Source organism: Labrenzia sp. R5_0, from assembly GCF_017743835.1.
Taxonomy (GTDB): Bacteria; Pseudomonadota; Alphaproteobacteria; order Rhizobiales; family Stappiaceae; genus Roseibium; species Roseibium algicola.
Window position 1 is genome coordinate 1,656,424 of sequence record NZ_JAGHRK010000001.1, and the last position, 56,599, is coordinate 1,713,022.

Here is a 56,599-nt window from a genome sequence, read left to right on the forward strand (position 1 = left end):
AGGCTGGACTGCGCAGCTTCTTCAAGCCGATCCAGATCGAGCAGCACGGAGAAGACCTTGTAGGAAAACCTGTGCTCACGGGGTTTCATGCGGTGATGCATGACCGAGCCCATGAACAAGGATGCCGCCGGATTGGGGGGCGGTCCATTGTCATGCATACAATTGCTCGGCCTTGCCTTCATTCGGCAGCCTCCAGATAGGTGTCGCCAGCCACGTCTTTTTCCCATGGCAGCCGGGCACCGAGAGAACGGGCAACATCAAGTCCGGACGAAAGTCCATCTTCGTGGAAGCCGTGACCGCGCCACGCACCACAATACCATGTGTTGTTCACGCCTTGAATTTCCCCAAGCCGGTTCTTGGCCTGCTGAGCCATGGCATCAAACTGGGGATGATCATAAACATACTTTGCGAAGGTCTTGTCTTCCTGAGGTGGTGCATAGGGGTTCAATGTAACGAAGACCGGTTTGGAGTGATCGAAGTTCTGCAACCGGTTCATCCAATAGCTGACGGTTACGTCCCGTGTTTCGCCGGCTTCGCGATCGGACATGTAATTCCAGGAAGCCCAGACGTTTTTGCGTTTCGGCATCAGGGCCTCGTCACGGTGAAGGTAAACCTCGTTTGGACGATACCGGATGGATCCAAGAATATCGCGCTCCTGTGGGGAGGGATCACCCAACATGGCAAGGGTCTGGTCCGTGTGGCTGGCAAGGATCACATGATCGAAGACGTCCTGGTGGCCGGATGCGTCGCGCACGATGACCTGACCGTTTTGCCGGAGAACTTCTGTGACCGGCTTGCCAAGCCTGATCTTTCCCTGAAGTGGCGCCAGCAGCTTTTCCACGTAGTTGCGGCTGCCACCGGAAATGGTACGCCACAGCGGCCGATCGAATGAAAGCAGGCGATGATTTTCAAAGAAAGCCACGAAGCTTTCCGCAGGATAGTCCCGCATTTCGTTGATCGGCGTCGACCAGATGGCAGCGCCCATCGCCAGCAGATAGTCGTTTATGAAACCGGAAGAGTAGTGTTCACGCTCCAGGTAGCCACCGAGCGTTTGCCCGCTGAGGCGTCCGGCCTTCAGATCTTCAACTGCTTTGCCATTGAAGCGGAAGATATCCCGCAACATGCGCAGGAACCGCGGTGAGACCAGATTACGCCGTTGTGCGAAGACCGCGTTCAGAGAATGGCCTGACCATTCAAGCTTGCCGTTGTCCGCCGACAAGGCAAAACTCATGTCGCTTATCTCGTTGGCGACCCCCAGATGGTCAAGCAGCGCAGTAAAATTCGGGTAGTTGAGCTCGTTGTAGACGATGAAACCGGTGTCCACCGAAATCCGGGCGCCATCATAGTCGATATCCGCCGTGGCGCTGTGACCACCTGGCCGTTCGCGCCGCTCGTAGAGAACAACGTCATGAAGATCATTAAGGGCCCAGGCTGCACTGTTTCCGGAAATTCCGGAGCCGATTACGGCAATCCGCATATCATATCCTTCGGGGCGTCGGTGTTACCGCGGGAAACCTGGTCGGACGCCAAGTTTTCCAGTTGATGTGCAGCGGTTACGCCTCGCCTTGAAGGGCGGATCACATAGGACGATGAATTTTATGGATTATTTTTGACGCAAAACGATTGGCGCGACTTCAGCCAACGCCATCCGAGGTTTTGCGACCTCGGAAGAGCGGAAAAGCTCACACGCGCATCGCCGCTGCCCGGCAAAAAGGCCGGGCAAGCGAATGGCGTGTCGCAAGTCTGCAAGGCAATTGCGCCAAAACAAGCCTCAGGCCTGGATCGTGTCGACAATCCAGTTCCATGCGATTTCGACGCGTGTGCGTGCGGCATCGAAGAAGGCAACGACCTTCTGCCATACCAATTCGCCAAAATCTGCGACCTGCAGCATGGTGCCGCGTTTCTGCGAGGGTTGCTGGCCGGTTTCGATAAGTTCAATTGTGGTCGCATCAACACCTTCATTGACCACACGACGTGTGACCGTAAGGGTGCCTTCATTGACCAGTCTTGATTCATCCTTGCCGGCGACAACCGTATCCTGATCCATGGCGCGAACGACAACGGCCCGGCCATCTGGAAGCAGATGGGTTTCGTTGGTGTTCACTTCACTGTCATAGATAACTTCGCCGAAGGAATCGATCAGTTCTACCCAGATCGTTTTCCGGCCTTCAAGCTCGATTTCGCCCACCCATATCGTGAGCTCACTTTCCAGCGGGTCGGCCTGATCCTGTGACGCTGACGCGACTGTGACCGCCAAACGATCCTCAGGCAACGTTATCGTTTCCTGAGGCAGTGGGGCCGCAGCAGCGCTTCCCGCCAAGGCAAGGATGAGGCCAAGCGCAAGAGTTCCTGCTCTGGTATTCCGTTGCATGTACGCCTCCCAAGGCTAATACAACTTAATTTACCGCGCGTGGGGTCTGTAAACGGAGGTCCATTGTAGGACTTTTCAGGTCTTCCGCGCTTTTGCGCCCCGTTCGTGCGGTCACGATTTTGCCATTATCGCACCACAATCTCCCGAATGCGTGTAACAAAGATCACAAATCCGGGCTTTTTCAGTTATATTTCGGTAATAAATGTGGGTTGAACTACGAAGTTCAAGGCCAATCACCAGTTCGTGAACGCAAAGCCATCGTCATAACTAACAATGAACGTAGAGTAAGTTTGTTGACTGTGGTAATTTTGTCGATGTTTTTCGATGATATTGATCGGTTTCCGCTATCGCCTGTGCACTTGCCTCGAACTCGAGGTCAGAAAGCTGGGTTGCTCAATGCGGCTAGAAGTAACTACCTGACAGAAGTTCAAATTAAAAAGCTCCACCGGCAGAGGTCCGGCGGAGCTTTATGGGATCGGCACAGTTGATGGGGTACGTGCAAATCTCCCTACAGATCAAATCCTTGCAGCAATCAGGCCGTTTTAGTTTGCCGTTGGATCTGCAGATCGGGGCAGGTCCTGAAGGCTGAGTTTCGATCATTCCATAAATTGATACTGACCGACCATTCACATTCAACCTTGGTAAAAATTACAATTAGTGTGTTTGAAGGCGCGCTGCTGAGCTCAAGATCCCATGTAAGACTATGATTGATTTGAGAAATGCAAATGCAGGCGGATGACCGATTTTAAATTCGGTACTGAAAATAATAGAAATAAACTTTGCGAGTGCTTGTATTTGCAAGCAAAATGCCAATTTTCCGTGCGTTCAGGACGCGCTTGGTAAGCAATGCATCCCTTTTAGTCGGCTGGATTCGTCAGTTACTCATGCCGCTCGAAAGAGCGCGCAATACTCAAGAGGACGCCCTGCGAGATAGACTTGTAACCGGTTTCCAATCGAAGGCCCGCTGAAAAGGGTAGCTCGGCTCAGGGCGGTGTTGGTTTGTGAGCGCCTCAATGTCCTGGTTAACCGCACCATCTGTGAGGGCCATGCGGGCGGGATTGGCGATTGGGGCCAGCTCTGGCGACAGGTATCCGGATTTCACGATCAAGAACCTTGCAGTGGATGGTTCAATGGCAAAACGCCGAAAATCCTCCAGTTGATGGAAGGGGCGTCTGTGTTCCGTCAGGATCACCAAATTACCTGCGATCCTGGTCAACACTTCCCGATTATGATCCTGTTCTCTGCCTAGTTTAGACAGCAAGACAGCTTCCGTGCTAACGACCTTGCAATCGCTGCCTAGGGCACCACCAATTGTGAGGCGGGATGAAGAGCCGTCTGGCAATGGCCAGAGTTTATCGACCGCAACCGGATCAGCGATCCCTGCAAATACACCTCCAGTCAAGCCTCGTTCCAACCAGGCCGCCAGGACATCGGATCTGTCACCAACACCACCACCTGTCGGATTGTCGCCACTGTCGGCAAGGATGAGGGGAGACGAGCTTTCTGTTGCAGCATCGTCCAGGCACAGTTCGAGCGGCTTCGTGGGGACACCAAACTCGAAGTCTTGCCTTGCGGACCAGTACTGCGCAGCAATTTCGGAAGCCGCCTGTTGAATGGCATCCAGGTCTGTTCCCGTCACCACGGCGGCCGCGGTGGCTCTTGCCGTATCAGCCCAGACATATCCCACCATCAGATTGGCATCGGTCACCCCGGATCTCTGATCGAATACCGGCAACGTTGCATAAAGCGATTTTGCCGGTTCATCTTCCGTGCTGGTTCGTTCCCCGGGCAGGAGAACCGGCACAGGAGCCCAGGCCACGTACCTCTTGGGACCACCACCCAATTGGTTGACAAGATTTGCCGCGGCACGTCGGTGGGTTTCGGTCACGTCGATATGAGGGGCGGTGCGATAAGCACAGAAGATGTCGATCTGATCGACAATGGTTTGCGTGACATTGCCGTGCAGATCGTAACTGACAGCGATTGGCACTTGTGGCCCGACGAGTTGGCGAACCGCAGAGATCCAGTCCCCTTCCGCATCGCTCAGACCGATCACATGCATGGCGCCATGCATAATCAAGAGAACACCGTCCAATGGCTTCTTGGCTTCAAGTTCGGCAAGAAAGGCAGACTTGAAGCTCGCATAGCAATCCGCAGACACCGGACCTCCTGGAATGGATCTGGCGTGAAACAATGGACAAAAGGTGACGTCAGGAAATCTGCCGCCGTCGATGCCTGCCTGTGCCAGCAAGTCCTTGCCACGGGTGACCGTGAAGTCTGATGCGGTTTGCTGGACCGGTGAATAGGTACTGCATTCGGTATGAATGCCGCCAACTGCAATTTTCATCTTCCTGCCTCGTCACGCATTCAAAGCTGTGGGAAGAAGGGGGCCTGCGCTGCAAATCGCAACCAGGCCTTGCTGGTGGGATCGGTCCAGCCGGCTTCAGCGACTGCATAAAGCCGCGGAAAGACCATATGATTGAAGATGGCGTTGTCGGTCATGTGCTCGCACCAGATGCAGGCCTGCACCCCCTTGAGGCGCTCTTCACTGCCGGTGCTGAGACCGGCAGCTGCTTCATAGCCGTAACAGTCTTCCGGTGTCGAAACGCCGGCCCAACCTGCACCCGGCTCATGCCAGCCGGACGCCTGGACCATATCCATGTAATAGTGCTGTCCCGGGGTGCAGATGACGTCGTAGCCCTGATCGATCAGGTCCTTGGTGACTTCCTGTCTTTGCCAGGCCATCAGAAGCACGCCATCCGGGTCAATGCCGCCACCGTGTGAGACTTCGTCCCAACCGGCAAGTTTCCGGTTGAGTTTTCTCAGAATGTCGCGCACGCGGCCCATGAAATAGGCTTGCACTTCCATTGTATCCGCATGACCCTTTTCCTCCATGAGGCGTTGGGTCTTCGGAGAGGCGAGCCATGAATTGACGTCGACTTCGTCGCCGCCGATGTGGATGAAGTCGAATGGAAACAGGTTGGCAACTTCCGCAAAGACCTTTTCCAGAAACTCGTAGGTTTCATCCATCGCCGGGTTCAGTGCGTTGTTCGGATAGCCCTGAATGGAATGGTAGCTCTCCGGGGTCTCCGCCTGATCGGCGAAGCGCGGGTAGGTCTTCAAAACGGCGGTTGAATGCCCTGGAACATCGATTTCCGGCAGGATATCTATGTTCAGGCTGGTGGCATGGGCAACAATCTCGCGAACCTCGTCCTGCGAATAGGCCCCTTCGTAGACTTCAGCGGCAAAGCCAAGCTGGGGCACCTGCTGGCAACCAGGACCACGCCGCGCGCCGCCCACGGTCAGTTCGGGATAGGCCTTGATTTCAAGTCGCCAGCCTTCATCGTCTGTCAGATGCCATTGGAAGACGTTCATCCGACCCCAGGCGAGAATGTCGAGCAGGCGCATGATGTCTTTGGGGCCACGGAAATGTCGTGACACATCCAGATGCGTTCCACGCCAGGAAAACCTTGGGGCGTCTTCAATCACGCCCTGTGCAGGATACTTGAATGTACCGGGTGCCTCATAGGTGCCGTAGGCCATCTGGGCGAGTACAGTCAGGCCATAGTCACGGCCGACGGAGCCGCTGTAGCGCAAGGCTGCTTTCGCTTGGGCAAATTCGAGCCGGTAACCGTCAGCTGCAAGGCTATCGTCCTGCTGGAACTCAATCGCGATTTGATGATGCGATTGAGTAAAACGGAAAGGATGTGGCGCTCCTGGAAAGAGCCTTGCTGCGAGCGCGTTGATCTTGGCCGCCGCCGCCTTTTCCTCTGCAGAGCCCTGGGCAACAAGGAAGCTTGTCTTGTCGTCCGCAAAGGCCGTTACTTCCACTTTCTGGGGCCAGGGAACGATATGCAACGGTTCAGAAAGGTGTCCAGCCGGCATGCTGCGACGTTCTCCGCTGTCCAGCTCTTCCGGCGCTTCAAGATCATTGCACAGCACCTCGATGACGCTGCCACCGGTGCTGACATAGGCGGACTTAGGACCATCAAGCCGGTGTCTTGCCACGTTCGCCAGGCCGGTGATGGCAAAGGTCCAGGTTTCGCCTGGTTCGATCGTTTCGCCAGTGTTTGGCGTGATTTCGTGAAAATTCGCAATCCGGCTGAAACTCGCCGCGTTTTCAAGCTTGGCATTTGCCGTGGCCCGGTTGACCGCCGTGTAGGCCAGCGTGAAATCCTTCAGGGGCCTGGAGCTTGTATTGGTCAGTGCAAACTCCTGACGAGACGCAGCAAGATCCTCCGCAGGGCGGTAGAAACAGTCGAGCACAAACTTGGTCATGACTTAAAATCCGTCGAAATCGGGAGATTGAGTGAAGGTTCGGGCAAGGGCAGGTGACCCGGCAGTGAGCCCACTGTCGACAGGCAGGCAAACACCCGTGATGCAACGCGCCGCCGGACTGATCAGGAATGAAACGGCCGAGGCAATGTCGTTCGGTTCTGGCAGGGATTTGAACGGATACCAGGACAGGGCCTCGTCAAAGACGTCCGGATTGGCAGCCTGCCGTATTTTCCAGGCCTGGGTCTTAACAGTGCCAGGCGCGATGGCATTCGATCTGATGCCATACTTCCCATATTCGACGGCGATGGACCTTGTTGCATGGATCAGGCCGGCCTTTGCAGCGCTGTAGGCTGGGTGACCGAAGACAGACAGTCCGTTGACAGAGGCAATATTGACCACGTTGCCGGCACCGCTTGAAATCAAGGCTTGTTCAAAGGCCTTGAAGCAGTTGAGCGCGGCCTCCAGATTGAGGGCGAGATCCCTGGACAGCGTTTCGGCAGTCATCTGATGCAACGTAAGTGCCGCAGCGGCGCCCGCGTTGTTGATGATTGTATTGACCTGCCCCAGTCTGGCAGCTTCCTTGGCAAGCCGGGCTAGGTCGTCAGCCTTGGTCAGGTCGCATTGGATCGCAGCAATATCAGCACCGTGGTTTTCAAGACTTTCCACCGCGCCTTCGAGGGCAATCATGTCGATGTCGACAGCGGCGATGATGTGGGTTGCTGACAGCTGCGCAGCAATGGCCATGCCGATGTCGCCGGCTGCGCCCGTTACCACCGCAACGGGTTTCGGAGTTTGATCAGTCACCGAGGGCTTCCTTGTCATCCGGATCGCGCGTGTTGCTGAGCTGGTATTTGACGCGTCTGAGGTTTTCTCGAGCCTCGTCGCCCCGCCGCATGGCGACAAGCGTTGCCAAGAGATCTGTCACAAACAGGAAGGCATAGCGGCTGGTACTTGGCCGCAGGATGTTGTCACCTTCGGGCAGGTCGATGGCAATCGTGATATCGGCGAGATCGGCGACGGGCCGACCCGGGCGGGTGAGGGCGATTACGATTGCCCCGTAGGTCTTCGCTGCCTCCAGCGCACGTGCCATTTGCAGGTTCCGGCCAGAGACAGACGACGCAATGATGACGTCACCGGTCCTCATGGTGGCTGCCTGCATCAGCTGCATGGCATGATCCGTCACGCTCACCGTACGCAGACCCAGGCGGAAAAACCGGTTCTGCATTTCGTCCGAAATCATCGAGGATGTCCCGCCCGCACCGAACGCTGCCAGCAGATTGGCGGTCGAGATCGCATCTGCAGCTGCAAGCACCGACTCCATGTCCAACGCTTTGCGCGTACTGGTCGCTGCATCCTGAAACTGAGCCAGAAGACTGTCAGCAATATCGCGCGGCGCGTCAGAAGCCGCATTAGCGGTCAGGTACCTGGTTCCGGCGAAGGTGACCTGGGCAACCTGCACCTTGAAAGCGGTGTAACTCTCGCAGCCAAGCCGACGGCAAAAACGGGTAACGGTCGGCGGCGAAATACCTGCCCGTTCAGCAACATCCGTAATGCCGGCATTGACGATGAACTCGGCATCGTTGCGCAACAATGCAGCCAGGATCCGTTCCGACTTGGACAGCTCCGGCTCGATCTGTTGCAGAACGGACAGGATATCCCGCATGGGGTCAGGCCGGCTTCTTGTAAGCGACGCAATCAATCTCGACCTTGCAGTCCACCATCATGGTTGACTGGACACAGGCGCGTGCCGGTGGGTGTTCACCGAAATAGCTTTTATAGACTCCGTTAAACGACCAGAAATCGCGCGGATCATCGAGCCAGACACCGACGCGGACAACATGTTCAAGGCCGTACCCGGCCTCTTCCAGGATCGCGATAACATTCTTGATGGTCAGGTGAGTCTGTTCGACAATCCCCGTGCCGACAATCTCACCATCCTTCATCGGTACCTGGCCGGAGACATAAAGCCAGCCATCTGCTTCAACGGCTCGAGCGAAGGGCAGATTCTGGCCGCCGGCACCTGATTTTTCAGCACCATAGCGCTTGATAGACATATTTGGCTCCAAAATGAAAATGATTTACATAGTGGTTTGACATTGGTTTTATTTCACCCTTATATTTTTCAAAAATCAACCGTCAAAATGAAAATGGTTTCCGATATGCAGGCCCTTTCAGACAGCCAGACAAATCCATTTGAAGGAAAAGACGAAGATCGCTCCGAGATCTGGGACATGCTTGTCATGCGGGACATCAATGCCTTCGTCGCAGCGGACTGGGAGCAGGTGGCCGATGATTTTGACGAACCAGCCTTTTTTGGCGTAGACGGCGGAAAGGTACCTAATCCCGACGACTGGAAACTCGGGTTTCCGGATCTCGGCTCCTACAAGGAGCGCTGGTTGAGCCAGGCGGAAATTTTCAAGTCGACGGAATTTGCCGAAGACGCGCGTGCCGCCATTTTCGACGCTACCCGCCTGACCGAGATCGACATCAACGGAAACCGGGCGATCGCGCACAAGAAATTCGACGGCCGCATCCGGAAAGCAGATGGCGGTGAGGACCGCTTGTTGTGGCAGACGCTCTATTTCTGTGTCCGAAGGGAGGGGCGCTGGAAGATCTGCGGCTTTGCCGGATATTTGCCCAATCCTCTCGGAGCCGCGTCCTGATCATGACGAAGCCCCGCGCTTTTACGGCAGCTCTGGCAACAGAAACCAACACGTTTTCACCGATCCGGATAGATATCAACGCATTCAGGGCGTCGCTGCTGGCAAGGCCGGGGGAGCATCCGGAAACCCCGACCCTGTGTTCTGCCGTCGTCACCGTGGGGCGCCGGTTTGCCTGTGAAAACGACTGGGAACTGGTTGAAGGTACCGCGGCGTGGGCAGATCCGGCCGGATTGGTTTCGCGGCAGACCTTTGAGGGCTTGCGTGACGAAATTCTGGATCAGATCGTGGCAGGTGGACCTTTCGACGTTGTCGTCATTGGCCTGCATGGTGCGATGGTGGCTGACGGGTATGATGATCCGGAAGGGGATCTGCTAAGCCGAATTCGATCCACGGTCGGCCCGGATGTCCCTGTTATTGCAACGTTCGACCCGCACAGTCATCTGACTGCAAAGCGTGTTGCCGCGGCTGACGCGCTCATCGCCTTCAAGGAATTTCCCCACATCGATTTCGTCGATCGGGCCGAGGATGCATGGCGTATTGCTGGGCAAGCGGTTGCAGGCGAAGTCAAACCTGTAATGAGCGTTTACGATCCCAAGATGATTGACGTCTTCCCGACAACATCCGAGCCTATGCGCCGGTTTGTCGATGACATGATCCGCCGGGAGCAGGAAACGCCGGGCCTTTTGTCTCTCTCGGTCATCCATGGCTTCATGGCGGGCGACGTCCCCGAAATGGGGACCAAGTTGCTGGCAGTGACAAACAACGATCCGGCACTTGGGTCCGAAGTTGCCCGTGATCTTGGAGAGGCCCTGTTCAAGCTGCGCGGCAAGGTGCGAAGTGCTGAACTTACTCCGGCCGAAGCCTACGCCAAGGCACTGTCCTGTGAAGGCGGTCCGGTCACGATCGCTGACATGTGGGACAATCCTGGTGGGGGAACGGCCGGGGATGCGACCGTCCTGCTGGCAGAAGCCATGGCCGGTAACCTCGAGAATATTGCCTTCGGCTCAATCTGGGACCCGGTAGCCGTTCAGCTCTGTCACGCAGCGGGCGAGGGGGCTCGCATGATGCTGCGGTTCGGAGCGAAATCAGCACCGGAAACCGGTGAGCCGATTGACGCCGAAGTTGAGATTCTCCGCAACATCCGGAATGCAGAGCAGTTTTTTGGCCAGAGCATCGTTCCCATCGGTGACGCGAGTCTGATCCGGATTGGCGGGATCGAAGTGATCCTGAATTCGACCCGCGCCCAATGCTTCGACACGAGCCTGTTTTCCAACTTCGGTATCGATCCGACCAAAAGGAAGATCCTGGTGGTCAAGTCGACGAACCATTTTCATCAATCGTTTGCCCGCATCAGTCCGTTGATCCTCTATTGCGCCGCCGGACGTCCCTATCCCAACGACCCGAGGGTAACCCCCTATAAGAAAGCGCCGAGGGATATCTGGCCGATCAACGAGGCAGTCAACACGAGCGGGCATGAAACCGATACCAGTGCCGGCACTGCCGGCCGCAAGGGAGGCTAAGCGATGAGTGTCGGGCTGTCAGTGCAGGATCTTCTGACCCCTGTCGCCGTGATCGATGAAACGGTCATGGAGACGAACATCAAGGTTGCACAGGAGTATTTCGACCGTATAGGCCGGAACTTCCGGCCTCATATCAAGACACACAAGATCCCGGCGCTGGCCGCATTGCAGCTGGCCTACGGCGCACGCGGTATCAACTGCCAGAAAATAAGCGAAGCGGAAGTGTTCGCCGACGCAGGCTTCACCGATATCCTGATCACCTTCAATATGCTCGGCAAATCACGGCTCGACAGGTTGAAGTTGTTGAATACCAAGGTGGATCTGCAGGTTGTTGCCGACAATGAAGTTGTCGTCGACGGTCTGGCGAGTGCGTTTTCCGGGGATCAGCCGCTGAAGGTTCTGGTCGAATGCGATACAGGGGCCGGACGCAACGGCGTGCAAAATCCGGATGCTGCGGTCGCGCTGGCCAAGCGCATCGATGCATCGCCCGGACTGGTATTCCATGGTCTGCTGACCTATCCGAAGGCATCCTCCGAAACGGCGGTTGAAGCTTTTTTTTCTGAAACACTGTCACTTCTGAAACAGGCAGGTCTTGAGTGCCCCGTCGTCTCGCATGGAGGTTCACCGAGCCTGTTCGACAGTGATCTTGTGCCTAGTGCGACGGAGCACCGGGCCGGAACCTATATCTTCAACGACCGCTCGATGGTGCGTGCCGGTATGTGCGATTTTGACGATTGCGCCATGCATGTGCTGGCCACAGTCGTCTCCAGGCCGACCGAAAACCGGGCGGTTCTGGATGCGGGATCGAAAGCGTTGACGTCCGATTTGTTGGGTTTTTCCGACCACGGCCTGTTGATCGATTATCCGGAGGCATCCATTGCGGCGCTCAGCGAGGAGCATGCCGTCGTCGACCTGACGAAGTCCGGCAAAAAACCGCAGATCGGCGAACGGGTCCGGATCATTCCCAACCATACGTGCGTGGTTTCAAACCTTTTCGACCGCCTGGTGTTTCACAGAGACGGCGTGGTGACCCGCATCGAGACGGTCGCCGCCCGTGGGCAAGTCGTCTAGTCCTCCAGACGGCTTGCCCGCCGTTTCCCGAAATTTCAAACGGCCGCCTTTCGGGCGGTCGTTTTTATTTGGGGCATCTGATGGCAAGTGTCAGATATGCATGTCCGCAGCATCCAGTTCTTCTAGCGAAAGCTGGCGGTCAAAAGCGTTTCCGTTACCGTCGAACAGGTGGCAATCCACACCCTTCAGTCCCATGGAAACCGACACACCAACTTTCGCCGGGGCGGATCCGGGCAAGACGCTGCAAAAAGTGGACTTGGCACCGGCAACCATGCTGTAGGTGACGGTGTGAATGCCGAGATGTTCAACGACGGTCGGAACAATCTCTATGGAGGCATCGGCAGCGCCTAGTGTCAGATGTTCCGGGCGAATACCAAGGGTAAGGCTCTTTCCTGCAACTTCTTCCGCGGCATCTACCTTGACTGTCAGGTCCTTGCCTGATGGCAAGGTGACGACAACGCCTTCAGGACCGGAACTTTTTCCGGACACCTCGATGAAGTTCATTTTGGGGTTGCCGATAAAGCCGGCAACGAAGGTGTTCTGCGGTTTGTGATAAAGCTCCAGCGGCGAACCGACCTGGGAGATGATACCGTGATCCAGCACCACGATCCGGTCCGCCATGGTCATGGCTTCAACCTGGTCGTGGGTGACGTAGATCATGGTCGCGTCAAGTTCCGTGTGCAGCTTGGCAAGTTCAACACGCATTTCCGCTCGTAGTGCCGCATCCAGATTGGACAGGGGTTCGTCGAACAGGAAAACGGAAGGCTCGCGCACGATGGCCCTGCCGATGGCGACGCGCTGGCGTTGCCCGCCGGAGAGCTCGCCCGGTTTGTGCTGCAGTCTTTCCTTCAGTTGAAGAATGCCGGCAGCGGCTTGAACCTTCTCCTCCACCTTGTCCTTGGAAAGGCGTTCGACGCGCAAGGGGAAGGCGATGTTCTCGTAGACAGACATATGCGGATAGAGCGCATACGACTGAAATACCATGGCGATGCCGCGTTTGACCGGCGGCAGATCGTTGACGACCTTGTTCTCGATCGTGATTTCGCCGCCCGTGATTTCCTCCAACCCTGCAATCATGCGCAGCAAGGTCGATTTTCCGCATCCGGACGGACCGACAAAAACAATGAATTCGCCATGGTCCACATCAAGATTGACACCCTTGATGACTTCCATATGGCCATAGCTTTTGCGTACGTCGCGCAGCTGCAACTCGCCCATGGTCATTCCTTTTTTGAAGAGGTGACCGGGCCCCCGAATGTGGGAGAGGGGGGCCCGGACAGTGCTCAAGGTGTTACTTGAATTCCTCAAGCTGTTCCGCAGCGATTTCGACGGCTTCAGCCGGATCGACTTCACCAAGGACAACACCCTGAACGGCTTCGTTGATCGAATCCTGAAGGCCGACGTAATCGGTGACGAACGGCTCCGGACCACCGGTCGGGATCGCATCGAGGAAAGCAGACCAGGTCGGGTCCTTCTCAACCAGCGCACGCACTTCCGGCAGATCGCGCAGCGGCGTGAACCCTTCAGCCAATTCGAAGGCCATCTGGTTTTCCGGGTTGGTCAGAAGCTTTGCGAGTGAAAGCGCCTGTTCTTCAACGCCGGACCCCTTGAAAACGGCCAGCGAGTCGGTGATCAGCAAAGTGCCCGGAGTGCCGGACGGGCCGACCGGGATCGGTGCGACGCCCCAGTTCACGTCGGTCACGCGGGTGCGCTCCCAGGGACCGGAAATGAACATGCCGATTTTGCCTTCGGAGAACAGCGGACGCAGCTTCGCGCGGTCATAGGCGATCGGGCCCGGCTGCGAGACTTCGGCCATCTTGCCGTAGAAAGCGAGGGCTTCAACGTTGTTTGGGGAATTGAAGACGATTTCGCCGTCTTCGTTGATGACCTGACCACCGTTCGTATAAACGTAGTTCATGAACTGGTGCATGGTGTTGTCGAAGGACGCTGCCGCGAGGCCGAAACCGTCAGAGTCGGTCTTGTCCTTGATAGCCTTGGCGAAATCGTACATTTCGTCCCAGGTCTTCGGCGGCGTATCCGGATCCAGGCCTGCAGCCTCGTAGAGATCCTTGTTCCAGTAGAGTGCCTTGGTGGAGAAGGCGCGCGGCAGACCCCACTGCTGCCCGTTGGCAGTGATCGTTGCCAGGATCGGTGCCGCGTAGGTGGCCTTTTCTTCTTCTGTCATGTTGACCGGAATGATCAGGTCATTGGCTGCGAGCTGCTTCAGCGTGCGCGAACCCATGTAGGCAACGGCCGGCGGGTTACCGGCGGACGCGAGCGTCGTGGATTTTTCCTGGCACTGGCCCCAGGGAACGAACTCGAGCTGGACCTTGTAGCCCGGATTTTCGCCTTCCCAACCCTTGATCAACTCATCCTGCAATGGAATTCCGGCGCCGGTGTTGTCGCCGCAGTTGATCATGTGAATGACCTTGTCTTCTGCCTGGGAGGCTCCGACGAGAGAGAGCGCGAAGACCCCTCCCAATAGCACTGATTTAAGTGTCATCTGTTTTCCCTTTTCTGGTTGGTTTCTTCTTTTTGTTATTCTTTGACGGCGCCTGCCGTGAGACCGGCGACGATGAAACGTTGCAGGAACACATAGACGAACAGCACGGGGAGGATGCCCACGAGGCTGGCGGCCATGAGTTCGTTCCAGACCACGGTCTGGCGTCCGAAGAACTGGAACAGCCCCACTGGAAGCGGGTTCAGTTCATTCACGGAGTTGAAGGTCAGCGCATAGATGAATTGCTGCGCGTAAGCGGTGATGAAAGCGGTGATCGTAACCACCACGATGCCCGGCAACGCCACGGGAATGATCACGCGCCAGAGCGTGTAGATCTTGCCGGCGCCATCCACCCAGGCCGCTTCTTCAAGCTCCTTGGGAATCCGGATCAGATAGGAGCGCAGAAGCCAGATACCGGTCGGAATGACGAAGGCCGTTCCTGGCGCAATCATCGCGAAATAGGTGTTCAGCAGCCCGTATTGCTGCATCAGCTTGAACAGCGGAATGATTAGCACCGCACCGGAGAACATGTTCACCGCTATGAAGATGCCGAGCAGAGAGTTTCGCGCTGGAAACTCGAACCGGGCGAAGGCATAGGCAGCCGGGATGATGCAGAACAGCCCGAGGACCGTCACCACCGTGGCGATGAAGAACGAGTTGAGCATGTAGACCCACAACAGCGGCACGTTCTGCCACATGGTGATGTAGGCATCGAAGCTCATCTTGTCGGTGATGAACTTGTAGGGGATCGAGAACAGGCTGCTGAGCGGCCTCAGCGACACCACGAAGGCTTCGACGAAAGGAGCCAGGACGAAGGTCAGGAACACCGCGAGACCGAGATAGATCAACACATATTCGTACCAGCGATACTTATGCAGCATTGTGCGGGCTCCTTTTGGCAAGGCGCGACAGCAGCATGAAATAGACCAGCATGAACGAGCCCAGGAACACCACGATCATCACCGTTCTGGCGGCGCCTTCGCCGTATTTGAAGCGGCTGATCGCGGTCTTGTAGGTGTCGATGATCATCGTGGTGGTTGCGCCGCGTGGACCGCCTTCGGTCAGAATCCAGATGATGTCGAAGGAGTTGAAGGTGGCGATGGCCGATAGAAGCGCCATCGTCGCGATCGAGGGAATGATCAGTGGCAAGGTAATGCGGCGGAACCTGTAGAGCCGAGAGGCCCCGTCCACCCAGGCCGCTTCATAAAGGTCCTTCGAAATGGACTGCATGGCGGCCAGCAGATAAAGCGTCACCATTGGAACACCGATCCACACGTCCGTCACGATGGTCGACATGAAGGCGGAGTTCTTGTAGGCGAGGAATTCGAACGGCCCGCTCAGAATGCCGAGCCGTTGGGCCATTCCGGAAATCATTCCGAACTGACCGTTGTACATCCATCCCCAGATGAAGACGCCAATGGCAATCGGGATCACCCACGGCGGCATGACCAGCACGCGAAACAGGGTGCGACCCGGCACCATCGCGTTGAGAAGCACGGCTCCCAGGGTTCCGATCAGCATTTTCAGCGCTACAGAGAGAGCCATCCAGTAGAAGGTGCGCGCAATCACTTCCGGAAAGCGGCGCGACATGAGCTTTTCGTAGTTTTCCAGCCCTACGTATTCGTAGTTCGGGCTCATGCTCGTGTTGGTGAAGGAAAGCCGGAATGTTTCAAAAAGCGGATAGGCGACGATAGCCAGCATAACGAGGGACGCCGGCACCAGAAGCAGATAAGGAAAATAGTCAGTCTTCTTTCGCGAGTGCGCCATGGTGCCCCCTATGCCACGCCGTAGCTGTCGAATTGCTGCCAGGTTTCGGCAAGGTCGATGACGCTGCGCGTCCGGCGCGCTTCGTCCAGCTTGATCGCCGTCAGACCGGCCTCAAGCGCATCCAGAACACTGACCGGCAGATGTCCGCCGTTGCGGAAGTAATGGTCGAGGTCACGCGCCATGGCTTCATCGGCGCCATAGTGGCCGTGCCGGCTGGCATCAACGACCTGCGGCTTGTCGATCAGGCAGGCGGATGTCAGGGCGTCATGCACCCGGTAGTAATTCCGAATGAAGTCTCCTTCCGCCATGCCCTTGGTCCCCATGACGGCAAAGCGCCGGAATTCGTCCGGTACATACATGTTGGTGTGAAAGCAGAGGTTCGCGCCGTCCTCGTATTCGATCAGCGCTGTCTGGTAGTCGATGATGTCGCCATCACTGTCGAAGTCGGCGTTGCCACCACCCCAGCGTGGTGTGAACGGATCGACCCTGCCTTCGATTTTCGGTGTCGGAAAGGTATGGTCCTGATCCGGCCGGTTCTCCGGAACAAAGCTCTTGCGTCCGCCGAAGCTGGAAACGAAACGCGGCCGACAACCTGTCACACCCTGGTAGAGATCCAGATCGTGGCAGCACTTTTCCAGCATGAAGCCGCCGGAATTCCGGTCATAGCGGCGCCAGTCGCGCATGAAGAAGGACCCGTGGTAGGGGCCGATATGCTCGGACGCCTCGATCGAGACCACTTTGCCGATCTGGCCGGACTTGAGACTTTTCTGAAGTTCGGTGTAGAGCGGCGAATATCGCAGCACCAGTCCGACAAGGACACGTTTCGATCCACCGTGTTCCTTCATCAGTGACAGGAGTTCGAAGGTTTCCTCTTCGCTCACGACAACCGGCTTTTCACAGAAGATGTAGCGAACATCGGATTTGAGCGCGGTTCGTAGATGATCGAGGTGCATGAAATTGGGAGACCCGATCATCAGGAGGTCTAGTTTCTCCTGCCGGATCATCCTGTCGAGATCAGTGTAGGCGGTCAGACTGTGGCCGCACTTGCCTTCGACATGCTTGAGGCCGGCGGGTGTCGGGTCGACGTAAGCGCAGGGATCAAGATCTCCTGAAACCTCCTGCAGGCAGTTGCTGACATTGGCAATTCTCGCGCCCAGTCCGACATAGCCGGTCTTCATGCTGCGGCCTCCGTAAATTGGTCCATGGCACGGCGAAGTGCCTGGACGACGTTTCCATCGGTGTCCTTGATGCCTGCCTTGGAAACGAAGCCGAGGCGCGTTTCCAGGTCCTGCGGCTCCGGCAAGGGCTTCACGGAAGAACAGGACGCATGCAGTTCCTGCACGCCGGATCGTTTGAGAATTTGGGAAGCATTGGCGGCGGTGACACCCGATCCTGCCATGATGGAAATCCGCCCTGCAGCGACATTGACCGCCTGCTGAAGCAGTGAAAGGCCGTGTTCTGCTTTGCTGGCCTGTCCAGAGGTCAGCACGCGTTCAAAACCGAGCGTGATCGCGTCTTCAATCGCTTTTTCGTAGTCGCGTGCGGTGTCGATGGCCCGGTGCAAAGTTGCCGGCAGTCTGGTGCCGTTCAGGGATGCAGCCAGAAAGTCTCGATCGAGATTGTGCTGGCTGTCGACTGCCCCGATCACGATTCCCGCAAGACCTGCTTTTTCAGCCGCGTGGATGTCGCGCAGCATCAAGGCCTTTTCCAGGTCCGAGTACTCAAAATTACCGGATCGGGGGCGGATCATCGCGTAGACAGGAACCGGTAGTCTGGCCGCGGCCACCATGAACCCCTGGGAAGGGGTCAGGCCGCCTTCGGACAGAGCTGCGCATAATTCAATTCGGTCAGCGCCGTTTTCGGCTGCCGTCCAGGCGCCTTCGAGGGTGTCTACACATACCTCGAGGGGGATCCTGGTCACCGGGCCGCCTCCTTGATGAGCGTACGGGCCACGATGCCGGCACCATGCAGGCCGCCATTGGCGGCAAATTCGCCCTTGATGACGAGTGGCTCGCTATAGTTGGCAAGAACAAGGTCACGCGTCTTTCGATCGATCACGTCGAGAAGAACAAGATCGTTCGAAAGGCCACCACTCACCGGTATGACATCCGGACCAAGTGTGTTGACGAAAGCGGAGAGCGCTCGCGAAAGCAGAGTGGTGAAGGCGTCGAGCGTTTGTGTGGCTGCTGCATCACCGGCATGCCAGGCGGCAGTAATATCCTTGCTTGCCTGATCCAGCCCATGCAGTGACCGATGGATCTTCTCCATGCCACGGGCCGAGCAGATCGCGTCGATGCATCCTGTCTGGCCGCAGCCGCAGGGATAGTGCTCAATACCTTTCAACTGGCCGCCAGCTGTCGGGTCCATGATGGGGCCGTGACCCCATTCACCCGCGATGCCGCCATAACCGGTAACAAGCGTGCCATTGACGACAAGCCCGCCACCGACACCAGACCCGAGAATAATACCGAAAACGACCGGCTTGCCCCGTCCGGTGCCGTCGACGGCTTCGGCAAGCGCAAAAGCATTGGCGTCATTTGTAATGGCGACAGGACGTTTGAGGGCGGTTTCCAGGTCCGATTGTACGGGTCGTTTATGCAGGCAGGGGATGTTGGCCACATCCGCGATGCCGCTGCGGGTATCAAAGGCGCCTGCAAGCGAAATCGAGATAGGAGATCCATCCGGCCCGGAGCAGTCGGCAATCGCGTCTACAAACGCCTGCCAGTCAGATCCGGGTGTCGCTACCCGGCCTTTTTCCGCAACGGTTCCATCCGCTTGGAGCTCTCCATGTCGGATGAAGGAGCCGCCAATATCAAAACAGGTGGTCATCGCCTGTTCAAACGCCTCTGGGTTATATTTGTTAACGTCCAGTTATAATACCAATATGCAACCAATCGCATTGGTAGTAAACCAAAAAAAGAAATTGGCATCATTTTTTAAAGGAATTGGGCGGCTGACACCTGTCAAAAACAACGGCTACATCGCGCAAGCTCAATAGTGCCGTGAGAAGGCTCAACCTGCTGTTTGTGGGCGAGATTATGTTCGAAAGTGTGCCCAGTGTCTGTTGGAAGCGCGGGCACGTGTCAAAGGAAAGGACGCAAGTTTCCGCTGTGTTCGTTGAGCGACATTTCGGCGCTTTCCGCGTCGAGGCCTTCTCGAATCATGAGAACCGCAACCTTCACTCTGCCTTGGGCCTGCTGGAGCTTTTCCGCTGCAGTTTCTGCTGTACAGCCCGTCAGATCCTGAAGGATGCGATAAGCGCGCTGGCGCAGTTTTTCATTATCCGCAACCAGATTGACCATGTGACCACGAACTGCGTGTCCAAGCCTCAGTGCCACCAATGTAGAGATCATGTTGAGTGCAGCTTTTTGGGCGCTTGCCGCCCCGAGACGTGTAGAGCCTGCGATGATTTCAGGAGGTGTTTTCAGGAAGATCGGAAAATCTGCCTGACGGAGGAGGGGAGTGTCTGGATTGTTTGCCAATGCAACGGTTTTTGTGCGTGCCGACTGTGCACCTCTGAACGTGCCAAGAGTATAAGGAGTTGATCCACTTGCAGAAACTGCAATCAGGATATCTCCTTCTCCAAGGCCTGATTTTTGAAAGTCAGCGAAGCCGGCTTCCTCGTCGTCCTCATATGTGCCGGCGAGGTGAAGCAGGTTTGCAGCCCCCCCGGCATAGAGCATGCGCATCCGCTCAACGGGAAAGCCGAACGTTCCCGGCAATTCCAGGCAATCCGCCAGGGCTGTCAGTCCGGCACTGCCGGCGCCGGCATAACCGATTTTCCCACCTGAAACAGTGACTGTCTGAAGTGCTTCGGCGGCTTTTGCAATCTCCGGGATGGCCGTTTCGGTGGCATTCAGCGCATCTTTCTGCCGTTGCAGCAGCAGCGACAGGACGTCTTCATCAGACTTTTTGGACAGGCCAATGGAAATCGGATCGCGGTCTTCGGTCGTCGGCAAATTCATGGTTCAGGAACTCGGAGGCACACCAAGTTTCGTATCGCGGAATTAAGTCTCTCAAGGCAATCACGCGCCTGGAACGTTTCCGTTTGGTGCTCCAGCAGTGGTGATGCAGGTTCGGAAATTGTTTTAACACTTGATTTTCGGTTTCGATAGAGTTTAAATTGGTATCTGAAAGGTATTATTTTCATCTCCTAAGGCGCCCCTTTTCATGACTGACTTCATTTCCTTGCTGGAAAATGGTGACTGGTTGGCGAATTCCAGCGGTCCCCGATACCTGCAGCTGCGGCGGCGCATTCAGCAGGCTATTGACGACGGCGTGCTGAAGGAGAATGAGCCGCTTCCGTCTGAACGCGAGATTGCCTCCATTACGGATCTGTCCCGTGTGACGGTGCGCAAGGCAGTTGCCGGTCTTGTTGAGGATCAGGTCGTTGTCCAGAAGCGCGGCAGCGGATCCTTCGTTGCGCCCAAGGTGCATAAAGTTGAACAGCGCCTTTCCAGCCTGACGTCCTTTTCCGAGGATATGGCACGCCGTGGTCTTTCCGCCAGCAGCGAGTGGCTGCGCCGCGGACTGTTTCCAGCGTCGCCCGAAGAAATGTTCACGCTCGGTCTCACGTCAGGACAGCGCGTTGCCCGCGTCGACAGGCTTCGCAAGGCTGACGGTACCCCGATGGCAATCGAGCGTGCCTCTCTTTCCGAGAGCGTCCTGCCTCATCCGGAGCGGGTCACCACGTCTCTTTATGCCATCCTGCGCGCTGCCGGTTTGCAGCCTGTTCGCGCTATCCAGCGCATTTCAGCCCGCAATCTTGAGCCTATCGATGCCGACATTCTCGGTGTGCCGGCCGGGTCTGCCGGGTTGAAAATAGAACGTGTGTCCTATCTTGCGTCCGGAAATGTCGTCGAATTCACCCGTTCCGTTTACCGCGGCGATGCATATGACTTCATCGCCGAACTTCAGATTTCGGAAGACTAATCCTGATGATTGAAGCAAGTACCATGGCCACGCCGACGCACATGCGCCGGGAAATCGAAGAAATCCCGGACGCTGCGCGCCGTCTGTTGGCCGATGGACACCCGTTGATCCGCGACATTGCAAAGAAGGCAGGCGCGCCGGTGTTCCTGGCAAGCGTCGCTCGCGGTTCTTCTGACCACGCTGCGACGTTTCTCAAATATGCCTCGGAGATCTACCTTGGTCTTGCCATGGCCTCTCTCGGCCCATCCGTTTCCTCGGTTTACGGTGGCAAGGTCAAGCTGGGTCAGGCTCTTGTGATTGCAATTTCCCAGTCCGGCGCCAGCCCGGACAGTCTCTCGGTTGTGGAAAGTGCAACCGAGCAGGGGGCTTTCACGGTAGGGTTTACCAACACGTCGGGAAGTGAACTGGCAAAGCTTTCCAGCGCCGCGATCGATATTTGCGCAGGTCCTGAGCGTAGCGTCGCGGCGACCAAGACCTTCGTCAATTCCGTCTTGGCGGGCCTGCTGCTTTTGGCGGAAATCGGAGCTGACAAGGAACTGCTCGACGCGTTGGCTGCCTTGCCGGAGCATTTTGAAAAAGCAATCGACAAGGACTGGCGCGCGCTTGCCAAGCCGATCGAGCAGCGGGGGTCGCTTTATGTCATTGGACGTGGACCTGGTCTGGCAATCGCAAATGAAGCTGCGTTGAAATTCAAGGAAACCTGCCAGATCCATGCGGAGGCTTATTCGTCCGCCGAGGTAATGCACGGTCCTGTCTCGATCGTCGAAAACGGATACCCGATCCTGGCACTTGGTGTGCGCGATGCAGCCGAAGAGGGGCTAGCCCAGGCTGCGGATCGCATGGGGGACCAGGGTGGAAGTGTTTTTGCAACGACCGACAAGGTGGAGCGGGCAGAAAAGCTGGCGTTCCAGGCAACCGGGCATCCATTGACCGACGCCTTGGTGCAGATTGTTTCTTTCTACGCCTTCATCGAATGGTTTGCACGGCAGCGCGGTTTCAATCCGGACGTTCCCAAGCACCTGAAGAAAGTCACCCAGACCGTATGACCTCCACAACCGCCTATCTCTGCAGCCGGGTTTTCGATGGTGAGAAAATCCATGCGAATGCTGCCCTGCTTGTCGAAGATGGCAAGGTGGCTGGCCTTCTTTCGGCCGATCAGGTGCCCGTTGGCGTAGAGACTGTCGATCTTGGTGACGGCATTCTCGCACCGGGATTGATCGATCTGCAGGTCAATGGCGGCGGTGGCTTGATGCTGGGGGATGCGGAAACAGTCGACGATATCGAACGTATTTGCGCCGCCCATGTCAGCCTCGGGACAACAGCCCTGACACCGACTTTGATTACGGACACGCCCGAGGTGACGCGAAAAGTCGTTGATCTGGCAATTGCCGCATGGTCGCGGGGCGTGAAGGGGTTTCACGGTCTGCATCTCGAAGGGCCGCATCTGTTCGCGGGGCGCAAGGGGGCGCATGACCCGAATCTGATCCGGCCTTTGAACCGCGAAGATATGGCGCTTTACCAGCGCGCGGCGCGGGAATTGCCAAGCCTCATCATGACTGTGGCACCGGAAACGGTGCCGCCAGAACAGATGCGGGAATTGGCTGACGCGGGAATTCACATCAGTCTTGGCCACAGCGGAGCAACATACCGGCAGTGCAAGACAGCTGCTGAAGCGGGTGCTTCGATGGTCACCCATCTTTTTAACGCCATGAGCCCGTTGCAACACCGCGAACCCGGCCTTGTGGGCGCCGCGCTCGATCTGGGCGCGCTCAACGTGGGCATCATTGCTGATGGTGTCCATGTCGACCCGGTCGCGATGCGGGTTGCGCTCAAGTCAAAGACTGGCCCGGGCAGGATCTTTATCGTTACCGACGCCATGTCCCAGACCGGCACCGATGTTACGTCCTTCTTTCTCGGAGGTCGGGAAATCTTTCGCCGCGATGGCACATTGACCCTCGAAGACGGCACGCTTGCCGGCGCCGATATAGATTTGCCGGCGTCCTTGAAGTTTCTCACCGGTACACTCGAGCTTCCGGTCGAAGCTGCTCTTGCAATGGCGACCAGTGATCCTGCGGACGTTCTCGGGCGCCCGCTCGGTCGTTTCGAAGAAGGCTATCCGGCTGACTTCGTACAGCTTGGCAATGCCTATGAGGTCGAGGGCGTATGGATTGCGGGAGAGCAATTCTCGAATACGTAGCCCGGCATATACGCTGGTGGTCTACATACCGCGCCAAATTTGTGGGATTGGCAGCGCGTTCGCCGGTTAGGTCTTGTCGACCTTTTTCAGCGTTGAGCGAACGTTTGGAAGTGTCAGCAGCGTATTCGGTATTTGCAGCAATTCCTTGAAGAAGCGGCTGACCAACGCTCCGCGGCTTGGCGTATAGGGTGATGAAATGAACGATTTCAGACCCCAGCCAATACCGCCGACATTTGGAAGGGCGCGGATAGCGGTTTCGTAACAGCGCCGAACCAGCGCGGATTCACTGTTCTTGAATGAATGCAGCAGGCCGCACCGCTCCATGTCACGCTTGAATTCCTTTGAGATGACCGAAGTTTCGCGTTTCGTGAAAGTCCAATTGATGTTGATGTTCTCGTCTTCCTTGGCAACCACCCGGTGGTACCAATGTGGAGGCAGATAGAGAAGATCACCTTCCTCCAGATCGAATTTGTAGAATCGCTTGTTCCGCAGCAATCGCTCTTCGTCTTTCAGTAGAGAGAAGTTGGTGAACGGGTAGCACGGTAACGGTGTTTCGGGCGAAACCAGTACCCATTCCTTACGGCCCTTCACCTGAACTGTAATGACATTCTCGGCGTTGGTATCGTAGTGGAACTCTGTCCGGTTGTTCCTGCTGTTGATCCAGAACCTCCAGGCAACGGAATCTTGCATTATCCGATCGGACGCGAGGATCTCCTTCAGGAAGTCCGGCATCTCGATATCTTGTTCGAGTACGGGGGAGCGGCTGACGAAAAAGACACCTCTGTCGCGGACCTTTGGCAGCGTATGGAGTTCTGCTCGTAATCGGCCGGATTGCCACCTTTCCCGCGCGGGCCAGTTTTTCGCTAGTCCCTTTATCAGCAGGGGCTGTTCCTTGTCGCAGTAGGCTTCAAGAAATTCGGCATAACCTGGTGCTGCGGTTACGGTGGCAATGGTGTGTGTGTTGTCGCCGCTCATAAAAGGTACCACGCATTTGAAGATTTGCGGGTTCGGGGGCGCTGGATTTAGCTGCGATTTTCCATGATGCTCCCTTTGGAGAAATCACGATAGGAGCAACCTGGAGCTTTATCAAGAAGCGCTATTCAACAACGCAGAGCCACTGGAGGCGCGATCTTCGCTACAAACGTAGCCAGGAAATGTTGTTTAGGAAGATGATACGGAACGTTACTACTGCGAAAGACGCGCTCGCATCAAATGGCTGTCGATTTTTGAGGCGGTGCAGATTGCTGCAAGATCGCATGTGAATAAGATCAACCTGGACACTGAACAGTGTTCCAGTCTTCAAAAACGCAGCATTCGGGAGAATTAAGAAGAGGTGGTGATGGCTCCCCAGGCCGGACTCGCTTTATGAGTAGGAATCCCGGAAATCCGCCACATACACGCCATTCAGGTTAAGCAGTAAGTTAAGCAAGTTTTGCCTGCCAGAAAAAGACGTGCATCAAGACACGTAATCTCTTTTTCGGATAAAAAAGATTGAGAGTGTCCACAAAAGTGGATACCATATTTTCCTGTTGCAAGTCTCTTTGAGAGACAACCACAGGGAAACAATCAATGACCGAACAACGTATCAAGATGGACAAGCCCGTCCATCTGTTCGAGATGGGTTTCGCATCCGGGATGCTTGAAACCGTCGACCTCCTGAACAAGCTGCCGGCGTCTTGCCGGAACATGCCGGGTGTCCAGCTGGCCATCGCCACCATTTCGGCGCAGGCCAATGGCCGGCAAGCAAATCTGATCGGGAAGAACCTGGCCGTGATTTCCAAGGCCGGTCATCCCGTCGAAGACTTCAAGACAATCTCCTTCGACCCGCACACCTCTGAACTGGTCTGCGAGTTCTACGAACCCGATCTGCTCGGCGGAGAGGGCTGATGGAACTGGAACGCGCTCTTGAGGTGGTCGCATGCATCAATGCATGCGTGACCTATCCAATGGGATTGGTGTCGAGGGATAAAATTCAGCCCCTCGGCAAGATTTCCCTCGCTGAAATGCTTCAGGCCGTCGAGGTGGTCAAAGCAAAGAACAAAAGTGTCGAGGAAGAAGAGAGGAAGCCCGGAGCCGGCTACACGACTTACACCGTTCCCGCTGAACGGTTGGTCGCGGCGGCTTTTGTGCTCAATAATTACGAGCCTCAACATGAGGTCATCGTCGCAAAGCCAGACTATCTCTTTTCCGACAACAACATCGTGCTCGCGGTCATTCGTCAGCCAGTCATGGAAGACGAAGACGATGGCTAAACGCTACGGCCGTAACCAGAAGAGGCGCGCAAGGGAACGGGAACATCAAGCGGCTGAAGCGTTGGCCGACCTGTTGAGCTCGGCAATGTTTCAAGCATGGAACGACGGCGTCAATCCTCGGCTTTATTTGTATGGCTGGGAGCGTCGTGCCTTCATTTGGTTGATTGGTCTGCGTGACCAAGGCTCGGCACCTCCGCTCAATGCGTGGACCTGCTCATTCATCGATCTGAACCGGTCCGCAATTCTCTCTGTCAACGAACGGATGAACTTCAACCTCAGATCTGCGAGGACGCCTTTCGATGCGTAAATTTCTCTCCAGCTCCATTGCCTGGCTGATGGGCCTTTCCGCATTGGGTCCGGCTCAGATGGCTGCTCCGGAATTGTTTTGGTTGAATTTGTGCAAGAAGAAGGTGGCAAAGCGCCGCCATCATGTCGACCGCTCCAAATACATGCCGCACAACGGCGAGCAGGAGAAAGCCCGCCGGCGGCGTCAGATGGGGAGGGCAGACTGATGACAGCCCCAGACCGCAAGCCACACGAAACCCGTGTTCTCGTTGAACGTGGCGAGCTCGCCGACAAGCTCGAGAAGCTGAGCGCCTTCATCGAAAGCGCCGAATGGCACGGCCTGCCTGAGACAGACCGCGACCTCCTGATCGAGCAACGCAACCACATGACCGAATACCTCGGCGTTCTTCAGCGCCGGGTAGCGCGGTTTCTTTGAGGGAGACATCACATGTCCTGGAAGCGGGTAGGAACATCGACGCGCAGCGACGTGGAAGTGGATTTGGACGACTTCTCCGCTGAGCAGCTTTTGCAGGAGTTGATCGACCGAAACTGGCTTTCCGAAGCGGAAGCCCTCGCGATCAAGAGCCGGGGGCGCGAAGGTCGCAAAGCCGCCGTCAGTTTAATGAGACACATGTCCTCGGACGATCTCAAGATCGCGCGCGACGAAGCGCGCTGCGGTCGTGTTGCAGAGGCGCGCATCTATCTTTCCCGTGCGCTTGGCCGGGACTTCGACAACGTTTTCGCTAACTGAGGGATGATCCAATGTCCGACTTTTCAGTCCGAGAAAACCTGATAATGACGTTCGCCTGCTCCGAGTGCGGAAGAAAGCTTACGCTTCGGCGAGCGCACCAGGAGGAAGTCAAGAGCGAGGCTCCGCGCTCTACCGATGATCCATCCGGTGCGTATTGCCGTTACGCGGAAACTGTCCAGGTTGATCCCTGTCGACATTGCATCGAGGCAAAAACAGGGCCTGCTGAGAAGTTGGCCGCGGCGATCAGAGAGCTCACTGGCGAGGGGGCTAACTGATGACACAATTACGTTCCCAGATCAGTGTGCGGATCCACGACACACACTATGGCATCTGGCAAGATGATCCCCGCGACACCTCGTTCAGGTCTGAAGTTTTCGGGCCATTGATCAGGCAGATGCGGGATCGCGGATGGATCATCCATGCCGACCCGTCGACCAAGCGCAACTTCCCCACCTTAAGCCCAAATCAGCGCCTTGCCTCGAAAGGGACACTGCGTGCAGAAATCGACATTTTCGGACGCACTATCAAGGTCGAGTTTTGGGCAGTGACGTGGCCCATCTGCAATCGCAACGGTCGAAGGTATGACTTCGATAAACTCCAGCGTATGGAATACCTGGACAGGTTACGTGTGCAGCTTGAAATGAGCCGCTTCACTGCTTGGCTTGAAACGATCGCACCGGTTTCTGTCTCCACCTCTGAAACAGAGAATATGACAGCAATCGAGCGCATAGAGCGCCGATATGCCGAGGCCTGGTATAGCGACAAGACCCTTGGCCGACCGGTTTGCAGTTGCGCCAATAATGCCAAGTCAAAGGACGGTGGCACAATCGAGCACGGCGCTACTGTCTGGTTTGTCGAGCGTGATGGAAGGTACCGGCGCGGGGTCGCGTACTACAATATCAACAATATGTGGTGGGTTGTTTGCGGCAAGCACTGCCTTCGAAACGTCGCGTGCTTTGAATTGTGCTGCCACGAGCCGACCAATCTCCGGGTCAAGCAAAACGCCGGAAAGCGGCGCGAGAAGCTTGAAGGGGAGTTGGCAAAGGCAATTCGTGCCATGAACTTCAAACGCGCCGCGGTTTTGAAGCAGCTCTTGTTCGGCGATGAGCCGGTTTACCAGATCTGGGCTCGAGACAAGAACGCCTACTATGGCCCCAATTACTGCGGCTACACGTCGGACGCTATTACCGCTGGAAAGTACACTCGCTCGGAAGCCGAAGCAGAGGTGAAGCGGGTTCCTCATGAACTTGAAGCGGTCGGCCCTGATGGCGAGCGGATCCGGCACGAGGTGGCGGCATAATGGCGGACATCACAGATATCTCGTGGGCTGACCACACCCACAATCAATGGGTTGGCTGCACCCGAATTTCACCGGCGTGCGACGGGTGCTATGCAGCGAACCTGATGGACAACCGGCTACACCGTGTGAAATGGGGTGGCGCGGGCGTGGGAAATGGTGAGCGTGATCTCACCAGCGAAGCCAACCGCAAGAAGCCTTTCACCTGGAACCGTCGTGCCCAGCGCTGCGGCAAACGTCCGTTCGTGTTCGGCGGCTCTCTCAATGATCCGTTCGACAATGCGGTACCGGATGCATGGCGGCGTACATATTTCAGGGACGTTATTGCAAAAACTCCGAACCTGATCTGGCTGCTCCTGACCAAGCGGCCGCAGAACATCGTCGAAATGTCAGAGGACGCCGGGGGATTGCCCGAGAACGTTGCTTTGGGCTGCACAGCTGAGAACCAGACTGTCTGGGACAGAAACATCGGGGAGCTGATCAACGCGAAGGCCACACTCGGCCCGCTGTTTGCGTTCGTGTCGATCGAGCCGATGCTTGGGCGCATCCAGGTGACGTCCGCTGAAGTGACGTGGTCGTTGAAAAAGCATCTAGCGTTTTCGCGACCAGGTCACCACAAGTTCAATCCGATCCATCCGCGTCAGGAATGGCGCTACAAGCTGGATTGGATAATCACCGGCGGGGAGACGAACCAAGGCGAGTTTCGCGCCCGTCCGTCGAATCCGGAATGGTTCCGGGAGATCCGCGACGATTGCCTCGCAACCGGGACCGCCTACCACCACAAGCAGAACGGTGAATACGCATCTGTCAGCGAGATCGAAGGCAGGGGAGAGCACTACCGGTTCCCGAGCGGCGCGACTGTTCGCCGTGTCGGTAAGACTAAAGCCGGCCGATTGATCGATGGCGTTCTGCACGATGCACGGCCGATTGTGGGGATACGATAATGCGTGTTCCTGCCGGCATTCGTCTGTTTGGATCGGTTCCCGTCCCCTACACGGTCGCCTGGACCGGCGAGGATGAGTACTACGTTGCCAAATGCCCAGTGATCCATCTGCCTGCGATCTGCCAGTCGTCTGCGCCGGGTGTTGGTAAGCCTACATTTGGCAATCCGCATTGGATTCGTCAGCGTGAGGCGATCTGCAACGATCTCTGTGACATCTGCGGAAAGTCTCTGAAGGGTCGCACCAAAATTTCATTGTCTCATGCTCGGGCACGGTTCAACGGCGCGAACGGCATGTGCGTGATGCAGGTTGAACCACTCCTGCATCAAGAATGTGCGAGCTTGGCAATGTTGCACTGCCCTTCGCTTAAAAAAGACATCGAGAATGGGACGCTGTTTGTCAGGCGAGTGAGCCAGCATCGTAAGCAATACGCGATCTCTGATCCTCAGTACCTGGATATCTATGTTCCAGGGTATCCGGCGCGGCCTGACGAGCGCGTTGCAGCTCACGGAAAGGTCGAGCTGGTCAAGTGGAAAGACCTGAGAATTGAAGTGCTGCAACGATGAAAGACGGTGACGGCAACGAGGTAAAAGCCGGTGACTGGATCCGGTTTGGATTTGGCATACCGCCTGTAGGCGTGCAGGCGCCGATCGTCGATCGCAATGGCGTTCTCACGGTACTGACGCCTAAGCACAAGCCGAAAGAGGCCACCCTTGCTCTTCTGGAAAAGTGCGTCGGCTCTTACTGGAAAATCCCAGAGCCTGACATCGTCTCGATGATGCACGCGGGTATTGGCGTTATTCACGTGACAGACAAAGGCCCCGAGTTTGTTCCGCTCGAAGACTTCTACAAGCAGCTGGATGACGACACCCCCACAAAATGAAACCGGCTCCTCCGTGCCGAACAGAGGAACCGGTTTCTATTTCCCCTCTGCACTTAAGGGAAAATCGCAGCGGGCTAGTCTGCCGGCGTGATGTCGATGAAGTAAGCCTTCCCCGGTTCAAACTGATCGATGGCCGCCGGGTTCGTGATCATCATTTCGAGCGATCCGCTCGGCGTGTATTGCGACCAGGACTCGTTGTCCTTGCCATCACCATACGAACCGTAAACCGGCGTCATTTCGATCTTGGCGCATGGGTCGCTGCCGGGAGTTGCTATGTGTGTGAGGGAGTTCACGAAGAACTTTGCGCGGACAGTCATCTGCCTTCTTCCTTCTTGTTGGGTTGGGAAACCGCCTCGTCGCTGCAGTAACCCGTTTGTCCTTTGACGCCTGTCGACGAGCGCTCCAGGGATATTGGTTGCGGGAGAGGGATTCGAACCCCCGACCTCTAGGTTATGAGCCTAGCGCGCTACCGGACTGCGCCACCCCACTGGAGACAAGAAAGTATCCGAAAAAGTGGATGCAAACAAGCGCAGCTATCTACTTTTGGCGCGGCCCGCGCCAGATATCCATAAAGTCCCTAAACGTCTCAGCAGGGTCTTTTGATGCACGCAGGATGTAGACAGCGATGTTGCGGCCGGTCATGGCGATGATGCCGGCCAGACCGTATGCCCACGTCTCGGAAAATCCGACAAATTCGCGAACCGGTTCACCGAACACCAAAGCGGCCAGCGCGCCAACGAAGAAGGCTTGCGCTCTCTGCCTCGTGGTCAGGTCTTTGGGCAGGCTGGCGCCAACGAGGGCGAAAGCAGCGATAACGACCACGCGGCCGGATATGTGGTTGTGAAGCCAGTCTATGGCGTCTCTCATTGTCTATTCCTACCGGCGTTTCAGAATATCGGTGACGGAGCTTTTGACCCCGGACAACGCCCCGACACCGAGCGCGCCACCAACAAGAGCGTAAGCCCACTTCAGGAGATCATCGCCGGTGACCGGGAAAGAGCCGCCGAAGAGCTTGACGTAAACGGGGATCCCGATCTGGTACCAGAGCAGAACGCTTGTCTGCGACCAGACTACGAACGCCCATGCCCGCCGAACCATTGGGTCATCTGACTTGAAACTTGCCCGGATGGTTTCTTGGGCCGAGGCAAAGATTTCAGAAGAGGACTTAGCCAGAGCGTCAGTCATCCGCGCTTGCGCGTCGGCCCATGCGGTTTCAATCTGCGCCTCTGCATCGGCGGCGGAAATATCTCCCCGCTCAACGGCTTTGATGAGTTCTTTCACGGTACCCATGAAGCCACCACCCGACAAAACGGAAGTGATGACGGACATGACCGGGCCAATAAATGCGAGTGGTCCCATGGTTCCCTCACATAGCTCCGCTCAAGTCTTCAGGATCGTCCGGGGGGCGTTTCCGACCTGGAGGGGTTGTGGTGAGCTGTCGCAGGACAATCACCACGATGCCGATGGTGACAAGGACATACCCTTGCCATTCCGGAGGAAAGATTTCCCGGGCGTACAATTCAATGACACCGAGGATCATGATCAGCGTGCCCAGGAGGCGCGTGCGGTTACCTTTGAACATTGAAAAGCCTCGCGATGATCTCGACGATGAGGGCAATGAAGCCAGTAGCCGCCGGCGCAATGTCCGGTTCGGCAGGCTCCGGCGTCTTCTTCAGGGCGGACCACGTGTTGGGCCCCACGACACCGTCGGGCATAAGCCCATTGGCTTCCTGGAACTCGCGCACAATGTTCTCGGTACCGGGACCGAAAACGCCGTCGGTCATGATTTCGTAGCCATGATCCAGCAGGCGTTCCTGTGCAATCTTCACCGTCGGCCCATGGTCGCCGATCCGGAGCGTGCGTTCCGCCGTGTTCGTATGAGGAACGGGAGCGTCAGCAGCTGCACCCCAGTCGACGCGCAGCGCACGATCGGTATAGATGCGCCGGTCTGAAAGGCCGCCGGAACCACCCTGGACAGCCTTGGTAAGGCCGGTGACAGACCCTGCATCAGCAAACCGGTTCAGGTTGTTCGTCTTCCAGTAGATACAGGCGGATTCCAGCGCTTCCGGGAAACGCCGCAGCATTTCCGGCTTTGCGACGACAGGCAGGCCGGTGACCTTCTGCACGATTCCGAAATTGTACTTTCCGGTCGTGTTCTTGCACCCGGAACCACGGTACAACCAGCCATCATCCGGCTTGTTATTGCCGAGACGGCCGCCATACACATTGTTGGCGAGTTTTCGCGGGTTGCGGAGAAACGGGGTGGCAGCACCTACGGATTTGAACCGTGTCGGCCAGACCTGCATCAGCCGCTTTGCCGTGGTGTAGTAGAGATTTTCTTCGAGCCGGGTCAGCCCCTGCGTTTCGCAAGCCACCTGACCGAAGAACATGGCTACACGCTGGTGCGTATCGATGCCATATTTCGGCAGCAGGTTCTGGTGCGCGATGATTCCGGAGACGATGTCGTTGGAAGCGCCAGGTGCGATCTTGCGAAGACCAGCCTCGGTGATGCGGACTGTCATGGACGTGTGTTCCCTATTCGGAACAGGCACGTCCTGCGCACTGTTTTAGCGTGGTATTGTCATAACAGAGAAATCGAAGTTGTGAAAGGCGAGGGCACACCGAAAGATGTCAAGACGAAGTGTCAGGGGAGTGATCCACACCGCTGAAGTGCTGGAAAAACTGCGCGTCGGCAGAGCCGGTAGCATCGATGTCGTGCGACAAGCGAAGATCGGCTCCAAGGAACAGAAGCTCGCAAACTACGTCATCGAAGCGATCGACGAATTAGCGGCCCGGTTGACTGGTGATGAGACGTATTTTCACGACAAACCCGCCGCGACACCGCGGCGGGAGGAGAGGTGAGAGCTTACCGGTAAGGGTTCTCCGGTGTCCGTTGTGACAGGTAATGCCCGATCTTCTCGTTGATCGGCAAGAACCCATCCTCACGCCGAGCGGAAAGCCGAGCCCGGGTCTTGAGCGAGCGTTCCAGTGTTTCCTTGGTAATCGGCAGAACCTTGGCATAGCTGCGCTTGTTCCAAGCCTTGATCTGCTCGATAACTCTCTTCCGCGCATCGACGTCGCCATTGCGGATAGAGGTGGCGAACCGGTTAATCAGAGCGGACCTCTCTTCTTTGATCCGGTTCTGTGCCTCATATTTCCGACCACGTAGCTTGTGCGCCATGGAGATTTTCGCCGGGGTGAAACCGGACATCTGCGCGATCACGTTCCAGGCGTTGATGTCATCACGCGGCAGAATGATGTCACCCTTTCGGGTCAACAGCCCTTCATTGTTGTAGCGCCAAGCCTTCATAGCGTCCTTGATGGCTTTGGGTGCCATCAGCTCAAGGCCACGGGCGGTATCACCTTCGCTCATGTAGTGCATGCCGACGATGGCATTGCCCACAGCACCCACCGATGCGCCCAGGGATCCGGCAACAAACTCAAGCCACCAGTCCTTACCTTCCTTGCTACCCTCGGGCATGCGCAGGAAGAAATCGGCCATTCCGATACGGCTGGTGAGATCGACACCGGTAAGATGCCCGGGGACGCCATTGATGATCATGCCGCCAACGTTTGCGCCGAACAGATCGTAGATGGCGCGTTCTGCCTCATGTTTGAAGCTGAACGGGTCATCATCGTCATCGAAGAACATTCCAGCCAACGCCATCAGCACGTTGTAGCCAAAGAAGCCGCTGGTGCCGCCGATGAGCGTTTGCACACCCATCAAGCCTGCCAACTGGTACCGAGCTTCCTTGCGGGCCTGCGGAGTGTCCCCTGCGAACGACTGATGGATGTCCCGGAAGATCCGGTACCAGACGTTGAGCTGGTAGCTCATGAAGACGCCGGCAACCTTGGCGAAGTCGCTTTGCAGGATGCGCGGCCGACTGGAGTTCGCGTAGTCATAGTTGACGGTGAAATTGAGCTCATGAGCGACATCGACCGCTTTTTCATGACTCATGCCTTTCGCCCGGGCCATGCGATACGCGGCCAGCGCAGTGACTTCGCGGTTCACCACCTCGGCACGGTGGAACATCCAAGAGATCTTGGTCATCACAGAATGCCGGAGGGGAGAATACGCGACACCGCTATCGCCGATACCCGCGATTTCCATTGCCATGGTTCTGTCGATTGAACCTGAAGCGTAGAGGTCTTTGATTGCGCGCTTTTCATCACTGGTCAGGCGACCGTTGATGATGTCCCCCTTGCCATACATGACATCTGTCGACGCTTTCATGAGCGCGGCCGATGCTTTGGTGACACCGCCAAGCTTTGCGCCGAGGATGGGGATACCGAACAGGATAGGCTGCGTCATGTTGATAATCGCGGCTGCCGGCGTAGCGGCCAGATACCAAACGAACGCCGCGCTATTGACCTTCTGCGCGAACTTGCTGCCTTTGGGGTTCATTACCCATTCATGGCGAAGAGACAGTTCATTGACCAGCTGGCCGGCCCGGGTCGGATCGTCCGAACCTTTCGCCTGGTCGCGCGCATCGTCGACGGCCTCCTGCAGGTCGATGCCGTATTTCAGTTTCCCCATCTGGTGACCGGCATGGAACATGTGCGAGGCAAACGCACGCAGGGCGTCCTGATGGAACCCGGAAGTGCCCTTACGGTGGATGTAGCGCTTGCGCACCGAAAGGTCAGGCATGGACTGAAGCCACTTCTGATAGATCGCGTCCATGACCTCTGCATCGACATTGGCGTCTTTCAGGATGCCGTCGATTTCAGCGACAAGACGCGGGTCCATGGCTTGGCGAACGGCGGCGCTGTTTCCGAGCACACCCTGTTCAAAGACAACGCCCGGATACTCGCCCTCTATTTCCGCCTTGTTTGCGCGGAGCCAGCGACGGCGGTCCGCATCGCTTTCGAACCTGGAGAACGAAACGATGTCGCCGGCCATATCCCGGACCGACACAAAGTAGTCGCCGAAACGCGCTAGCGGGAAATACGGTGCTGGCACCCGGTTCTTTTCGAAGGTCTGACGTAGCCGCGTAAGGCGGGCTTTGGCAGCCCAGCGCGATTTCGTAAGGTCGGCCTTGTATTTGGCGGCCAGTTCCTCCGCCTTTTCGCGGCGCTCCAACTCGTCGATCGACCGGTCACGGTCGAGTTTTTGCTTAGCCGCGTCGTAACGCTTCTTCGCCTCTTTCTCGTTGATCTTCTGCGCCTTGTCGACGTTGTCGAGGATCAACTGGTCCATTTCCTTCTGCATTCGCACATAGGAATTACGGACCGTCTTGTAGAGAGCCCGGGCGGCTGGCGGCAGAGCATCAAATCGAGCTTTGAGGGCGAAGTAGCCTCCGGGTTCCTTGCCTTCGTATGTGATCGACGGGTCAACCGACATCCGGGTACTGTCATGCATGAGGCTTGCGAGCTCGGCCGCTCCCTTGCGATTGCGGCTGGCAAATTTCCGCCAATCCTGAGCCACCTTGTCCATGGCCTCGTGCTTTTCGCTCCGATAGGTGTCCATGGACCGCTTCACCTTCATGTACTTGGTGACAGCATTCATTCCCGGCCGCTTCATTTCCTCGAAATAGTTCAGCGGAACCAGAGAGAGCAGTTTCGGCGAAAGATCTGTCCAGCGGCCGGCGATCTGGTCTTTGACCTCTGCCTTGTCCACCTTCCTGGAGAACATGACACCGCGCGGCTCGCCCGTCGCTACGTTCGAAACCGGGTCTGGCCGAGCCTTGTCCTTCAGTGCTGAAATCGCCAAAGCGCGAAGCTGAGCGGGGGTGATAGCACCAAGCTGGCGACCGAACCGGCGCAGCACCCACGATTTCACCGCACCGATCGCGTCGTCGACCCAGCGCTGGAGGATCTTGGGAGCCTTCTCGTACTCTTCGATTGCATAGGCGCCGAACTCTTCGACCCGGTCTTTCTCCTGCACACCGGCCGCTTCAACGCGATCACGGGCAGCATCGAAGAACTCTTTTGCTCGACCTGCTGAACGGTTGTGCTGACGATACAGAGAGGCGAGGCGCTTCTCGAGCGCCTGCCATACTTTGCGCTCCACCAACGCGCCACGACCGGCATGTAGTGCCTCATGCAACAGAACGGCCGTTCCCGTTCCTTCAGCGATGGCCGGGGCCACAAGCGTTATCGTGCCGTCCGGATCAGTCCAGGCTTGAACGTCTCCCGGTAGATCTGCTCGCCGGGTTTCGACGATGCGAACAATGCCGCTGTTGAGAAGTTGCTCGAAGAACGCGCCAGTCTGGCCTTTTGTCAACTCGGCCCGCAGGTCGGATGACCTTCCTTGCTGTCCCATGGCTTTGGAAAAGCGCTGGTCTACATCGACGTCGTCAGATTCCTCAACGGTTGTTGGTTCTTCGTCGCGTGCTTTGACGGCGTCACGAACGCTCCCAGCCTTCTCAGCCTCCGTTGGACCAGCTGTTTCTTTCTCAGACTGGAGCTCAAGCTCAAGCTCGGAAAGTTCACCCTGCTTTTCCAGGAACAGCGATTCCTCAGGGAAGGGGGCTCCGATCTGTGAACGGATCTGTTTAAGCCGGCGTTCGGCCTGTTCGATCTTGATCGAGAGCTCACCCGGCTTTTCGAAAATGGAGTTGACCTGGTTGACCGCACGTTGGCCGATACCGGCGACAGTGATGTCTTCGGCAGTTGGATGAACCGCGAGCAACGGCAGATCGCCTGGCAGCTCGATTGCGAGCTCAGCTTTGTGACTGCCGTCGTCGTAGCGGTCGCCATAGTAGTCGACGTCATGACCGCCGATTTTGCCGAGCGTGGTCTTCCCGACGGTACCGCTCTCAGCCTCATTGCGGAACGCGGCATAGACGTCCTTGGCCCAGTCGTCGCGCTTGTCGTAGGGTTTCTTGCCGACGGTCGCAGAGAACTTGCCGGCTTCGATGCGATGTCCCTTCGCAATCGCGGCTTCGTGCTCCGTCCGTGAAGTCTTCAGCCTGCCGATACCGCTCTCTTCGTAGTGCTCTTCCCGTTTGTAGCGGTTCTGCTCGTCGAAGTGGGCTTTGCGCAGCCGGCCAAGACGCTCCACCTCCTGTCGCAATCCAGCCAACTGGAGATATCGAGGGTCACCGGAAGAGAGAGCGGCGGCCATTTCGAACGCAGAAGCCTCAGAAACGTCCTCCATTTTCCGGACAGTTTCATCACCGTTGAGGGCCTGCTCAATGAAGCGAGCCTTCCGGGCATTCATCGACCACATCGTGCTGTCATAGCTGCCCTTGGTCGCGTAGGCCCGGATGACGATGTCTTCGTTTTGGTTGCCTTGACGATCAGCGCGGCCTTCACGTTGTTCAACGGAAGCCGGGAACCATGGCGCGTCCAGGTGATAGAGGTGCGTCAGGCGCTTCTGCACATTGACGCCAGTCTCCATGTCCTTGCCGCCGATCAGGATGCGCTTGCGCCCTTCACGCAGATCGGCGAACAGGCGTTCTTTCTTCGCATGCGCCTTGTGGTCACGGATGAATGCGAAGTGATCCTTCGGGATACCTGCGTCGGTGAAACGCTTCTCGATCCACCCTTTCATGTCGAAGCCGCGTGATTTCACCACGGCATCGCCCAGACCGATGTCGGCGAAGATTACCAGCGTAGAGCCCTTCAACGGGTCTTTCTCACTGGTGACACCAGCGTACTCGTTATTGGCAGTCGCGCGGTAGTCGGCGATCACGTCGTCGATCATCTGATTGAGTTTGGAATCCGGGTCAGATGCTTGCTCTGGATGAACGAACCGCATGTCGATGGCGGAGAACCTGCCATCGGCAATCACCTTCAGGATGATGTCTTCACCCTTCTTGGGCGGTCCTTTCCTCTGACGGATCGCATTGATGCGGCTATTCAGCGTGTCCTGGTAGGACTTGTATCCCTGCGGCGTCGGGGTGGTTTTGATTTCCCGCGGTGGATTGATGCGGGTCGGACGCTGAACAAGCTGGCCCAAAGAATTGGATGTCAGGATATCCATGAAGGTTCTGACGCGGCGCATCAATTCCGGGACGTTCTGGAAGCGAGCGAACCGGCTCACAGTTTCGAATTTGCCGGCGGCGTTCTGTTCAAGACCTTCGACGATGTCACCGAACTGCGCGGCCCAAGCATCAAAGTTATGCGCGCCGATGTCCTCGAGAACTTCAGGCTGGAACAGGCGCTGCACGGTGAAGAGCTCGCCCATAGTGTTGGTAACAGGCGTTCCAGACGCACCGACCAGCACCCGCTTAGGATCCGGGTTTTTCTCGCGCAGGTAGGTGACCTTGGAATAAAGGTCCATCGCACGCTGAGAGCCTTGCGGGTCGATACCTTTCACGGAACCCTGATTGGTTACAAAATCCAGTTTCCGGAACTCGTGGAGCTCATCGATCAAGAGCCGATCGACACCGAGCTCTTCGAAGGTCATCACCTGGTCTTTGGCTTCGCGTTTCTGCTTGCCCTGCAGGCGTTTTTCCAGTCGCTCAATCTGGCTTTGGGTCCGCTTGAACGACAGGCCCTTACCCTCGGCGGCTTCGATCTCCTCCTGGAGCTCTTTCCACTCGTCGATCAGGTCTTGAATTTGCTTGTCGTTGGTTTCGTCAGACAGACCGATCCGGCCAAACGCGGAATGCGTGATGATGATCGCATCCGGATCATTGAGCGCGGCTTGCGCAATGAATTTGCGGCGGTTCGAGGTGTGGAAGTTCTTTTCGTCGGCCACCATGATGTTGGCGGCCGGATAGAGCTCCAGAAACTCCCGCTGGAACTGGCCAAGCATGTGGTTCGGTACCGCGAACAGCGGTTTCTTGGAGAGCCCGAGACGCCGTTCCTCCATACCGATGGCGATCATTTCAAAGGTCTTGCCGGCACCGACGGCGTGAGCCAGATAGGTGTCACCGGTCTGGATAGCTCGCCAGATAGAGCGCTTTTGGTGCGGGTGCAGGTTGAAACGCAGGGACGTCCCCGGGAGCGTGAGGTGCGAGCCGTCAAACTGGCGCGGGGCAATGTTGTTGTAGTTGTCGTTGTAGAAGTTCACCAAGCGCTTGGAGCGAGCTGCGTCCTTCCAGATCCACGCACGGAACCTGTCTTTGATTTTTCGCGCGATGTCGTTGAGCTTTTCCGTGCCTTCCGGGTCTGTTTCGGTCGACTTCTTGCCGTCAGGGGACACCGTCGCCCGGGTGACGCGCAGCTGCGAATTGTTCAGGATCTTGTTGAGGATGTCCGCGGCAGGGAAGTTGTCCATCGCGAACTCGCCAATGGTCGACTTGTCACCCGATACTTGCCACGTACCGACTTTCACGTTGTGTGTGATCGTCATGTCCTTGCCGATCACTTCGCGCGCAAATTCCTCGATATCGCTTGCCGGCAGCCAAGGAGCACCGAGTTTGACGTCGATTTCGGTAGGACCAAGCGGGCGAGGCTGGACCGCGAGCAATGCGTCGACATTGCGCGCATATTTCGGGTCCATATCTGCGGCGGCACGAGCCTCCGCGAGTTTCTGCACGACATTTCCGGACAGGTATTCGTCGGCAAGCACCCACCCATCGCCCGGATCTTCATAGATCGAGGTGGCAAGGTCGGCGATCGTTTCTTCTTCCGAACGCCCAGCGCGCTTCGCGACGTCGGAAAGGTCGAAACGACCCAGCTTGTCGAGCGAAACAAACATCGCGTCTTGGGTGGTAACGATCTCCGGATCGCTGGGTTTGTTGAGGACACGACCGTTGAAGATGGCGCCTTCAACGATGTCCCCACTTTCCGTGATCTTTTCCAGGGTGAACGCAAGCGGCCCATCCGGATCAATCATGAACAAAGGCTCATTCTTGAACCGCTTATAGGACTGGGTATTGCCCTCGTCGTCCGTACGTTCAATGGTCGAGTAGGCGAGGATATTTCCGTTTCGCTTGACCAGGTCCTGATAAGACTTGCGGGCGGCTGCGAGGGACTTTTCCCAGTCGCCGTCGGTGAGCTGGTCGAATTGCGTTTGCTTCACAGCGTCTCTGAGAGAGACGAAATCCTTCAGGAACTGAGCTTCCTTCTTGGACAGAGGCTTCAGTTTACCGGTGGACGTCTGGCGTTCGGTGAAGGCTTGACCGACACCGTCCTGGCGGATCATCAAATCTCCGCTGTCCGAAAGATAGAGGCCGCCTTCCTTCTTGGCTTTAGGATCGAAGTCTTTCTCGATCACTTTCGCCTTTTCCGCTTCGGAGCCACGTTCGGGCTTGTAGATAGCCTCTGGAAGGTTCTCGATCGCGCCTGCAAACGCGGCTTCGATGTCCTTGGACTTGTCAGGGGACACAGTGTAGTCGTTCTTGCGGTACATCGTGCCCGTGGCGGCATGGCTGCCAAGAACCATTTCCGGGTGGTCTGCGATATACTCGTTCACCGTGAAGGTGTTTTCGCCAACGGTGATTTCCTTCGTGTCCGTCCAGGAGACGCCGTTGTCCTCGATACCGGGACCACGTTTTTGCAGGAACAGAACGTCTGTCACGACCTCGGTGCCGGCATTTGCCTGGAACGCGGTCTGCGGCAACCGGATTGCACCGAGCAGATTAGCCCGATCGGCAAGGTAGCGTCTGCCAGCATCGCGAACCTTGTCCATGGTGTACCGGGAGGTCACAAAGACCATAAGGCCACCGGGCTTCACCCGATCGATAGTCTTTGCGAAGAAGTAGTCGTGCAGGGAGAACCCGTATTTCCGGTATTCGGGATCGTTGGTGATTTTCGTCTGGGCAAATGGCGGGTTACCGATTGCCAAGTCAAAATAGCTTTTGGGCAGTTTCGTCTTGGTGTAGTCGCCGTGGGTCACCCGGCTGTCTGGATAGAGGTGCTTGGCGATGGCAGCGGTGACACCGTCGAACTCGATACCAGTGTATTGGCTCGTTCCAGCCATGTTCGCCGGCATGACACCGAGGAAGTGACCGATACCCATACCGGGCTCTAGCACCTGGCCGCCGGCAAAGCCGAACCGCTTCAAGCCATCATAGATAGACCTGATCACAGATTCCGATGTGTAGTGAGCGTACTGCGTCGATCGAGCGGCGGTCTTGTAGTCTTCGTCGGATAGCGCAGCCTTCAGGCGCTCACCGAGCCCCCTCCAGGTATCATCCTTGTACTGCCCATTTCGGTTGGGGAACACGCCATTGGCGATTTCAGAAGCACCCCAGCCCGTGAACTGCACAATAAGGGCACGCTCGTCGGCCGTGGCTGCACGGCCCTCATTTTCAAGCCGCTTGATCAGCTCGACGATCTGGACGTTTTTCTGCGCTGTCCGGAGCCATGACCCTTTGCGGGTGAGCTCGCCTTCAGCTACGCGATAGTTTCGGCGGGTTGGTTCAGGCTTTCGATCTGTTCCAGAACCTGTGCCGTCGCGGTTTCCTCCGCGCTCCGGAACTTGCTGTTCAGGTCCTGATGAGCTCTCAGAGCGTTGTCCTGAAACTGCGGGCTTGCTTCGCTTCTCACCGCCTCGATCGCTTGACTGCGGGCTGCGCTCACGCTCTCGCTCAACTGGCCGGTCAGGCTGTCCAAATAGGTCGAGAGTTCCCCGGCTCGCGCCATCGCCCGGAACTGGTTCGGGGCTTTTTCTTTCAGGGCGGCTTTGAACGTTTCGCGGGCTTGCAGCGGCGTTGTCATTTTTCGTCTCCGCAGCTGGCTTACCTGTCATTGCATCGAAGGCTGCTTTTGCATCCTCGACACTATCCATGCCAGCTGTATCAAGGCCCGGGTAATTTCGGGCACCTTCATAGAAGGATAGCAGAAAAGGTCTGACTGCGGGACCAAGATCTTTGACCATGGCTTTTGCATAGTCAGGGAACTTGCGCACACCAGACTCGATGTATGCGCCGGCGATGGTCATGCCATCGATCAGCATTTCCGGGTCGATACCGGAATTGATTTGCCCGAATTTCTGACGCAGGCGTTTGCGGGCGGCAACAACCTTGTCCTCGGTGAAGAGCTTGTTGCCGGCGAAGGCGGATTTGCCCGCGTCAGTCTTTTTGTCGATTGAGGCGTCACCGACCGGTTTAAGTTCGCTCACCTGCTCTTCATCAAACACGATCCAAACGCGGTGACGGACACCCTTGGAGGTCTTGTGTCGTCCACCGCCGATATGAGTAATGGCATCGTGCCCCATGGCGCGGACACGGTCCTGCATGATCTCAGCACCCTCCCAATCCGGAAGCATTTCATCGCTGAGAACGTCCTCTATCTCGCGATAAACCTGCTCGTTTGTCGGATTGTTTGGAAGCTGGTCTGCGTCAAGATACTCATCGAAAGCCTTTTGCCATGCCGGAACATCAGCCGATGCATCCATGTCGAGGGGATTCATCACGGTCAACCGGGCGCTGTAGACCATAGGATTTTCTCCGCGACCCTTTCGGGTGTACTCGCGGGCTATAGACGGGTCTTCGGTGAAATAACCGCCGGATCCAAAGAGCCCATATTTGCCACCGTACGTGTCGAATGTCTCGAATCCGCCTTCGGATGTGCCGTGGTATACCAATGCCGGTGGCACGCGGTGAACTCTTTCAACCAACTCCTGCTGAGGTGATTTTCCGGATGTCAGCTCTTCGTAGACCGAGACGGCCTCACTTGCACGGATCTTGCGGGCCTCTCCGTGCTTCGCACCCCAGTAGGATTCCAAGTACGGCGCGCGCGGATTGAATGCAGAATTGTGGACAGGTGTGAACGGCTTCTGCTCACGGGGAGGGCGACCGGCCTTCGCATCCAGCCATCCAGCGGCTTGATCAAATGCAACCTCGCTCTCCGGATGCGCATAGAAGTCGGTTTCGGCGTTGATGTTCGTCGTGCTGCCAAAAACCTTCTTCCATTCCTTCGAGCGCAGAACGGACTTTACGTCGTCGGAGTTCAATCCACCGTTAGTGTCTGCGCGTGGCTTGGTTGACAGATCGGGCTGTTTTTCGGATTTGGTTGCACTGGGCTGGTCGGCTGGTTTGCCACGCTTCGTGAAGGGCTTGCTGGTATCGCCGTTCGCGAACCAGTCCTTGAGCTCGCCGACGTTGGTGCGAACAATGGTGCCGAGGCCCTTCCACCCCTTTGCATAGTTCTCTTTGTAGGCGCGCTCAGCTGCCTGCCGGGTTTTGAAACCCAGCATGATCTTGTGTTCGTCGAACCGCTTCGTGTCCGGGTTGACCTGGTCGATAACGAATACCGGGTCGGTATCGGCGAGTGTTTCAGTGCCTGGCCGGATGAAGGTATCGATATGGTCCTTGTCCTTGCCGACGGTTCCTTTGAAATAGCCGTAGTGGCTTTTCATCGTGACCGACCACGGCTTGCCGTTCGGGTCGACACCCTTGCGCTCCGAACCCTGCGGGTTCTCGATCGAGATATCGAACCCGCCAAGTTTCACATGGCCGAGCTTGTAGTTGCCGGCTTCTTTCTGCGCCTGCGTTGGTTCCGGCCGATCGTTCGCCGGCGATGTCGCCGCTTCCTGCGCTGCGGTTTCGAGCGTGTCAGTCGGTTTCTGGGTTGCCGCCGTGCGTTCGTTGGCGAGGGCAATTGCCTTCGCGCGCTGTTCGTCAGTCTTGAGCCCGTTCCACGCCGTGGTGGTTCCGCCACTGATCTCACCGATGACGGCACTGCCAACTCCTGTGAGATCCGGATACCCTTCCGCGTCCTTCGGCAGAGAGGCTTTGAAGTCCTCAAAGCTCGGCGGAGTGACGGGGGCGGCGGTGACCTCTTGTACTGGGGTGACTTCCGGCACCGCTTCATCTGAGGTGCTGACCTGCAAAGAGGCTTCAAGCTTCTTCCGGATGTTGGCCGGGAAGTCGGCCCACCTGGTGGACGGCGCGCGCTTCACCTTGGCCGCTGTCAGAACTGCCTTTCTCGCCTCGACCGGCAGTTTGTCCCAGTCGTTCTCCAGCACCTTCGTGCCTTCGTCCATGGGCTCCGGAACAGGGAACGCAGCGTCGGTGGCTGCTTCCTTCCGGTCCTCGTCCTTCATCCGGCCGAGCATCTTTTCGTTTACCGGCCACATCTTGAACGGGAGACGGCTCTTGGCTTCTTTGGCCGCCCGCTCAACGCGGTACCGGTAATCGTCAGCGATCTGGCCGAGCCGCTGCGAGGACACACCAAACTCGTCTGCGAGGCGACTTTGTTCGCCCGGGCTGACGGCGTCCATGTCCAGGGTGCCGGCACCGATGGTGCGTTTAGAATCTCGGCGCAGTTTGCCAAGATCGTAGAGCCGTGCGTGTTTGGTATCCGGCAGGAGGACCTGCTTGCTGACCACTTCGCGCGCGGTCGGCTCTTTGTCGGTGATGGTTTCACGCTCGACCGGCGGGTTTTCTTTGAGCTCCTGTTTCTCGATCTGCTTGTCTGTCAGCTTGGAAACGCGCAGATCTGATACTGGAACCTGCACCTCGGAGCCATCGTCACGGCGGATCAGGGCTTCCTCTGCGCCATCCTCATAGGATTGGACCGTACCCGGGAACCGCTCGATACCGTCGGCGGCCACAATGACACGCTGCCCGGGCTGCGGGGTGCGAAACGGCACATCAGCGACAGGGGCGGACTCTGAAGCCGGCGGCAACTCGCCGGTGGTCTGCTCCTGAGGGATCGGCTCAGTTCCCGGAACATCGTCCGGGATCGGTTCACCCTGCTGGCTGCGTTGCTCTTTGGCCACGACGACAGGTTCGGCAGCTGCTGCGGCAGGGCTCAGCTCAATATCAGATAGCGGCACCTGGAGGACTTCACCGGTACCGGCGTCCATAACGATGGCTTCGCCGTCCGCATAACCCTCAACGCGGGCCATGATTTCGGCACCGTCAGGAAGTTTGATCCGGACATCGGTACCGGCGGCCGGAGCACCCTCCGGGATATCTTCTGAAACTGCGGCTACGTCGCTGGCGGTCGTTTCACCTTCAGCCTGTGGCGGGGCCATGTTGACCGGTTCTTTCGGCAACAGAAGCCGTTGGCCGACGACATGGGTGCGGCCGTCGGGGAGAATGACCCGGCGCATACCCTGGGCGATACCGGACTGATCAGGGGCGAGGCTCACCTCGACGCCATTGAGCTCACCGGCGGGGCTATCATCAAAGGCCGGATCGTTGATGATGAACGTCGAACCAGCGGCAGCTGCGGTTTCCCGAGCGCCGTGGTCCATTGCCTCGGCCAGCACACCTTTTTTCGGGGTGATGTCCGGAGTGAAACCACTGTCAGGTGTGCGCGGGCTCATCGCTGCACCACCTGCACCCATGCCTGCGCCCATTGCGCCACCGACAGCGACACCGCCGGCGGCAGCGTTAGCGACACCCTCGGTCACATCACGGTCCGGGTCGACCGTGTTTTTCATGGCGATGTTTTCGCCGAGTTGCGACAAGGCTTCCTGTGGCGCTTCTTCGAGCACGCCTTCTGCAACACCTTCTCGGACCGCACCCTGAACGATGCGCTGCGCGATGTTGCCACCAACACCGTCGGCAACAATCTTCGCAAGCACACGGTCACCGAAACCGCCGAACACACCGGTGGCCGTTCCAGCAATAACAAACGCCTGCGTGGCTGCATCATCCGCGATCGCGTCGACAGCCTCGTCGACGGACATGCCACTTTCCATCAGCTGCTTTACCGCGGCGGATTCCTCCAACGCCTGGCGCGGCATCTGCTCAATCTGCTCACGGACGGACAGAGCGGCTTGGCCGCCACCAATGATACCTTCAGACACAGCACCGGCGACCATAGCGGTCCGCGCGGCCGATGCGGCTGCGACACGCTGCGAAGCACCGGAAGCAATCGCGGACACATACGCGCCTCTGGCCAGCGTCATGGATGGCCCCATGGTGGCGACCATGCTCGGAACGGATTCGACGACACCAGCGAAATAGCTGCGCGGATCCGACCATGCAGCACCTGGACGGTTCTTTTCCTCGTCCCACCAGTGTTTGCCGCGTGCTTCGCGTGTTGCTGGTGTCAGGGTTGCGACAGCCTTGTCGATCTGGCCGCCAAGGTAAGCCTCGGACTTCTGGCCGTTCATCCACTCGTCGACACTGTCCAGCGCATAGACGATATCATCACCGACGCCGGGGATAGCATTGACGGCCTCACGCACGCCGAGGCCAAGACCGGCCCAACCGGCATTGAGGAGACGCTTGGTGTCACCGACAACGCCGGCAGACTGGTTTTGCGCGTCCCAATCGGCCTTCCAGGCTTCGTACTGGTCCTCAGGAATGACCTTGTACCGTCCGGGAGCATCCTTCTCCAGATCGCTGAAATAGGTCTGTAGCTCGCTGTCTTCCTGCGGATCGCCGGCTTGTTCACGCGCCTTGACTTGGGGCTTGGGCTGAGTGATCGAACCGTCTGCTTCGATGATGGGAACGCTATCCCACTCGACCGACGTCAAGTCGACATCACCAGCTCCACCACCGGCATAGTAGGCCTGAGCCCGTTCAAGCCGCCTATCCATATGAGGGACACCCGGGCGGAGATAGTTGTCTGAAACCGCCTTTGCCGCGTCCTCGACGGTTTCAGCGTTCAGCACCTTCGCAAATTGCTTGGCCTCGTAAGGGTCGTTCTGCACCTCGTGTTTGAAGAAGCCGTAATTCGCCTCGTAGCTGGCTGGATCGAGGTTGTTCGCTTTGACGTACTCTTCGAAGTTCTTCCGGCGTTCGCCGGTCCACATGCCAAAGCCAAAGCCGCCATCACTGCCGGCAACCTGCGGGTTCAGTTCCTGGAGATACTTGAACCCACCGCTTTCATGATCAAAGTTGCCGGCAAAGGCGGCCGCCTGCGCTTTGGTCAGACCGAAATCGCGCATCATGTCGGACATCAGACGCTGACCGACATCGGGAGTGGCTTTTGCCTGCACCGTGCTTTCTGGTGCTTCCTGATCGTAGGAATGATACGCTTCCCGGAGCCAATCAGGGGCGTTGGCTCCCTTGCCACCTTTGCCCCAAACAGCCTCGTTGCCATAACCGATGTGCATGCTTCCCGGCTGCATGTAGCCCGGACCAGCACCAATTCCGGTGACACCATTGCGACGTGCACGACGAACGATTTCCGTGAAGATCGGGAGATCGGCTTCGTTGGCCCAGTCCAGGCGGCGGCCGTCCTTATAGAAGAAGACGTCGCCGGAACCGCCGTGGTCGTGACGGTGCGAGCCGGTCCGGTCGACACCATGCACACCATGGGACGGCTGGCCACCGGAGAACACTTCCATTGTGACACCGAGCTCCGGAAGGAAGCTCATTGCGTCAACGAGATCGGTTTTGAGGGGCTGGCTCCGGATGGCACCTTGATTTTTATAGACCAGCCAGTCTTGCGGTTGAGGGGCTTTCGTGAGGGGATTGGCCTTGACCGGTTCGGGCGCGGTCAGGTTATCGGCTCCGAGAACAGAGACGTTTTCCCAATTAATTTTGGTGGGGTCGAAGGCCATGACGTGCGATCTCACTTGCTGAGAGGGGCACGTCCTGCGCCCGGAATTAACTTTGGCGGATATTAGCGGCTTGAAATGACCACTAAAAGAATTAATTTTGGTGCATATGCATCAACGCACAGGTGAACCAAAATGTCAGATCAAGAAAAGGTTGCGACAACCGTCCGTTTGGAGAAAAGATACGCTGAAGCCATTGATCAGTTCCGGCGGGAGCAGGAGGATCTTCCTACACTGCCTCAGGCAATCAACCGCATTCTGAATGATTGGCTGATTGGGAATGGCTATCTGCCCATGGAGGAAGAGAAAGATGTTGTCGAGGGCGCTGAATAACACATTGGCGCGCGCTGCTATTGCAGCTGGCCTTGCACTCGTTTCCACAGTCCCAGCAACTGCGCTGACGATAACGCGCGGCGCCTGGACAGATAGCAGCACGGCATTGTTCCTTGACGGAGACTTCGAACAGGGAGACGCGGCGGCCGTTCGCAAGGCAATCCGGGAGAGCCAGGGCGCGCTGGTTGTCGCTGTGCTCAATTCACCCGGTGGCAATCTCGCCGAGGCTCTCAGGGTTGGCCGGTTGCTGAAGGACGCAGGAGCCAGCACCTTCGTTCCATCGTGGGCGACATGTGCGTCTGCCTGCTTCTATGCATATGCCGGTGGCAAAACCAGATACGTAGGAGAGGGGGCCCGGATCGGGGTTCACCAGTTCTCCTATACTGAAGCTGCGCTTGAGGACGCCAACACCACTGTACGGGATGCGCAGGAGCTCACCGCGGAAATCAATCTCTATCTGATGTCCACCGGCGTCAGCCCGATGGTTGGCACACTCGCTGGTACTGTGCCGCCGAATGAAATGCTCTTCTTCGATTATGAAGACCTGCAGGTGCTCGGTATCGTCACGTCGTATTCGGAGGATTCCGGAGCGTGGGCGAGTGCCAGGGCCGCATCATTGTCGGGTGGTGAACCTGTTGTGCGGTTCACGAAAGACCCCTCCAGCATAGACTGGTGCAATGTCCCGGTGTTTTCGGCCGACGGGACCTTTAAGAAAGATCCGTCGACCTGTTCGAATTGATTTAGCGCGGTCGCTGGATTTGGACAGGAACGCCAACAGCCGCATCGCGTTTGATGACTGGTCGGCGGCTTGGCCCAGCTGAGATACCGGGGCTTTCCTGATCACGCAGACCACGTCGGATTGATGCTGGCCACGCTCTTTCCGGAACGCCGGCTGATTTCAGCGTTGCGGCTGCACGTTGCACATCACCGGTTTTGCGCATTTCCTCTTCTGCACTGGTCACAGCATCGACAAGCTTCATGTTCTCAGCCGCTGGCGTCTCTGATGGCGCCGTGGTGGAGCCGGGGCCGGCAGTAGGTGCGGGCACACCGCCGATACCTTCCATAGGCGACAGATCGTTTTTCACGATCGAACCGTCTGAACCCGGAGCCTGTTCCTGCTCACGTGCCCGTGGTGGGTTCACCCGTTCACCGGTATTCTGGTCGACGATAACACCTGGTGCCGATGGCGCGCTTTCCTTGGTGCCTTTGGTGTCCTCGGTCTGATCATCACCGAAATAGGATGCGAACTTCTTCCGGCGGCCGGGGGCGATGCGTTCTTTCGCGTACTTGTTGATCAGCCGCTCCCGCTCGCTGTCCTCCATGTCCTTGAATGCGAGTTCGTCACCGGCGAGGCCACCGTCATACTGTTTCTCAAGCGATTTGATCGCGTCCGCTCTTATCTCCTGCGCTTCTTTCTCGAGATCCTTCGATTCCTTCGACTGCTGCGTCTGCCACTCGGCGGCCGCTTGCGGGTTGAAGTGTCTGGTGAAGAAGGGCAGGGCGTTGTTTTGCGGCACGAATGCTTCGCCACCCGAGGACTTCACATAGAAGCCCGGGCCCTGCGTCGGGTGGTTCGTGTACTCGAAGTGATAGTCCCCGGACGGGCCATAGCCGTCGAGCCCGGAAAGGTCGTTGCCAAGCTTCGCAGCGGTTTCGTAATCACCGGCATTCAGGGCGGCGCCGATCGAGGCGAAGAGCTTGGTTCCCTTCTTCGCCTCATCCTTTTCCGACCAATCCTTGATTGCCCGCGCTTTGTCGAGTTCGCCATTCTCCATGTAGAGGGCTTCCTGCCGCCTCATCATGTAGTTGTAGGCATCATCGGAGAGGACATCGCCGAACTTGGCTTTGGCGTCCGCAGTGATCTGCTTCACCTGGTCACGGCGCGCATTGGCCTGACGGGTTTCGCGCAGCTTGATGCCGAGCTGCGCACTCCGCTGGAAGGAGTCGACGAATGCGCCGAGGCCGATTCCGAAAGACATTGACGTGTTTCCTTCTATGCAGCCATCGAGAGGCCGACCTGCTCACCGTTTTCACGGGGCGGTGTCTTTGCCTTGGTCTTGCGCCGCGTTGGCGTGACACCGACGGCGGCGGCAATCTTGTCGACCTTCTTGCCGAGATCGCCGATTGCAGCATGGTGCAGACCGAGCATGTCCTGGACGGCGATCTTCTTGCCATCACCCATGCCTGTGGCTTCCTGCATATCCTGCGCCATGGGCCCGACGTGTTTCTCTCCACCACCGTCGCCCATACCGGGCTTGTACTCCCAGGTCGATGACGGGGATTCCTCGACGGCCTCAAGGGCTGCGCCTTCCGGTACCTTCTTCTTGTCCGTCTTGGTGTTTTCGTCGGACATGAAGAACAGGCCAGCCAGCCCGCCAAGCGCAGAGCCGATACCGGCGGCCTGCTGGCCTGCGATCTGCTGTTGCGTCTGCCAGATACCCACTTGGGTATCGTACTGGTTCTGGAGCGTCTGAGCCTGCCCCTGATACCCCTGCATCGCCCCCTGGAAGCCTGCATTGGCAATACCAGTTGCAGAGTTGGAAAGGGACTGGTTGTTCTGAGCAGCTGCAACACTGGAACCCAGCGTGTTGATACCGAGGCTGGCTGCATTGCCGGAGTTGGAGACACCAGAGTTTCCGGCGTTCAATCCCACCGCGGCAGCGTTCGAAGACTGCGCTGGCAGACCACGGCCAAGGTTGGCGACGTCGGCCTTGAGGGCAAGACCTGTGCTTTCGACCTGTTTGCGGGCGTTGTTCTGCGCACCCGCAGAACCGAGAGCCGTGCCAAGATCGTTCGCGCGGCTGACACCTGCGAACCGGCCAGAGTTGGGATTGACGCCAAGGCTTGCAGCTTCGCGCTGTGACGCTTCCCGGGCCTGTGCCGATGCGGCCTGAACGTCCGCCTTGGCTTCCGCTGCTTCCGCTGCTCGGCGCTCGGGTGTGTCATAGTTCGTGGCCTGATCGACGAAGCTATCTTCGACAGGCTGAAACACTTCCTTGTATCGTGCGCGATCTTCTCGCGCATACTTCAGGCTATCATCGGCAAACTCGAGCTGCTTCGCAGTCGTCTGTTTGGCGAGCCCAACCTGTTGTTCGGAAAGTTTCAGCTGCCTGTCGGTGACCTGCTTGGTGAGCTTGTCGAGCTCGGCCTGGCGTTTGGTGGATACCTTGAAGGCGTCTTGCGTGAACTTGAGCCAGTCTTCACCGGTTTCAGCCTGCTTGAGTGCGGCGCGGCCGATATTCGGATCCGGATCCGGCGCGGATGGCGCTGACTTGCCCATTGGACGTTCTCCTACTACGGGAGAGCACGTCCTGCGCTCGTTGCCATCCTTCAATACCAGAGATTTCGTCCGAGCGGAAGGTTTCGGCGGCTTCGGGGAGCCACCGGCATTCCGATTTCAGCATGCCAAAGAGAAGCAATCCTTCCCCTTTTGGCCCAGCTTTGCGGAGATACCCCTCCAAGCGCCAGCCGAACCTTTGACTGAAACGCAGGCTTTCCTCATTGAGCTCGGAAACCATTGCCGTGATGCGGGTGAAACCGAGCTGCCGGAATGGATAGGCCATTGCGACAACGGCAAAGCTTCTGGTCATCCAGCTGCGAGAGCCATCGGAGACGACATGCACCATGCAGTCGTTTTCGCTCCATCGATCGTAAACGACCACAGCCACGAGTTCTCCGTCTCTGGCATGGCCGATTGCTCGAGCGTCACGGGCGAACACGAACCCGGGGTAGGTTTCCCGCATCTTGGTTTCAGCCCATGTGATCAACGTGGGCTGCGGATGATATTCGAAGGTCGAGGCCATCGGTCTTACTGTTCGTCCTCTGCGACTTGGTCGGAAGGCTGCTCGATGCCGGATCGCTCGAACGCTTCCGGGCTTACGTGAGAGGATACCGACACGCGGAATCCTGCAGCCTCCAGATCCTTCTTCGCTTGGTCCGCATAAGTGGAAAAGACCCGCCACTGAATATCGCGCTCACCTGTTATCAGGTCGATGCCGCGCCCTATGTGGGTGGCTGGGTATTGCACCATCACGCTGTCTGCCATCGCGTCCATATGGGAGGCGTTTGAATTGCGTATCTGATAGTAGGCGAAGAGGTTGACGGTGTTTCCCATTGGACCGGCTCCTGAGGGTGGCGGCCCCGGTCAAGCTGGGAGGAGGATGCCTGCCGGGGCCTTTCATCAGCTGGGAGGAGGATGCTGATCTTTGAACGGTAACCGCAAAGAGGGATGGATACAATCAAAAATGGTCACTATAGTGGATACTTGTATCAGCTATGGAGACGGGAATGCATATCTGCATCGACTTCGACGGCACGATCGTCGATCACAAGTACCCGGAAATTGGCGAGCCTGTGCCTTATGCGCTCGAGTTCATGAAAGAGTGGATGAGCAAAGGCGGCAAACTGATCCTGTTCACCATGCGCGACGGCTTCCACCTCGACGATGCGCAGTTCTACCTGGAGCGGAACGGGATCCAGCTCTATGGCATTAACCGCAATCCGGATCAGGTTGCCTGGACGCAGAGCCCGAAAGCCTACGGGCAGGTCTATATCGACGATGCCGCCTTCGGTTGCCCACTGATCACTTCCGCGAGGTTCAATCGGCCGGTTGTCGATTGGAGCGTGGTTGGTCCGGAGGTTTCGCGCATGCTGGACGAACGGGCCCAAGCCAATGGGTAGGATGTGTCCGCTCCCCCCGGCCTGCCCTGAGCCCTATTACAACGGCGCTGCCGTTCACGGGAAATCGTTGGACAGTGACTTCGTTGAGCGTAGGTGGCGCGCTGAGAAAGCCTACTTGGATCGCCGCCGCGAGCAGGCAGAAGAGCGTATCAGGCAACTGCGGGAATTGGTCGTTCTTGGTCTTTTCGTAGCAGCGAGTGGGGTTGTGGGGGTGCTTGTGACGATGGTGTATTTCATCCATCTACTTGAGCCCGGGCCCTTCAGGACCGGTGGTTGGTTCTGATCGTCAGATAACCCGGGCCTGCAATGCAAGCATCATAGCGTAGAGCCGCCGGTGGATCATCGCGACGTCGTCGACAAGAGCATCAAACTCCGCCTTGGTCGGCGTGCTGCCGGCAGCTGCTGCCGACTGCAGCTTCTCGTTCAGCTGGAAGATAGCCGCGAGATCCTTGATCAGGACGGCGGCTTCCTCCTGGTTCTTCGGGAGTTCACCGGCCAGTCGCTCAACATTCTCGGTAAGGCGTCTCAACTCAAGATCGTTCATCCTACCACCTGCATCAGATCCGCCATCGTGTGGGCGATGACAATCTGCTCAATGCTCGATCGCCCCTGGGCAGAAACTTCCCATTTCCGCGCCTTGAACCCTGAGGGCAGCCGAACCGGCTTGTTCGCGACGTTCACAGTCTTCACCACGTTGCCATCGGCGAACACCGATACCTCTATACCGGTGGCCTGCTTTGGCAGAGGTGCGAGAATATCGCCTCCAAGCGCATAGGCGTTCATTTCGTGCGAGTTGATTTCGCCGTTGAGCGAGCCCGCAGCGATGAGGGCTTCGTTCGCTGCCTGAACAGCTGCGATCTCCGCATCGATCATGGCGACCTCTGCCGGCGACAATGCGTTTGCCGCATCGACCTGGATGACGCCAAAGTTCGTTGGCGCCTGCATCGCAAACTCTTTCGATCGCCAGTAATAAATCGCACGCGCACCTGTCGGCGGGTCAAGCTCGAGAATGTCGTCGGTACCGTAACCGAGGTAATAGAGCTTGCTGGTTTCCAGATCGTACCAGACCGCCGTCGCCCGGGCACTGGACCGGAGAAGGAACGGCGTTCCGCTGACCTCGATGAAGATCGCGCCGGCAACGATTTTGTTCTGGCTGTCCGTCGTGTCGTAGAACATGACATAGCGGCCGAACATCTGCCCCGCGATCGCGGTTTGTGGCGAAAGCGCTTGCCAGCTGTCTCGATCGAACAGATTGACCGTTACCAAACGCGCTTGGCCATCGCCGGCGATCACAACAAGCCCATCGCTCGACGGATAGGCAATGGCATAACCGAGGTCGACGACGGCCCTGGAGTTGATGCAGGGCAGGTTCTGCTCGATCTTGTCCATGCGCATCGATGAGGGATGTGAACCCTGCACCACATACGGCAATCCGGACGTCATGACGATCAGGACACTACCGACCGCGCCGAGGGCAACGATCGGATAGTCAGTCGTCAGAACGTACTTTTCCGGCCAGGCATGCGGCCGCCACGGTTCACTGAAATAGAGGTCACGTCCGACGAATGCCGCCATGATGCCGTTGGGCAGAGTGGTGAGGCCGGACAGGCCATCAGGAGGCGCATTCCAGTTTGCGGATGGAAGCGGCTCATTGAACCCATCAATGGCGACGTTGTCGGCGAAGTCGCTGGTCGAAGCTGCGCGTTCAGCTACAAAATAGAAGTAGGTACCAACGTCACCGGTCTGGGAACGGTAAATGCGCTGCTTCGTAATGTTTCGGCCGGTCGGTGTCGCTTCGAACCCGCTCAAGGTCACGGTGATACCGGACTGCCAGTCAACTTCTCCGCTCGCCGGAGACGGTTCCGATTCCTCGCCAAAGTCAGTGACCCACGTATAGACGTAGATCCGGGTTTGCACGGCCCCTGTACCACTTCCCGACGTTGCCGTGGAAAGTGCGGTGGACGGTGGTGCAAGAGCGAGCGGATAAACGGTGTCGTCGACACGCATTTTGGGGGCGCCATCGCCTGTATAATAAAGCCGGTCATCCGCTACCGGGCCAGGCGCTGCATGTACTTCGTTCGCGAAGGATAGCCAGTCGCCATCGAACTTGATGATCGTCTTGTGGTCTACCGCTCCGGCGTTTGCCGTTTGCACGGGCGAGCGCATTGCAGTCAGGGCGCCATCATTCAGTCGCACGTCAACCGCGCTCTGTGCTGCCGTGTCAGGCAGGAGGCGCGGTTGAATAAGTGGCTGTTCACCAGTGAAGGCAGTGAGTTTGATGGCGCCCATATTTCACCTTTTAGCCCTGCCTACGCCGGTGTCGGCCAATGGCTGTCATTGTCGAGATCGTCAGGGATACCGCCGGCGTTTTCCTCATCGACATAGGCGTAAGCCCCGGTACCATCCTTCATTTCCCAGGACCGCACCATCATCGCTTCGATCCACGAGAAACCCTTGTCCGCCAACTCGACCATTTGTGATGGAGTCAGGTTGTGGATGGCGTTCTCCCTATCGCGGAAAACAAATACCGGCGTGGTGACGCCATTTGCTGCGACTTCAGCCGCGATCATGCGGCGGGCAAGAAAAACGTCCTTGTCGTCCTTCGTTCCCGTCACCGGGATGTTGCCGTAACCTGTCACGGTGATGACGGTACCGGCAAGAATACGACGGTCGCGTTCATCATTCACGTCGCTGCCTTCCTTCGGAGGCGCGACAAACGGAATGATCGGTTGATCAGCTTCTGCCGGTTTGCCGTTGTTCTGGCGCACGAAGTGAGTGAAATCGGGGTTGCCGGGAACAGCAGCGTACGGTCCTTCGATGTCTCCGTTGTCGTGGTACACCTTGAATGACTGGTTGTCCGGATCCGAATATTGATTGTAATAGGACACAGTCATTTTCAAAGCTCCGCGCTTAGGAGAATTACATCATCCCGAAGTAGTCCAGGCGTTGCGGCAGTCGCTGAACTAAACCCGTTAATTGTAATGGAGACGTTATTTACTGCCAGATTATTATTTACACTTATTGTTGAACCGCTACCTGTTCTTGTCGCAGTAGAGATTTGATAAACGACAGGCGAAGTTGTCGTAAGTGACGGTGTTGGTACAGCTCTCATTCCTGTAGCCGGAATACCAAGTTGGAATGCGTTTGCAGATACAAAAGCTCCACCACACCCGCCGCCGGCGAGACGCGCAAACCTTTGATTTCTTGGAAAGTCAGAGTTCTTGTCGTAATTCCCGTTCGGATCGTATTCGTTTGATGCATCGCCTTGAACAAACGAAACCCAAGTGATGTCATAGTTTCCGCTTTGCCGAGGCGTGAGAACCATGGCAGCAGCCAAATAGTCATTGTTGTCGGTTCCAAGAACCTTTGCACTCATCGAGGGAATGGTAACCCCCCAGCAACGACGGTTGGTCGACGCATCATATATCGTTGTCGGGCTGTCACCGGCAAACGTCATCGCAGTCGTCACATCGCTTGATGGAGAACCTCCGGTGCCAAAATGTTGAACGGCTTCTCCGGTCAAGGTTTCAGACCCGCTTGGGCCAGACATCCAGGCTGTAAGGGTCCAGTCACCCGCCTTGATGGAAGTCACATCTTCAATGCGCTGTTCAATCCTGAGCGTTCCAGAAGTCGGTGCGGAACTGAAGGCATAGCGCATTACGAACCGCTCGCCACCGGCCGCAAATGCAGCGTTCAACCCGAGCTGCACTTGAGACACAGTCACGGTTTGGTTGGTGCCGTTTGTTACCAGAAATCTGTCAAAGACATAGGCAGACGAGGCCGCAGGTATTGCGATGCTGCCGCGCGTAATGTAGACACCGCCCGGGTTGATGATCTTGTTGCGTGGACCAGAGACAGTCGTCGACTTTGGATAAAAACTTTCCTCGAGTGTTTCCTTAAGCGCGGCCCACGTCATTTTTTTCAGCGCGTTGCTTGCAGCGCTGTCGAGCAGTCCGAACAGATCTGCGTCTACGGGAGTAGCTTTGCTCGCAGCATTTGCAATTGCATCTGTCAAAACCGCATTTTTTAGCGTCTGCCATGTCACCTTCTTCATAACAAAGTTTGCAGCGCTGTCGACAAAACCGATCAAATCAGCGTCTGCTGGCACTGTTTTGGCAGTTGCATCGGTTACGGCAGCTTCCGGAATGCTGAGCGCGCCGCCAGCAGTGAGGCGCAAATCGACACGAGAACCTGCATTGAACGCTTGTGCTGTCGTACCTTCCTGTCCGCGCGTGACAGTTAGCACCGCCCCTGTCCGGGCGGTAACACGCATGACTTCTATGTTGCCGCTGGAATCGATGACCGTGATCGGGAACCATTCATCCGTCGACAAGGAAGGGAACAGTGCGGCGTCACCAGACTGAACCGACAAGGAGGTCGCGACGTTGGTGATGCTGGATGCCAGGGTGCTTGTCGCGTTGTTGCTAAGCTTCACGCCCATATCAGCAGTTCCTTATTTTCAGCTTGGCGCAGTGTTCTTTGATGCGGCCTTGATCGGTGGTGGCCCGAACGGTGAGGGTGCTGCTTTCGCCGGCGGTACCGCCGCTGACCCAGACCTTCACGGCCGTGCTCG

The 56,599-nt window shown here is 57.2% G+C and carries 52 protein-coding genes and 1 tRNA gene (2 of these 53 running past the window's edge); 20 read left to right on the forward strand and 33 right to left on the reverse strand.

Features of this window, described 5'->3' with window-relative positions; genetic code table 11:
- From J7447_RS07520 to J7447_RS07555, 8 genes are all read right to left on the reverse strand, one after another.
- Positions 1-113, reverse strand: the start of a protein-coding gene (locus J7447_RS07520) for a DUF1365 domain-containing protein (RefSeq protein ID WP_286188968.1). Its footprint begins 670 nt before the window's first position; only the first 113 of its 783 coding nucleotides appear in the window; it begins with the start codon at positions 111-113; its stop codon lies beyond the left edge, outside the window.
- Positions 114-178: 65 nt separating this feature from the next.
- Positions 179-1,477, reverse strand: coding sequence for an FAD-dependent oxidoreductase (locus J7447_RS07525; RefSeq protein ID WP_075283021.1), 1,299 nt, complete (start codon positions 1,475-1,477; stop codon positions 179-181).
- A gap of 294 nt (positions 1,478-1,771) precedes the next feature.
- Positions 1,772-2,371, reverse strand: a complete 600-nt coding sequence (locus tag J7447_RS07530; RefSeq protein ID WP_022998797.1) for a hypothetical protein — start codon at positions 2,369-2,371, stop codon at positions 1,772-1,774.
- A 910-nt stretch (positions 2,372-3,281) separates the two neighbouring features.
- The gene (locus J7447_RS07535; protein ID WP_209169200.1) at positions 3,282-4,718 is read right to left on the reverse strand and encodes a M81 family metallopeptidase; all 1,437 of its coding nucleotides are present in this window, start codon (positions 4,716-4,718) and stop codon (positions 3,282-3,284) included.
- A 20-nt stretch (positions 4,719-4,738) separates the two neighbouring features.
- Positions 4,739-6,649, reverse strand: a complete 1,911-nt coding sequence (locus tag J7447_RS07540; protein ID WP_209169201.1) for a family 20 glycosylhydrolase — start codon at positions 6,647-6,649, stop codon at positions 4,739-4,741.
- A 3-nt stretch (positions 6,650-6,652) separates the two neighbouring features.
- Complete coding sequence (locus J7447_RS07545; protein ID WP_031268572.1) at positions 6,653-7,453, reverse strand: SDR family oxidoreductase; 801 nt, start codon at positions 7,451-7,453, stop codon at positions 6,653-6,655.
- Complete coding sequence (locus tag J7447_RS07550) at positions 7,446-8,312, reverse strand: MurR/RpiR family transcriptional regulator (protein WP_022998793.1); 867 nt, start codon at positions 8,310-8,312, stop codon at positions 7,446-7,448. Before J7447_RS07550 ends, J7447_RS07545 begins: the two co-directional genes overlap by 8 nt.
- A 4-nt stretch (positions 8,313-8,316) precedes the next feature.
- Positions 8,317-8,703, reverse strand: a complete 387-nt coding sequence (locus J7447_RS07555) for a RidA family protein (RefSeq protein ID WP_022998792.1) — start codon at positions 8,701-8,703, stop codon at positions 8,317-8,319.
- Between the two features lie 87 nt (positions 8,704-8,790).
- On the opposite strand from J7447_RS07555, the gene J7447_RS07560 reads away from it, so the two are divergent.
- The 3 genes from J7447_RS07560 to J7447_RS07570 are packed head-to-tail and all read left to right on the forward strand — an operon-like array spanning position 8,791 to position 11,903.
- Positions 8,791-9,312, forward strand: a complete 522-nt coding sequence (locus tag J7447_RS07560) for a hypothetical protein (RefSeq protein ID WP_286188970.1) — start codon at positions 8,791-8,793, stop codon at positions 9,310-9,312.
- Between the two features lie 2 nt (positions 9,313-9,314).
- A complete protein-coding gene (locus J7447_RS07565; RefSeq protein ID WP_209169202.1) occupies positions 9,315-10,832 on the forward strand; it encodes a M81 family metallopeptidase in 1,518 nt (505 codons plus the stop codon).
- Between the two features lie 3 nt (positions 10,833-10,835).
- Positions 10,836-11,903, forward strand: a complete 1,068-nt coding sequence (locus J7447_RS07570) for a D-TA family PLP-dependent enzyme (protein WP_168686905.1) — start codon at positions 10,836-10,838, stop codon at positions 11,901-11,903.
- A gap of 90 nt (positions 11,904-11,993) precedes the next feature.
- Here J7447_RS07570 and ugpC read toward each other — a convergent pair whose 3' ends face one another.
- The 8 genes from ugpC to J7447_RS07610 all read right to left on the reverse strand — a co-directional run bounded on the left by ugpC (position 11,994) and on the right by J7447_RS07610 (position 20,135).
- Complete coding sequence (gene ugpC / locus J7447_RS07575) at positions 11,994-13,121, reverse strand: sn-glycerol-3-phosphate ABC transporter ATP-binding protein UgpC (RefSeq protein WP_209169203.1); 1,128 nt, start codon at positions 13,119-13,121, stop codon at positions 11,994-11,996.
- A 73-nt stretch (positions 13,122-13,194) separates the two neighbouring features.
- On the reverse strand, positions 13,195-14,406 hold the full coding sequence (locus J7447_RS07580) for a sugar ABC transporter substrate-binding protein (RefSeq protein WP_031268566.1): 1,212 nt from the start codon (positions 14,404-14,406) through the stop codon (positions 13,195-13,197).
- Positions 14,407-14,441: 35 nt separating this feature from the next.
- Positions 14,442-15,284, reverse strand: a complete 843-nt coding sequence (locus J7447_RS07585; protein WP_022998786.1) for a carbohydrate ABC transporter permease — start codon at positions 15,282-15,284, stop codon at positions 14,442-14,444.
- On the reverse strand, positions 15,274-16,170 hold the full coding sequence (locus J7447_RS07590; protein ID WP_022998785.1) for a sugar ABC transporter permease: 897 nt from the start codon (positions 16,168-16,170) through the stop codon (positions 15,274-15,276). Before J7447_RS07590 ends, J7447_RS07585 begins: the two co-directional genes overlap by 11 nt.
- A gap of 8 nt (positions 16,171-16,178) precedes the next feature.
- A complete protein-coding gene (locus J7447_RS07595) occupies positions 16,179-17,348 on the reverse strand; it encodes a Gfo/Idh/MocA family oxidoreductase (protein ID WP_209169204.1) in 1,170 nt (389 codons plus the stop codon).
- Positions 17,345-18,091 carry a copper homeostasis protein CutC gene (locus tag J7447_RS07600; protein WP_209169205.1) on the reverse strand — a complete coding sequence of 249 codons (747 nt, stop codon included), beginning with the start codon at positions 18,089-18,091 and terminating at the stop codon, positions 17,345-17,347. The genes J7447_RS07595 and J7447_RS07600 overlap by 4 nt, the downstream gene beginning before the upstream one ends.
- A complete protein-coding gene (locus tag J7447_RS07605; protein WP_168693089.1) occupies positions 18,088-18,999 on the reverse strand; it encodes an ROK family protein in 912 nt (303 codons plus the stop codon). Before J7447_RS07605 ends, J7447_RS07600 begins: the two co-directional genes overlap by 4 nt.
- Before the next feature lie 254 nt (positions 19,000-19,253).
- A complete protein-coding gene (locus J7447_RS07610) occupies positions 19,254-20,135 on the reverse strand; it encodes an N-acetylmuramic acid 6-phosphate etherase (RefSeq protein ID WP_152506677.1) in 882 nt (293 codons plus the stop codon).
- A 205-nt stretch (positions 20,136-20,340) separates the two neighbouring features.
- On the opposite strand from J7447_RS07610, the gene J7447_RS07615 reads away from it, so the two are divergent.
- Genes J7447_RS07615 through nagA form a run of 3 tightly spaced genes read left to right on the forward strand, consistent with a single transcriptional unit; the run spans position 20,341 to position 23,299 of the window.
- Positions 20,341-21,102: a GntR family transcriptional regulator gene (locus J7447_RS07615; protein ID WP_075283015.1), complete on the forward strand. Its 762-nt coding sequence runs from the start codon at positions 20,341-20,343 to the stop codon at positions 21,100-21,102.
- A 5-nt stretch (positions 21,103-21,107) separates the two neighbouring features.
- Positions 21,108-22,148 (forward strand): SIS domain-containing protein, encoded by a 1,041-nt coding sequence (locus tag J7447_RS07620; protein ID WP_286188974.1) that lies wholly within the window; start codon positions 21,108-21,110, stop codon positions 22,146-22,148.
- Complete coding sequence (gene nagA, locus J7447_RS07625; RefSeq protein WP_022998778.1) at positions 22,145-23,299, forward strand: N-acetylglucosamine-6-phosphate deacetylase; 1,155 nt, start codon at positions 22,145-22,147, stop codon at positions 23,297-23,299. The genes J7447_RS07620 and nagA overlap by 4 nt, the downstream gene beginning before the upstream one ends.
- Before the next feature lie 66 nt (positions 23,300-23,365).
- Here the strand turns inward: nagA and J7447_RS07630 are convergent, their stop codons facing one another.
- On the reverse strand, positions 23,366-24,274 hold the full coding sequence (locus J7447_RS07630; RefSeq protein ID WP_209169206.1) for a cupin-like domain-containing protein: 909 nt from the start codon (positions 24,272-24,274) through the stop codon (positions 23,366-23,368).
- Positions 24,275-24,868: 594 nt separating this feature from the next.
- On the opposite strand from J7447_RS07630, the gene J7447_RS07635 reads away from it, so the two are divergent.
- The 10 genes from J7447_RS07635 to J7447_RS07680 all read left to right on the forward strand — a co-directional run bounded on the left by J7447_RS07635 (position 24,869) and on the right by J7447_RS07680 (position 29,708).
- Positions 24,869-25,186 carry a hypothetical protein gene (locus J7447_RS07635; RefSeq protein ID WP_209169207.1) on the forward strand — a complete coding sequence of 106 codons (318 nt, stop codon included), beginning with the start codon at positions 24,869-24,871 and terminating at the stop codon, positions 25,184-25,186.
- The gene (locus J7447_RS07640) at positions 25,186-25,551 is read left to right on the forward strand and encodes a hypothetical protein (protein WP_209169208.1); all 366 of its coding nucleotides are present in this window, start codon (positions 25,186-25,188) and stop codon (positions 25,549-25,551) included. The genes J7447_RS07635 and J7447_RS07640 overlap by 1 nt, the downstream gene beginning before the upstream one ends.
- Positions 25,544-25,858 (forward strand): hypothetical protein, encoded by a 315-nt coding sequence (locus J7447_RS07645; RefSeq protein ID WP_209169209.1) that lies wholly within the window; start codon positions 25,544-25,546, stop codon positions 25,856-25,858. Before J7447_RS07640 ends, J7447_RS07645 begins: the two co-directional genes overlap by 8 nt.
- Positions 25,851-26,063 carry a hypothetical protein gene (locus tag J7447_RS07650; protein WP_209169210.1) on the forward strand — a complete coding sequence of 71 codons (213 nt, stop codon included), beginning with the start codon at positions 25,851-25,853 and terminating at the stop codon, positions 26,061-26,063. The genes J7447_RS07645 and J7447_RS07650 overlap by 8 nt, the downstream gene beginning before the upstream one ends.
- The gene (locus J7447_RS07655; protein ID WP_209169211.1) at positions 26,063-26,272 is read left to right on the forward strand and encodes a hypothetical protein; all 210 of its coding nucleotides are present in this window, start codon (positions 26,063-26,065) and stop codon (positions 26,270-26,272) included. Before J7447_RS07650 ends, J7447_RS07655 begins: the two co-directional genes overlap by 1 nt.
- A 12-nt stretch (positions 26,273-26,284) precedes the next feature.
- Positions 26,285-26,587 (forward strand): hypothetical protein, encoded by a 303-nt coding sequence (locus J7447_RS07660; RefSeq protein WP_209169212.1) that lies wholly within the window; start codon positions 26,285-26,287, stop codon positions 26,585-26,587.
- A gap of 274 nt (positions 26,588-26,861) precedes the next feature.
- Complete coding sequence (locus J7447_RS07665) at positions 26,862-27,887, forward strand: hypothetical protein (RefSeq protein ID WP_209169213.1); 1,026 nt, start codon at positions 26,862-26,864, stop codon at positions 27,885-27,887.
- On the forward strand, positions 27,887-28,828 hold the full coding sequence (locus tag J7447_RS07670; RefSeq protein WP_209169214.1) for a DUF5131 family protein: 942 nt from the start codon (positions 27,887-27,889) through the stop codon (positions 28,826-28,828). Before J7447_RS07665 ends, J7447_RS07670 begins: the two co-directional genes overlap by 1 nt.
- Positions 28,828-29,391, forward strand: coding sequence for a hypothetical protein (locus tag J7447_RS07675; protein WP_209169215.1), 564 nt, complete (start codon positions 28,828-28,830; stop codon positions 29,389-29,391). The genes J7447_RS07670 and J7447_RS07675 overlap by 1 nt, the downstream gene beginning before the upstream one ends.
- Positions 29,388-29,708 carry a hypothetical protein gene (locus J7447_RS07680; protein WP_209169216.1) on the forward strand — a complete coding sequence of 107 codons (321 nt, stop codon included), beginning with the start codon at positions 29,388-29,390 and terminating at the stop codon, positions 29,706-29,708. The genes J7447_RS07675 and J7447_RS07680 overlap by 4 nt, the downstream gene beginning before the upstream one ends.
- 74 nt (positions 29,709-29,782) lie before the next feature.
- Here J7447_RS07680 and J7447_RS07685 read toward each other — a convergent pair whose 3' ends face one another.
- The 6 genes from J7447_RS07685 to J7447_RS07710 form a co-directional block, all read right to left on the reverse strand.
- A complete protein-coding gene (locus J7447_RS07685) occupies positions 29,783-30,025 on the reverse strand; it encodes a hypothetical protein (protein ID WP_209169217.1) in 243 nt (80 codons plus the stop codon).
- A 95-nt stretch (positions 30,026-30,120) separates the two neighbouring features.
- Positions 30,121-30,197 (reverse strand) — tRNA-Met (locus J7447_RS07690).
- A gap of 48 nt (positions 30,198-30,245) precedes the next feature.
- The gene (locus J7447_RS07695) at positions 30,246-30,575 is read right to left on the reverse strand and encodes a hypothetical protein (RefSeq protein ID WP_209169218.1); all 330 of its coding nucleotides are present in this window, start codon (positions 30,573-30,575) and stop codon (positions 30,246-30,248) included.
- A gap of 9 nt (positions 30,576-30,584) precedes the next feature.
- On the reverse strand, positions 30,585-31,067 hold the full coding sequence (locus tag J7447_RS07700; RefSeq protein WP_209169219.1) for a hypothetical protein: 483 nt from the start codon (positions 31,065-31,067) through the stop codon (positions 30,585-30,587).
- Between the two features lie 7 nt (positions 31,068-31,074).
- Positions 31,075-31,290, reverse strand: coding sequence for a hypothetical protein (locus J7447_RS07705; RefSeq protein WP_209169220.1), 216 nt, complete (start codon positions 31,288-31,290; stop codon positions 31,075-31,077).
- The gene (locus J7447_RS07710) at positions 31,277-32,230 is read right to left on the reverse strand and encodes a peptidoglycan-binding protein (RefSeq protein ID WP_209169221.1); all 954 of its coding nucleotides are present in this window, start codon (positions 32,228-32,230) and stop codon (positions 31,277-31,279) included. Before J7447_RS07710 ends, J7447_RS07705 begins: the two co-directional genes overlap by 14 nt.
- Before the next feature lie 106 nt (positions 32,231-32,336).
- Between J7447_RS07710 and J7447_RS07715 the strand changes: the two genes are divergently transcribed.
- On the forward strand, positions 32,337-32,570 hold the full coding sequence (locus tag J7447_RS07715; RefSeq protein ID WP_209169222.1) for a hypothetical protein: 234 nt from the start codon (positions 32,337-32,339) through the stop codon (positions 32,568-32,570).
- Positions 32,571-32,574: 4 nt separating this feature from the next.
- On the opposite strand, the gene J7447_RS07720 is transcribed toward J7447_RS07715, so the two are convergent.
- A complete protein-coding gene (locus J7447_RS07720; RefSeq protein WP_209169223.1) occupies positions 32,575-47,016 on the reverse strand; it encodes a phage tail tip lysozyme in 14,442 nt (4,813 codons plus the stop codon).
- 132 nt (positions 47,017-47,148) lie between these two features.
- Here J7447_RS07720 and J7447_RS07725 point away from each other — a divergent pair, with 132 nt between their 5' ends.
- Together J7447_RS07725 and J7447_RS07730 are read left to right on the forward strand one after the other, a co-directional pair.
- A complete protein-coding gene (locus tag J7447_RS07725; protein WP_209169224.1) occupies positions 47,149-47,346 on the forward strand; it encodes a hypothetical protein in 198 nt (65 codons plus the stop codon).
- Positions 47,324-48,085, forward strand: a complete 762-nt coding sequence (locus J7447_RS07730) for a hypothetical protein (protein ID WP_209169225.1) — start codon at positions 47,324-47,326, stop codon at positions 48,083-48,085. The genes J7447_RS07725 and J7447_RS07730 overlap by 23 nt, the downstream gene beginning before the upstream one ends.
- Position 48,086: 1 nt before the next feature.
- Here the strand turns inward: J7447_RS07730 and J7447_RS07735 are convergent, their stop codons facing one another.
- The 4 genes from J7447_RS07735 to J7447_RS07750 are packed head-to-tail and all read right to left on the reverse strand — an operon-like array spanning position 48,087 to position 51,460.
- A complete protein-coding gene (locus J7447_RS07735) occupies positions 48,087-49,325 on the reverse strand; it encodes a hypothetical protein (RefSeq protein WP_209169226.1) in 1,239 nt (412 codons plus the stop codon).
- 14 nt (positions 49,326-49,339) lie between these two features.
- On the reverse strand, positions 49,340-50,626 hold the full coding sequence (locus tag J7447_RS07740; protein WP_209169227.1) for a tail fiber domain-containing protein: 1,287 nt from the start codon (positions 50,624-50,626) through the stop codon (positions 49,340-49,342).
- Positions 50,556-51,149 carry a GNAT family N-acetyltransferase gene (locus J7447_RS07745; RefSeq protein ID WP_209169228.1) on the reverse strand — a complete coding sequence of 198 codons (594 nt, stop codon included), beginning with the start codon at positions 51,147-51,149 and terminating at the stop codon, positions 50,556-50,558. Before J7447_RS07745 ends, J7447_RS07740 begins: the two co-directional genes overlap by 71 nt.
- Positions 51,150-51,154: 5 nt before the next feature.
- Positions 51,155-51,460 (reverse strand): hypothetical protein, encoded by a 306-nt coding sequence (locus tag J7447_RS07750; protein WP_209169229.1) that lies wholly within the window; start codon positions 51,458-51,460, stop codon positions 51,155-51,157.
- 173 nt (positions 51,461-51,633) lie between these two features.
- Between J7447_RS07750 and J7447_RS07755 the strand changes: the two genes are divergently transcribed.
- Entirely contained in the window at positions 51,634-52,026 is a 393-nt protein-coding gene (locus J7447_RS07755; RefSeq protein WP_209169230.1) for a hypothetical protein, read from the forward strand.
- 286 nt (positions 52,027-52,312) lie between these two features.
- On the opposite strand, the gene J7447_RS07760 is transcribed toward J7447_RS07755, so the two are convergent.
- The 5 genes in view from J7447_RS07760 to J7447_RS07780 are tightly spaced (at most 20 nt apart) and all read right to left on the reverse strand, a layout consistent with a single transcriptional unit that may run on beyond the window.
- On the reverse strand, positions 52,313-52,570 hold the full coding sequence (locus J7447_RS07760) for a hypothetical protein (protein ID WP_209169231.1): 258 nt from the start codon (positions 52,568-52,570) through the stop codon (positions 52,313-52,315).
- A complete protein-coding gene (locus tag J7447_RS07765) occupies positions 52,567-54,315 on the reverse strand; it encodes a hypothetical protein (protein ID WP_209169232.1) in 1,749 nt (582 codons plus the stop codon). The genes J7447_RS07760 and J7447_RS07765 overlap by 4 nt, the downstream gene beginning before the upstream one ends.
- Before the next feature lie 20 nt (positions 54,316-54,335).
- Entirely contained in the window at positions 54,336-54,920 is a 585-nt protein-coding gene (locus J7447_RS07770; protein WP_209169233.1) for a hypothetical protein, read from the reverse strand.
- Between the two features lie 2 nt (positions 54,921-54,922).
- Positions 54,923-56,467, reverse strand: coding sequence for a hypothetical protein (locus tag J7447_RS07775; protein WP_209169400.1), 1,545 nt, complete (start codon positions 56,465-56,467; stop codon positions 54,923-54,925).
- Between the two features lies 1 nt (position 56,468).
- Positions 56,469-56,599, reverse strand: partial view of a hypothetical protein gene (locus tag J7447_RS07780; RefSeq protein ID WP_209169234.1) — the final stretch only. It continues 151 nt past the right edge of the window; 131 of the gene's 282 nt are visible here — the last part of the coding sequence; its start codon lies off the right edge, out of view — the gene reads right to left on this strand; the stop codon is at positions 56,469-56,471.

What these genes read in the sequence shown, in the direction of transcription:
- J7447_RS07525 (WP_075283021.1), bottom strand. Translation starts at nt 1,477, where the DNA reads ATGCGGATTGCCGTAATCGGCTCCGGAATTTCCGGAAACAGTGCAGCC.
- J7447_RS07530 (WP_022998797.1), bottom strand. Translation starts at nt 2,371, where the DNA reads ATGCAACGGAATACCAGAGCAGGAACTCTTGCGCTTGGCCTCATCCTT.
- J7447_RS07535 (WP_209169200.1), bottom strand. Translation starts at nt 4,718, where the DNA reads ATGAAAATTGCAGTTGGCGGCATTCATACCGAATGCAGTACCTATTCA.
- J7447_RS07540 (WP_209169201.1), bottom strand. Translation starts at nt 6,649, where the DNA reads ATGACCAAGTTTGTGCTCGACTGTTTCTACCGCCCTGCGGAGGATCTT.
- J7447_RS07550 (WP_022998793.1), bottom strand. Translation starts at nt 8,312, where the DNA reads ATGCGGGATATCCTGTCCGTTCTGCAACAGATCGAGCCGGAGCTGTCC.
- J7447_RS07555 (WP_022998792.1), bottom strand. Translation starts at nt 8,703, where the DNA reads ATGTCTATCAAGCGCTATGGTGCTGAAAAATCAGGTGCCGGCGGCCAG.
- J7447_RS07560 (WP_286188970.1), top strand. Translation starts at nt 8,791, where the DNA reads ATGAAAATGGTTTCCGATATGCAGGCCCTTTCAGACAGCCAGACAAAT.
- J7447_RS07565 (WP_209169202.1), top strand. Translation starts at nt 9,315, where the DNA reads ATGACGAAGCCCCGCGCTTTTACGGCAGCTCTGGCAACAGAAACCAAC.
- J7447_RS07570 (WP_168686905.1), top strand. Translation starts at nt 10,836, where the DNA reads ATGAGTGTCGGGCTGTCAGTGCAGGATCTTCTGACCCCTGTCGCCGTG.
- ugpC (WP_209169203.1), bottom strand. Translation starts at nt 13,121, where the DNA reads ATGGGCGAGTTGCAGCTGCGCGACGTACGCAAAAGCTATGGCCATATG.
- J7447_RS07580 (WP_031268566.1), bottom strand. Translation starts at nt 14,406, where the DNA reads ATGACACTTAAATCAGTGCTATTGGGAGGGGTCTTCGCGCTCTCTCTC.
- J7447_RS07585 (WP_022998786.1), bottom strand. Translation starts at nt 15,284, where the DNA reads ATGCTGCATAAGTATCGCTGGTACGAATATGTGTTGATCTATCTCGGT.
- J7447_RS07590 (WP_022998785.1), bottom strand. Translation starts at nt 16,170, where the DNA reads ATGGCGCACTCGCGAAAGAAGACTGACTATTTTCCTTATCTGCTTCTG.
- J7447_RS07595 (WP_209169204.1), bottom strand. Translation starts at nt 17,348, where the DNA reads ATGAAGACCGGCTATGTCGGACTGGGCGCGAGAATTGCCAATGTCAGC.
- J7447_RS07605 (WP_168693089.1), bottom strand. Translation starts at nt 18,999, where the DNA reads ATGACCACCTGTTTTGATATTGGCGGCTCCTTCATCCGACATGGAGAG.
- J7447_RS07610 (WP_152506677.1), bottom strand. Translation starts at nt 20,135, where the DNA reads ATGAATTTGCCGACGACCGAAGACCGCGATCCGATTTCCATTGGCCTG.
- J7447_RS07615 (WP_075283015.1), top strand. Translation starts at nt 20,341, where the DNA reads ATGACTGACTTCATTTCCTTGCTGGAAAATGGTGACTGGTTGGCGAAT.
- J7447_RS07620 (WP_286188974.1), top strand. Translation starts at nt 21,108, where the DNA reads ATGATTGAAGCAAGTACCATGGCCACGCCGACGCACATGCGCCGGGAA.
- nagA (WP_022998778.1), top strand. Translation starts at nt 22,145, where the DNA reads ATGACCTCCACAACCGCCTATCTCTGCAGCCGGGTTTTCGATGGTGAG.
- J7447_RS07630 (WP_209169206.1), bottom strand. Translation starts at nt 24,274, where the DNA reads ATGAGCGGCGACAACACACACACCATTGCCACCGTAACCGCAGCACCA.
- J7447_RS07635 (WP_209169207.1), top strand. Translation starts at nt 24,869, where the DNA reads ATGACCGAACAACGTATCAAGATGGACAAGCCCGTCCATCTGTTCGAG.
- J7447_RS07640 (WP_209169208.1), top strand. Translation starts at nt 25,186, where the DNA reads ATGGAACTGGAACGCGCTCTTGAGGTGGTCGCATGCATCAATGCATGC.
- J7447_RS07645 (WP_209169209.1), top strand. Translation starts at nt 25,544, where the DNA reads ATGGCTAAACGCTACGGCCGTAACCAGAAGAGGCGCGCAAGGGAACGG.
- J7447_RS07650 (WP_209169210.1), top strand. Translation starts at nt 25,851, where the DNA reads ATGCGTAAATTTCTCTCCAGCTCCATTGCCTGGCTGATGGGCCTTTCC.
- J7447_RS07655 (WP_209169211.1), top strand. Translation starts at nt 26,063, where the DNA reads ATGACAGCCCCAGACCGCAAGCCACACGAAACCCGTGTTCTCGTTGAA.
- J7447_RS07660 (WP_209169212.1), top strand. Translation starts at nt 26,285, where the DNA reads ATGTCCTGGAAGCGGGTAGGAACATCGACGCGCAGCGACGTGGAAGTG.
- J7447_RS07665 (WP_209169213.1), top strand. Translation starts at nt 26,862, where the DNA reads ATGACACAATTACGTTCCCAGATCAGTGTGCGGATCCACGACACACAC.
- J7447_RS07670 (WP_209169214.1), top strand. Translation starts at nt 27,887, where the DNA reads ATGGCGGACATCACAGATATCTCGTGGGCTGACCACACCCACAATCAA.
- J7447_RS07675 (WP_209169215.1), top strand. Translation starts at nt 28,828, where the DNA reads ATGCGTGTTCCTGCCGGCATTCGTCTGTTTGGATCGGTTCCCGTCCCC.
- J7447_RS07680 (WP_209169216.1), top strand. Translation starts at nt 29,388, where the DNA reads ATGAAAGACGGTGACGGCAACGAGGTAAAAGCCGGTGACTGGATCCGG.
- J7447_RS07685 (WP_209169217.1), bottom strand. Translation starts at nt 30,025, where the DNA reads ATGACTGTCCGCGCAAAGTTCTTCGTGAACTCCCTCACACACATAGCA.
- J7447_RS07695 (WP_209169218.1), bottom strand. Translation starts at nt 30,575, where the DNA reads ATGAGAGACGCCATAGACTGGCTTCACAACCACATATCCGGCCGCGTG.
- J7447_RS07700 (WP_209169219.1), bottom strand. Translation starts at nt 31,067, where the DNA reads ATGGGACCACTCGCATTTATTGGCCCGGTCATGTCCGTCATCACTTCC.
- J7447_RS07705 (WP_209169220.1), bottom strand. Translation starts at nt 31,290, where the DNA reads ATGTTCAAAGGTAACCGCACGCGCCTCCTGGGCACGCTGATCATGATC.
- J7447_RS07710 (WP_209169221.1), bottom strand. Translation starts at nt 32,230, where the DNA reads ATGACAGTCCGCATCACCGAGGCTGGTCTTCGCAAGATCGCACCTGGC.
- J7447_RS07715 (WP_209169222.1), top strand. Translation starts at nt 32,337, where the DNA reads ATGTCAAGACGAAGTGTCAGGGGAGTGATCCACACCGCTGAAGTGCTG.
- J7447_RS07720 (WP_209169223.1), bottom strand. Translation starts at nt 47,016, where the DNA reads ATGGCCTTCGACCCCACCAAAATTAATTGGGAAAACGTCTCTGTTCTC.
- J7447_RS07725 (WP_209169224.1), top strand. Translation starts at nt 47,149, where the DNA reads ATGTCAGATCAAGAAAAGGTTGCGACAACCGTCCGTTTGGAGAAAAGA.
- J7447_RS07730 (WP_209169225.1), top strand. Translation starts at nt 47,324, where the DNA reads ATGTTGTCGAGGGCGCTGAATAACACATTGGCGCGCGCTGCTATTGCA.
- J7447_RS07735 (WP_209169226.1), bottom strand. Translation starts at nt 49,325, where the DNA reads ATGTCTTTCGGAATCGGCCTCGGCGCATTCGTCGACTCCTTCCAGCGG.
- J7447_RS07740 (WP_209169227.1), bottom strand. Translation starts at nt 50,626, where the DNA reads ATGGGCAAGTCAGCGCCATCCGCGCCGGATCCGGATCCGAATATCGGC.
- J7447_RS07745 (WP_209169228.1), bottom strand. Translation starts at nt 51,149, where the DNA reads ATGGCCTCGACCTTCGAATATCATCCGCAGCCCACGTTGATCACATGG.
- J7447_RS07750 (WP_209169229.1), bottom strand. Translation starts at nt 51,460, where the DNA reads ATGGGAAACACCGTCAACCTCTTCGCCTACTATCAGATACGCAATTCA.
- J7447_RS07755 (WP_209169230.1), top strand. Translation starts at nt 51,634, where the DNA reads ATGCATATCTGCATCGACTTCGACGGCACGATCGTCGATCACAAGTAC.
- J7447_RS07760 (WP_209169231.1), bottom strand. Translation starts at nt 52,570, where the DNA reads ATGAACGATCTTGAGTTGAGACGCCTTACCGAGAATGTTGAGCGACTG.
- J7447_RS07765 (WP_209169232.1), bottom strand. Translation starts at nt 54,315, where the DNA reads ATGGGCGCCATCAAACTCACTGCCTTCACTGGTGAACAGCCACTTATT.
- J7447_RS07770 (WP_209169233.1), bottom strand. Translation starts at nt 54,920, where the DNA reads ATGACTGTGTCCTATTACAATCAATATTCGGATCCGGACAACCAGTCA.
- J7447_RS07775 (WP_209169400.1), bottom strand. Translation starts at nt 56,467, where the DNA reads ATGGGCGTGAAGCTTAGCAACAACGCGACAAGCACCCTGGCATCCAGC.